The organism is Pseudomonas sp. FW305-96, assembly GCF_058783825.1.
The window spans coordinates 110,552-153,602 of sequence record NZ_JBYSYW010000011.1 but is presented as its reverse complement, the minus strand read 5'-3'; the positions used below and the strand labels follow the sequence as shown (position 1 = coordinate 153,602).

Genomic DNA, 43,051 nt, shown 5'->3' with positions numbered 1-43,051 from the left:
CCCCCACGAAGCCCAGCACGCTGGCCATGCGGATGTTGTTCTCCCAGCGATAGAGGCTGTACGCCAGCAGTTGCGGCCACAGATTGGGCAACGTGCCGAAACAGAACGCCAGCACTTGGCTGCCACCTTGCAAGCGGATCGCCGCCGCAGGCTCTGGCGGTGCATTTTCCAGCGCCTCGGCGAACAGCCGCCCCAGCACCCCGGCAGTGTGCAGGGCCAGCGCCAGCGTACCGGCATTCGGCCCCAGGCCTGCGGCCAGCACGGTCAGCGCGGCCCAGACCAGCTCCGGAATCGCCCGCAGCGCGTTGAGCAGCAGGCGCGACGCGCCCTGCAACGGCCAGCCAAAACGCCCGGCGGCCGGCAACGCCAGCACCATGCCCAGCAGCATCGCCAGCAGGGTACCCAACCCGGACATCGCCAGGGTTTCCAAGGCGCCCTGCCCTACCGCGCGCAGGTGTGCCAGCGACAGGTCCGGGTGCAGGAAACGCGCCGCGTATTCACCCATCCGCGCCGGCCCGCCACTGCCGACGACCGCTGCCAGGTCCAGCTCCAGATAAGCAAACGACGCCAGCACCGCCGCCAGGATCGCGACGATCACCAGCCCATTGATCACCCGGTTCATGCGAGCCTCCCGCGCAGGAAACGGCTGAGCAAGTCGGCCAGCACGACCAGCAGCAGGAAAGTCAGCAGCATGCTTGCCACCTCGGCACCGGCGAACATGCGCATCGACAGATCGATCTGCTGGCCCAGTCCACCGGCACCGACGAAGCCCATCACCACCGAAGCGCGCACCGCGCACTCCCAGCGGTATACGGTGTAGGACACCACTTCGCTCGCGGCCTCGGGCAGGGTTCCGTAGAAAAACGCCGACAGGCGGCTGCTGCCGGCCTGCAGCAAGGCATGGGCGGGACGCTGGTCCACCGACTCGAAGATCTCCGCGTAGACCTTGCCGAGCATGCCGCTGTAGGTGATGGCGATGGCCAGCACACCGGCAGTCGGGCCCAGGCCCACGGCGCGGACGAACAACAGTGCCCAGACGATCTCGGGCACGCTGCGCAGGAAAATCAGCACGCCGCGCACCGGCAGGCGCGCAGCCCGGGACCATGGCCCCAGGCGCCCTGCGCTGGAAGCGGCCCGCAACGACAACGCCCGGCTGGCCAGCAGGCTGGCCGGTACCGCCAGCAGCAGTGCCAGGCTCATGCCTGCGGTGGCCACGGCCAGCGTCTGCACCGTGGCGGTGAGCAGCAAATCGAGAAACCCGGCATCGTGGGCCGGGGGCCAGAACGCGCTGACGAAGCCGGCCATCTGCTGACGGTTCTCGGCCTGCAACAGCACGCCGGGGTCAAGCTCACTCAGGTGCAGGCCCGGCCACAGCAGCGCCAGGCACAGCAGGGTCAGCAGCAAACGAGGCAAGGCAGCGGGATCGCGCGGGTCAGTGCTCAGCATCGCGGGATCTGCACCTGCAGGCTCGCCGTCGCGGTGACAGGCGATGTCAGTTGCTCATTGGCGTACAAGGCGTCGAGCATCGCTTCGCTGACCGCTTGCGCCGGGCAATCGAACGCCACCTGCCCGGCGCGAATGCCGACGATGCGCGGAAAGTGCGCGAGGGCAAGCTCCACCGCGTGCAGGCTGGCGACCAGCGTCACGCCATGGGCCTGGGCATGACGATTGAGCAACGCCAGGCTGTGACCGGCAAGCACCGGGTCCATGGCCGAGACCGGCTCGTCGGTCAGCAGCACTTCAGGTCGCTGGTACAAGGCGCGGGCGATGCCGACCCGTTGCAACTGTCCACCCGACAACTGCCCGCACTGGGCAAACAGCTTGTCAGCCATGCCCAGCTCGGCCAGTGCCGCGCGGGCACCGGGTATATCCCCGGGGTGAATCAGGTTGAGCAGCCCGCGCAATGTGCCCCACTGCCCCAGGCGCCCCGCCAGCACGGCGGTGACCACCCGCTGGCGCGGCGGCAGGGGCGGCGCCTGGTGCACCAGACCGACCCGTGCGCGCAAGCGCTGGCGGGCGCGGGCAGACAGTGCCCAGGGCTGTTCGCCCAACAACTCCAACCGCCCGCTACTGGGCGGCACGGCAGTGGCCATCAGGTGCAGAAGGCTGGATTTGCCGGCTCCGGACGGACCGATGATCGCCACCCGCTCGCCCTGGCCGATTTGCAGGTCCAGCGCGCGCAAGGCCTGGACCTGGCCATGGCGCACGCTGGCGCCCTGAACACGGATACTCACTTGAGCAGTTCGGCCTTGCGCGCGGCTTCTTCGATACCTTTGTAATTCTCGGGTTTGGTCTCGATGAAGCGACTGGCGGCCTGCAGGTCGAGGATCGCCTTGTCCGCAGGTTTGGTCGGATCCAGGGCGAGGAAGGCCTGCTTGATCTTCTCTTTAAGCGCCGGATCCATGTTGCCGCGCACGGTCCAGTTGTAGTCGAAGTATTCCGGCGTGGTGGCGAACACCCGCACCTTGTCGGTGTCGACCTTGCCGGCGGCGACCAGCTTGTCCCAGACGCTGGCGTTGAGCACGCCGGCATCGGCCTTGCCGGCTTGGACCCAGGCGGCGGTGGCATCGTGGGCGCCGGAATAGGCGACGCGGCTGAAGTATTCCTCAGGCTTGATGTTGTCGTTCTTGAGCATGAAGTAACGCGGCATCAAGCTGCCCGAGGTGGACGAAATCGAACCGAAGGCGAAGGTCTTGCCCTTGAGGTCCTTGAGGCTCTTCACATCCGGATTGGCGGTGATGAACTTGCTGGTGAACTTGGCATCCTGCTCACGCTGCACCAGCGGCGTGGCCTTGGGATCCTTCAGGTGCACCTGAACGAAGGTGAAGCCCCCCAGCCAGGCCAGGTCCAGGCGATCGCTGGCCAGCGACTCGACCACCGCGGGGTAGTCGGCGACCGGCACGAACTGCACCTTCATGCCCAACTGCTGCTCGAGGTATTCACCCAGCGGCTTGAACTTGCGCAGCAGTTCGGTCGGTGCTTCATCGGGGATGGCGCTGACGCGCAGGACGTCGGCGGCCTGGGCGACCACGGCGCAGCAGGACAACGCGAGACCGGCAAACAGTGCCAGGGGGCGTTTGAGCATGGGGGGTTCTCCGGTTCAATAGCGGGGCTTGGGTCAGTGTCGCATCGCGGGAAGTATAAGAGTCGCAGGCACAAAGGCCAGCTTTGCTACAATCGCGCATCACGAAAAGTCGAGGTGCACATGAGCGAGCCGATTCGTCTGACACAGTACAGCCACGGCGCTGGTTGCGGCTGCAAGATTTCTCCCAAGGTCCTGGATGTGATCCTCGCCGAGAGCGGTACGCAGGCCCTCGACCCGAACCTCTGGGTCGGCAACGCCTCGCGCGACGACGCTGCCGTCTACGCCCTGGATGACGAGCGCGGCGTGGTCTCGACCACCGACTTCTTCATGCCCATCGTCGACGACCCGTACGACTTCGGTCGCATCGCCGCCACCAACGCCATCAGCGACATCTACGCCATGGGCGGCGACCCGCTGATGGCCATCGCCATCCTCGGCTGGCCGATCAACCTGTTGCCGCCGGAGGTCGCCCGCGAAGTGATCCGCGGTGGTCGCGCGGTCTGCGCAGAGGCAGGCATCCCCCTGGCCGGTGGCCACTCCATCGACGCCCCCGAACCGATCTTCGGCCTGGCCGTGACCGGCGTGGTGAGCAAGCGCAACCTCAAGCGCAACGACACCGCCAGCGTCGGCTGCCGCCTGTACCTGACCAAGCCGCTGGGCATCGGCATCCTCACTACCGCCGAGAAGAAAGCCAAGCTGCGCGAACAGGACCAGGGCCTGGCCCGCGACTGGATGTGCACCCTCAACACACCGGGCAGCCGCTTCGGCAAGCTCGATGGCGTGCAGGCGATGACCGACGTCACCGGCTTCGGCCTGCTCGGCCACCTGGTCGAAGTCGCCGAAGGCAGCGGCCTCACCGCGCGCCTGCAATTCGCTGCGGTGCCGCGCCTGCCCAGCGTCGAACATTACCTGGCCGAGGGCTGCATCCCAGGCGGCACCTTGCGTAACTTCGACAGCTACGGCTACAAGATCGGCGCGCTGAGCGACGAGCAGAAGCACCTGCTGTGCGACCCGCAGACCAGCGGTGGCCTGCTGGTGGCAGTCAGCCCGCAGGGCGAGGCCGAATTCCTCGCCGTGGCACGGGAGCTCGGGCTCGAATTGGCGCCGATCGGCGAGCTGGTCGAGCGACAGAGCCACGCAGTCGAGGTGATCTGATGCGCCCCGACTGCACCGAGCTGAAACAGCTGTTCCTCGACGACGTGCCGATGATGGACATGCGCGCGCCGATCGAATTCACCAAGGGCGCTTTCCCCGGCGCCGTCAACCTGCCGCTGATGAACGACCAGGAGCGGCAGAAAGTCGGTACCTGCTACAAGCAGCAGGGTCAGGCCGCCGCCATTGCCTTGGGCCACCAGTTGGTAAACGGCGCGCTCAAAGAGCAGCGCCTGGAGGCCTGGGCGGCATTCACCCAGGCTCATCCCGACGGCTACCTCTACTGCTTCCGTGGCGGGTTGCGCTCACAGATCGTCCAGGGCTGGCTCAAGGAAGCCGGCATCCAGTATCCGAAAGTGGTGGGCGGCTACAAGGCCATGCGCACCTTGCTGCTGGAAACCACCCAGCAAGCGGTGCAGCACTGCGACTTCGTGCTGCTGGGCGGCCTGACCGGCACCGGCAAGACCGACGTGCTGCTCCAGCTGGACAATGTGCTGGACCTGGAAGGCCACGCCAACCACCGCGGCTCCAGCTTCGGCAAGCGCGCCACCGCGCAGCCGGCGCAGATCGACTTCGAAAATACGCTGGCCATCGACATCCTGAAGAAACGCGAGCGTGGCATCGACCAGTTCGTGCTCGAGGACGAAGGCCGCGTGGTCGGCAGCTGCGCGGTGCCGCTGGAGCTTTACCAGGGCATGCAACGCTATCCCCTGGTGTGGCTCGAAGACAGCTTCGCGCATCGCGTGGAACGCATCCTGCGCGATTACGTGATCAACCTGTGCGCCGAGTTCATCGCCGTGCACGGTGAAGAGGCCGGCGGCCCGCTGTTCGCCGAACGCATGCGCCAGAGCATGGCCAACATCTACAAGCGCCTGGGCGGCGAGCGCTTCCAGCGGCTGTCGGCGTTGCTCGACCAGGCGCTGGAGGAGCAGTTGCGCAGTGGTGACGTGAGCCTGCACCGAGGGTGGATCGAAGGGCTGCTCAAGGAATACTACGATCCGATGTACGCCTACCAGCGGGCGGCCAAGGCACAGCGGATCGAGTTCGCCGGAGACGGGGTGGAAGTGCGTGAGTACCTGAAGGCCCGGGCGCTGCGTGAGCAACGCGGCGCCTGAATCGCAAGCCCGCTCCTACTCCCCTGTTGGAGCGGGCTTGCCCGCCCAACCAAAGGGGTCACTGTACTCCGCGTCAATGCTTGTACAACTTGAACTCACGATCTATCCAGATCACATGAAAAATCCGCCCACTGCGGTACCCCACCATCGCCACCAGGTCGAAAGCCCTGAACGCCAGCAGCCGAACATCTTCAGTGAGGAATGAAGGCAATACAGCCCTGATACTGCCGCGCGAAATCGTCTCCGTACCATAGCCATGGCGATCGAGCTGGCGGATCTCTCGCCACGTGCGCTGACTGATCTGACGCAAGCGCTCGAGCATCCTGGCGCGCTCTGCCTGCTGGCAGTCCTGAATGCACCAACCTGATTGCAGATACTCGAGTGAGAACACCGGGGGGCGCAGGTCCGATTCGTCAGACTCGCCTGCCATGTGGCGTGCCCTTACCTGATTTCCCTGGGCATCTCGCTCCTTGAGCCGCTTACGTACCATCGCTCAATTCACCAGGTGATTCCTGAAATACCGTTGCATTTCATCCCGGGGAATCTCCCGGCTGAAAGCGCCCTCCTGATAGTTGTCCCGCCAAGGGTCTTCTTCATGGGTCAGTTGACGGAGCTTCCACGCCGAATACTGCCCATAGACCTCAAAGACCTCCTTGATCAGGCGGGTCTGATCCCTGGAAAAGCAGGTCGGCTCGAACACTGCAGGCATCGGGATCGGGTTCGAGCCATGCTGGCTGAACCGACGGTAGAGATCGGCCACGACCGGGCCATGCATCCAGGCCTCGATACGCTCTTCGAACAACGGCGCGCCCAGCAAGGCCAGGCTGAAGCCCTGCGCGTAGTAGACGAGCTTCTGCAGCTTCAGGTTCGAGATCTCACCCGTCTCGCCTTCCAGGGTGAGGAAGTAATTGGCGACATCGATGCTTTCAGGCATGTGCTCCTCCCTTGGTGAACGTGCTGTCCATGAGCTGTACAAAAATACAGCCATCAGGGTCGCGGCGATACCCTCCAGCCGACCAGTTCACCCGCCAATCTGTAAGCTGATGCTGCGCTACTGCCCCGGGCTGAGCACCCGTTCCAGCTCCGCCGCCCGGTCTTTGCTCATGTCCATTTCGCACATCGCGCCTTCGATACGGTAGATACTGCCGTTGCTCAACTTGCCGTGAAACGCGCAGTTGCCGTCGCGGTACTTCATCCAGGTGCGCTGGACTTCGCGCAGGTCCTTCTGCTGCTGGCTGTCGAGCTTGGCCATGAGCTGCTTGTAGACCCGGTTCAGCCGGTCATCCTGCAACTGGGTCTCGGCCTGGATGCAGGCGCCCATGGCCAGGGTGCTGGAGGCTTTGTCCATGCACTGGGTGTAAGTAGGCGAATAGTCCTCGGCCTGGGCGCCGGCAACGATCAGCAGGGCAGCGGCGCCGACCAGGCAATGCTTGAACATGGGTTTTCCTTTTCGCAAATGAATGTGGCACAGCTTAGTGTGGTGTTTTGCAAATACGACCAATAAATCGCGAGCGATTTTTGCGCTCAGGCAAGGCGTCGCGACGAGTCGTAGCCCAGCTACGGCGAGGAGTGACAACGCCGCCTGAGCGCAAAAAGCGCCGCGAGTTATGGTCGCTATTTGTGAAACACCACACTAACACCCTGCCGCGTCGTCGTTCACGCACAGCGCCTGGATTTGCGCCCGCAGCCAGCGGTGCCCGGCATCCCCGTCGCGTCGCGAGTGCCAGGCCTGGGCGAAGGCGAACGGCGAGATCGCCAGGGGCGGCGCGAACTGGCGCAGGGCCGGGTCCAGGCGAGCACCAACGAGGCTGCGCCGGGCCACGGTGAGCACCAGGTCGGTCCCGGCAATGACACGTTGAGCCACGCCCCAATGCGGCAGGGTCAAGGCGATGCGCCGACGTGCGCCCAAGATGGCCAGGGCCTGGTCGATTTCGTTGTCGATGCCGGGGCGCACCGCCACCAGCACATGGGGTCGCGCCAGCCACGGGTCCAGCGCCAGGCCGCCGCGGGGCGGCAGGCTGGCGCGGTCGGCCAGACAGACGAAGGACTCCTCGAACAGCACCTGCTGGGCCATTTCCGTCGGCAACTCGGGAAACACCCCCAGCGCCAGGTCCGCCTCGCCGTCGATCAACTGGCCGAGCATCGCCTCGCGGCTGCCCTGGGACACCACCAGGTCGATGCCCGGCGCTTCGCGTCGCAGCAGGCGCATCAACGCTGGCAACACCACACGGGCGCCATAGTCGGACATGGCCAGGCGAAAGGTACGCCGGGCCCGCGCCGGCTCGAAGCCCGGCGTGCCGAGCAATCCGTCGAGTTGCTGCAAAGCCTCCTGCAACGGCGCGTGCAGGGCTTCGGCGCGGGCCGTCAGTTGCAGGCGGCCACCGCGTCGCACCAGCAGCGGATCGGCGAAGATCTCGCGCAACTGCGCCAACGCATGGCTGACCGCCGGCTGGCTGCGGTGCAGGCGCAATGCCGCACGCGAGACATGCTGCTCGCTGAGCAGGGCATGCAGGGTCAGCAGTAGATTGAGGTCGATACGGCGCAAATCATCCATGCCACGAATATAGCCTGTGCAAAGTTCGAATTTCCATCATTCAAATGCATAGCGAAGACTGACGCCAGTGTTTTCATCAGGAGTAGACACCATGCCCGCCAGCCTCTTCGCCGCCCTCCCCTTGCTCATCGCCCTGCTTGCCGGGGCTGCCGTGCCGTTTCAGGCGGGCAGCAACGCCGCGCTCGGACGCCTGCTCGGCCATCCGCTGTGGGCGGCCGGTGTTTCTTTGCTGGTCAGCCTGCTGATGCTGGTGCCGGCCCTGCTGCTGATGCGCGCGCCGCTGCCACAGGTGCAGCAACTGGCCCATGCGCCCTGGTGGGCCTGGTTCGGCGGGGTCGCCGGGGTGCTGTACATCACCGCCGCGCTGGTGCTGACGCCGCGTCTGGGGGCGGCGGGGTTCATCGTCTGCGTGGTGGCCGGGCAGGTGCTGTCGTCGCTGCTGATCGACCAGTTCGGCCTGATGGGACTGCCGGAGCGGCCGGTGAACCTGCAGCGGCTGGCGGGAGTGGGAATGATCGTGCTCGGGATGATCGCGGTGCAGTGGGGCACGGCGCGTTAAGGCCATCACAAGGTGCGCGGCTGCTCCGGCGGCACGATCACCTTGTGCGGCTCGAAGCTCAGCGATGGCATCTGCGTACCGGCATACAGCGCCACGCTGAGGGCCGTGATCAGCGCCACATCGAGCCAGCCCCAGCCTGGTACATCCGCTGCTGAACGCGCCTTCCAGCACCACCATAGCTGCCCCATGCAAAACACCAGGATCGCCAGCAACCACAGGTAGAAGCCCGCGCCAAAGCCGGTCACGTCCTGGAAGGCGTAGCTCTGGTTGTCCGGCAGGCGGGTGATCGCAAAGCTGCTGGCCGCCAGATACAGCGCCAGCAGGCCGCACCCCAGCGCCAGGCGGCGGAACCGTCGGTGGGCGAGGATCGCCAACGCCAGCAGTGGGTTGGCGAACCACTGGTACAGGCCAAAGGCGATACCCCACGGCCCGTAGAGCAGCATCTGCAATGCCGGTACATGTCGCCCTGCGCCTGTCAGGGCACCATCGAAGGCCAGGCTCAGCAGGTACAGGGCGAGGCTTGTGGTCAGGTAGAAAGCGGGCAAGTCAGGCACCTGGTAAAAGCGGACGAGCTGCGACCTTAACCCAGCCCCTGCCGTCTTTCCAAACCCAAGGCGCGTCTCGCCCTCCGACAAAAAGGCCGCGCAGTCAATCTGGAGAGTTCAGCCTGCCTGTACCTGCTCCATTGGCTCGTCGGAACTGCGAATTTGCACGCCCAGGCTGGGCATCTTGGTCGCCACGTAGATCGTGCTCGTCAGCACCGCGATCAGCAGCACATCGAACCAGCGCCAGCGCGGCATATCCTGCGCCGTCTGCGCCTTGCGGCACCACCACCCCTGCCCCAGGCAGAACAGCAGGATTGCCAGTGTCCACAGGTAGTAGCCGGGGCCGAAGCCGGTAAGCGGCAGGAATTCATAGCTGCGGTTGTCCGGCAGCCGCTCGATGCCCAGGCAACTGAGCGCCAGGCCCAGGGCGATCAGGCCCGCGCCAAGCGCCACCCGGCGAAAACGCCTACGGGCGAGGATCGCCAGCCCCAGCAACGGATTGGCAAACCACTGGTACAACCCGAAGGCAATGCCCCATGGGCCCATGACCAGTATCTGCAGCGCCGGCATATGCCCGTCGACGCCCATCATCAGGCCATCGAAACACACGCAAAGAAGGAACAGCACGAGGGTGAACATCACATAAAAAGCAGGCACGCGCAGGCTCCATCCAGCAGCGAAAGGCGCGACCATAGCGCAAGCGGGCGTCAGGCGACAGGCGGTTCGAGCAACAGACCGTAAAGCCCCGAGTCAGACAGCTCGCCGGCCACGCACCAGCGGGCGCGCAGGGTGCCCTCCAGGACGAAGCCCTGGCGCTCCAGGGTACGTGCCGAGCCCTGGTTGCGCGGGTCGATTTCCGCCTCCAGGCGGCGCAGGTGCAGGGTGTGAGCCAGGTAGTCGATGAAGCAGGTCAGCGCTTCATCCATGTAGCCCCGGCCCTGGGCCGACTTGGCCAGGCAGTAGCCGATTTCGCCCCGGCGCGAGGTCTCTTCGAGGTTGAACAGCTGGACCATGCCGATCAGCTCGCCGTTGTCACGACGGTACATGCCCAGCTTGAGCAACTGGCCGGCGGTATACGCCTCGCGGTCGGCGGCCAGGGCGCTCTCGGCCTCGGCCAGGGTCTGCCAGGGGGCGTGGTACCAGTAACGCATGACCTCGGGGTCGGCCATGATGGTCAGCCACTGCTGCGCGTCGCCATGACGCATGGGGCGCAACTGCAGGCGTGGGCTGTCGAGGCACAGGTCGCTGGGGAAACTGCGGGGGTCGGGCACGCCGGGACTCCTGTCCGGTGGTTGGGACATGGCAGTTTAACGTCAGAGTGCGTTGCTGCGCACGCCTTCGCCTCGCCCCGGCAAGGCAGCGCCATGTCGTTGCTGACTCAAATGGATGAATGCCGAACGACCTGCTCGACTACTGGGCAGTGTTATATGTCCCAGTGCTCATCCACACTGCGCTTATGTACTGTAGGCCTTGTCGATGCATACAGCCCTGACCTGTTGCAAGACCATGCAAATAAATCTAGGCTTCGCCCAACTGCTGAGGATTCAGTTCAGCACAATATGGAAGATATCGCTAAATCAAAGCACCCTGCCCACGGTCCCGCTTTGATACTAACGAATCGGAACATGCCTCAATACTCACAGCAGGCCAATTCGAGAAGTATGGGAATGTCCGCAAAAAACGTCACAGAAGAGATTAACTCATTTGGCTACAGTGCCGGGATTGAATTTGAGCGCCCTCCCGAGCCTGAAGACATCTCGATAGGTGAGCCCTTCAATCCTGATGACATCGACATCACAACCCGTACGATGACGATCGACTTGCTGCTTTCCAGGATCGAAGATGATGCCATTGACCTGGCACCGGACTTTCAGAGACGCGCTGGCATTTGGAACGAAGAACAGCAAAGCCGGCTAATAGAGTCGTTACTATTGCGCATCCCTTTGCCTACTTTGTATGCAGCCGAAGATGAAGATGAGAACTGGGCGATCGTAGATGGCATTCAGCGACTCAGCACTATTTTAAGGTTTATTTCCCCCGACAATGAAAACTTTACGAGACTGCGTTTAAAAAACCTGGAATATCTTGGTCGAGAATTCAACGACTGTACATTTGAAGACTTACCCCCTCGTCTCAAGCGCCGGCTCAGAGAAACCGAGCTGGTCGTGCATGTTATCAAGCACGGCACACCCGAAGAGGTAAAATTCAACATCTTTGCTCGAATTAATACCGGTGGCCTCCCGCTGTCGGGTCAAGAGCTAAGGCATGCGCTTATTCCGGGTCACGCTCGCAAAATGCTGGAAAATCTTGCAGAGTGCGCAGAGTTTAAAAGTGCTACCGACTACAGTATCCGCGATGAGCGGATGGGCGCGCGCGAGATGACACTTCGCTTCCTTGCATTCAAGCTGTACGCCCCTAGCCTTTACAAGGAACGAGATTTTGACCGGTTCCTCGGCAATGCCATGCGCGCTATAAATTCACTTGATGTGAAACAGCTGTCGAAACTCGAAAAATCGTTCAAGGATGCCCTTGCAACTGCCAGACTGATATTTGACACCGATGCATTCCGCAAGCGATACAATTCAAAGCATGGCAGATACCCCATCAACAAAGCCCTTTTCGAGACATTCTGCGTCGCGTTCTCAACGCTTACCAGCGCGCAAAAAGAAAACTGCATACGGAACGCCAATAGTCTCAAGAAAGCGTTCATGAAACTCATGCTTGAAACAGATTTTGACACTTCCATCTCTCAGGGCACAGGGGATGCGGCTAAAGTAAGAAAGCGATTCGCTTCCATTCAACAACTCGTCGATGATCACGCCCGATGAAAAAAGATTTTCACATCCACAATTTCAAGGCTTTCAAAGACATCAGTATCGAGCTCCGCCCACTGACCCTGCTTTCCGGTCAAAACGGCAGCGGCAAAAGCACCACCCTACAAGCCATTGCACTGCTAAGGCAATCCATGGATGCCAATGGTTACTCCAACCTGCACGGGCTGTTGCTCAACGGCGAGTTGGTCGAGTTGGGCACTGGCAGCGATGTCCTGCACAACGAACATGATGACGAAACTATTTCCTTTACGGTTAATGGCGAAGCATCGGACAACTACTACATTTACGAAACCAGTTACTCCAGCACCTCTGACGTACTGCCTGTGGAGCACTCCTATCGCAAAGGGAACCCCATACCGGGGCTCTATGAACCGGGTTTTCAGTACTTAAGAGCAGACCGTATCAGTCCTGCTGTCAGCTATCCGAAGTCCCACCATACGGTCAGCGAGCGTAAGTTCTTAGGCACCCGCGGCGAGTACACGGCGCACTTTCTTAACCTTTTCAGGGACGAGCAGATCACTGACAGCGCCAGAAGGCATCCTTCCGCCAGCTCCACCCACGGCCTTTTGACCCAAGTGAACGCCTGGTTGCAAGAAGTATCGCCTGGCGCACGCGTGAGCACCGAAGAGGTCCCCAGGACGGACTTCATGCGCCTAGAATACAGCTACGGCAGCACTTCGGGCATACGGGGCAACAACCCTTTCAGAGCGACCAACGTCGGTTTCGGCCTGACTTATTCACTGCCGATTATCGTCGCCTGCCTCGCCTCCCCTAAAGGCAGCCTTGTCATGCTGGAAAACCCTGAAGCGCATCTTCACCCACAGGGCCAGATTGCCATCGGTGGATTGATTGCACGCGCAGCCGCGTGCGGCGTACAAGTACTGGTTGAAACCCATAGTGATCACGTGCTAAACGGCATACGGATTGCCGTGAAAGAGGGCGTTATTCCGAACACAGATGTCGGCCTCAACTTTTTCAACCGCGCCGATGCATCGTCCCAGCCCATTCACTCGCGCCCCGAGATTTCCCCAAGTGGACGGCTCAGCGAATGGCCAGACGGTTTCTTCGATCAGTGGGACAAAGCCCTGGACAGGATTCTGGACTAACGATGAGACTTATAACGGTACTCAATGAGCTTTCCCACCCAACTGATCAGCTTTCGGATGTACAAGCCAGGGCGACAGTACGTGTACTCATTAGCGTACTGAAAGAGCTCAAGAAGATTCGTCCCGCACTTGAACTGCATACTGCCTCACCACTCCCGTCAGTCAGTCTGGGCAGCCACCGAACCCTTTCGACCTTGCGCGCAGATGCAAGCACGCGTGAGGAATGGCAGTTTTTGAGAGGTTTGGATAACCGTGCTTTTGATATGGCTGATGCCATTCATGATATGTCAATTGACTACGAGTACGAGGGTAGGCAATGCATCGGTCTGGGCCTGGCGCACGCGCTGGAATCCTTGGCCGTCAGCTTTGAAGGCGACCCTTGGGTGCGAACCACCCTCGAACTGCTGTGCCGAGAACTGGACTCGGCCGGTGAAATCGAGACCTCGACAGTTCCCGTCAAGCACGTAGCCTCAAGCGCCCATGTTGCAGAGCTTCTTGCCTGGCTTCAAACAATCCCTCTTATATATGCCGTAGATGGCCAGGCGCTATGGGAGAATCGCGAAGAGTATTTCCCCTCCCTTCACTTCCTGCCGAGAACCCAACAACAGCTGGCAAGCCTGCAAAATGGATCGTTGGCACTTGCCCCCATCAACGAGCGACTCTGGCAGTTAGAAAACGCCGCAAAAAACTGGCCAGCTAACTCTCCACTCCCCACATTTGCCAGTAAAATCACAGCCGAGTACGAGCAGCGACAAAGCCTTTGTTATTTCGAAAGCGCAAATGCCGGGCGGCAGCTTTTCGACTTGCATGCCCGATACACCCCAGGCGCTGGACGCATTCACTTTTGGTGCAACACAACCAACCGTACTATTGAAATCGCGCACATCGGAAATAAGCTTTAACATATATTATTAAATTTATTTCCGCGACAACGCCCCGCTTATAGATAAGGGCATTGCCACTCTACGTCCCCTACTTTTTTACGTCTGCCATCTATCTGCATAGGCTGCATCCCGCGAAATTACAGGCGGGTGTGGGAAGCGTCCCGTCACCCGCACAGTTTTTGACTATTTCTTCAGGTTCACGACTGTCGATTCAGCCCCAACTCCATGTCATCGATCAGCCCCTTGGCCAGCCCGCTGAGGATCCGCGCCGCACTGGCAGCCATGAGGTCACCCTCCATCTCGGCCTCGGTGGTGAAATGCGCCACGCAGCCGAGCAGCACCGACAGGTCGCTGAAGGCGTGATCGAACGGGATGCCGGGCTGGATGCAGAAGATCTCGAGGCAGGTGGTCCTGCCCTGGGTCGGGCCGGGCTTGTGCTCGTCGCTCATACCGGCGCCCCCTTGGCCCGGGCGTGGCGGACCAGCGAGATGACCAATTGGCCGAGGATCTCGACGCTGTCCATCATCACGTCGAGGCGCGCGTCGCGCTGGCAGACGGTGTAGGCGTGGACGGTGTCGCTGAGGGTGTGCATCAGCTTGTTGGCGTGGGCCATGGCTTCCTCGGGGTCGAGGTCGCTGATGATGGTGACGAAGGGGATTGGATAGGGTGGGTCGGGTACAAGTTTTTTCATGGTTACTCCTCGAAATTGAAATTCAGGAACAACCACCTCGATCCTTCTCACAGATTAGGGTGGCAGTCGTACGCATGGTGAGAAGCCCGTGTGTAACCATGAATCCACGGTCAGGCCAAAGCCTGCACGCGCACGACCGCCATTGACGAAATCGACATGGTTCACACAACGGGCTTCTCACACCCGGTCGCCAAATGTGACGACCCAGTGACGGTACCCCTGATGTATTTCCCGGCCAATTCAGAGCCTTCCGGCAGGCGCGTAGGATAGGTCCGAAGAGCTGACTGACTGAAGGATTTGGTTTCAATTTCGGAAAAATCTTACGGATGCAGAAACGTATCGCGGGGCAAGCCCGCTCCCACGAGACTTGAGGTTCTCGTGGGAGCGGGCTTGCCCCGAGATGGGCCACACGACGGCCCCTTCAAACTACCTCAGAACCCCATGCTGAAGCTCACCACCACGCCATGGTCGCGGTTCTCGCTGGACAGCTGCCCGGAGTACCCGACCCCGAGCTTGCCACTCGCGCCCACCGACAGGTCCACCCCGGCCTCGACCACCGCCGCGTCCTTGGCAATCGGCACACCCTCGGTGCTGAAACCGTCGCCGCCACCGATGAAGCGCAGATCGGCATCGGGCTTGTCGTCGCCGAAGGCATGGCGCCAGCCCACCGACAGACGCGGCGTGATGGTGCTGCCGTTGTCGAGCAGGATGCGCTTGCCTGCCCGCACGCCCAGGGTGGAGAAGGTCACATCCTGGTCGACCTTGCCCTCCAGCCGCCCTGCCCCGCCCTTCTCGTGGGCGGTGTCACTGTCATAGTTGACGTAGGCCAGCCCGGCGAACGGCTCCAGGGCAATGCCGCCGGCATCGATGGCGTAACCCACCTCACCGAACACCTGGGCGCTGCGCGCCTTGTACTTGGCCTTGAGGCGGTCGTCATAGCTGCCCACGGTGACATCGCGCTTGGTGTCGATGTCGTGCCAGCTGTAGGCCACGCCCAGGCGAGCGGCGAAGGCATCGAGCTGGTAACCGAGGTAGGTGGTCAGGTGGTAGCTGTCCACCGTGGCGTCCGAGCGGCGACGGTGCGCGTCGATGCTCGAGCGGGTGTAGCCGGCGGCGGCACCCACTTTCCACTCATCGTCCAGCGCACGGTCAACACCGAGCATGAAGCCCGACAGGTCGCGGTCGACGCTGGCATGGCTGCTGCTGCCGTCATAGGTGCCCCAGCCGCCGATGGCGCGGATCCAGCCCACGGCCTGACCCTGGCAGCCTTCGCTGGTCAGTTGCTGGTTGGCGGTCGGCGCCAGGGTGCGACGTGGATCGTCCTGGTGGGTGCAGTCGGCCTGGCGCAGGCGGTCATTGACCGCGTCGCGGACGTAGCGCGAGTCCTCGATCAGCACGGTCGCGGTGCTGGCGTGGATCTCGCCGGACAGGCTGTCGAACGCCGCCTGGGCGCCCTGGCGGTCCAGCGGCAGCAGGTTGTTGACCAGTTCGGCCGGCGCCCCGGCACTGGCCAGCGCGGTGGCCACGCCACGCTGGTTGCCAGTGGCGGCGACATCGGCGAAGGAGTTGCCGTTGCGGCTGACCGACAGGGTCACCTGGTTGGCGCCGTAGTCCAGCGAGCTGTTGAGGAACGCCGAGTTGGCCAGGTTGGTGGTGGCGAAGGTGCCATTCACCCCGCCCGCGGCGCTGACCACGGTGTACTGGCCGTTGCCGCTGGCCAGGTTGGCGACCATCAGGCTGCCGCCGAGGTTGGCGGTGCCGCCCACATTCAGGTAGTTCACCGGCGAGGTACCGAGGTCGATCACCAGGGTGCCGGTGGCGCCGTTGGTGAAGTTGCCCGACACGTTGAGGTTGCCGGCAGGCCCTGGCAGCACGGTGCCGTTGTTGGTCAGCCCGGCGACGGTGCCGTTGCCGGTCAGCGCGGCGCCGTTGGCCACCGTGACCTGGGCTGCGAGGTTGCTGCCCGGATTGGCGGCATCGCCTACCTGGAGCACGCCCTGGTTGACGTTGAAGGCGCCGCTGAATGGTTGGTTGCCGGTCAGCAGCAAGGTACCGCCGCCCTGTTTGGTGGTGGTGCCCGTACCGCTGAGGGTGCCATTGAAGGTGCCATTGCTGCCTTGGGCAAAGACCAGGTTGGCGTTGTTGAGGATGTTGCCTTGCAGGCTGGTGGTGTTGCCGACCAGGGTACCGCCGCTCACGGTAGTGCCGCCGCTGTAGGTGTTGGCACCCGAGAGGATCAGAGTGCCAGCGTCGAGTTTCTCGATGCCGCCGGTACCGACCAGCGGCACGCTGACGGTGGCGGTGCCGCCAGCGTTGACACGCACCGGCGCCAGGCTGCCATCGCTACCGTTGACCGGCGTCAGGCTACCCCCAGCACCCGGAACGACCTGATAGCCGTTGCTGAGGAACTGCAAGCCCTCGAACGACTGGTTGCCCACCACGGTGACGGTGCCCGGAGTACCGCCGAAGACCGCGTAGCCACCACTCCAACCTTCGTTGCTGGTGCCGCTGGCGTTGGTCCAACCGGTGTTCGGCCCCCAGGTACCACTGCCGCCGCCGATGCTGCCATCGGGGTTGGTCTTGCCGCCATTCCAGAACTGCAGCTCTTCGCCGTAGTTCTGCACCACCAGGTTGATCTGGTTGGCGATAGCGGTCTGCAGGCTCAGGTCACCCAGGACCACGCTGCCCGGAATGGCACCGAACACCAGGCCGTTGTCGGTGAGCGTGCCGCCGTAGCTGAACAGTTGGTAGACACCGGTACCGAAGCCACCGGCATCGGTAATGTTCAGCGTGCCGTCCAGCACCAGGTTGCCGTTGACCTTGACCACGGTGGTGGAGGCCGCCGGGGCGCCGAGGCTGAAGTCCAGGGCGCTGCCCGACGCCAGGTCGAGGCTGCCGACGGTGAGCGGCGTGGCGCTCTGGCCGGCGGCCAGGGTGGCGCCATTGGCGATCTGCACGGCGCCGCCGTAGGTACCGCTGCCGCCCAGGCGGGCGCCGGTGGCGACCTGCACGGTGGCACTGTCGAGGCGGCCGTTGACCAGCAGGCTGCCGGCGTTGACCTGGGTCGCGCCGGTCAGGCCATTGATGCCGGTCAGCAACAGTTCGCCAGTGCCGTTCTTGGTCAGGGTGCCAGTACCGGTGAGGTTGCCGGTGTAGCTGCCATTGGCGTTCTGCTCGAAGGTCAGGGCTGCGTTGTTGAGGATCGCGCCTTGCAGGCTGGTGGTATTGCCCACCACGCCGCCTGCGTTGATCTGGGTGCCGCCGCTGTAGGTGTTGGCACCGTTCAGGGTCAACAGGCCAGCGCCATTCTTGATCAGCCCACCGGTGCCGCTGACCACCCCGTTGAGGGTCATGGCGTTGCTGCCGGCGATGGCCAGGGCGCCGTTGAGCACGGCGTTGTTGGCCAGGGTCACGGCGGTGTTGCTGTCCAGCGTGGTACCGCCCGCGGCCGTCAGGGCGCCACTGCCCAGCGCGCTATTGTTGCCTAGCACCAGCGTGCCGCCGTTGAGGGCGGTACCGCCGCTGTAGCCATTGGCGGCGTTGAGCACCAGGGTGCCACCGTCTTGCTTGGCGATGCTACCGGTGCCGTTGAGGGCGACGTTGAGGGTGGCGGTGGCGCCGCTGTCGACCCGCAGGTTGGTGATGCCGTTGCCCAGCAGTTCACCGGCCGTCCCCGCATTGAGCACATAGCCATCGGTGACGAACTGCAGGCCGGTGATGTTGTGGCTGCCGTTCACGGTGACGGTACCGGGGGCGCCCTGGAACACGGCGAAGGTGTCGTTCCAGGTGCTGTTGAGCACACCGTTGGCGTCGGTCCAGTTGGTAGTGGTGGCATCCCAGACACCGCTGCCACCCTCGATCACACCGTTGGCCACGGTCTGGCTGCCGTCCCAGAACAACACATTGCTGGCGCCGCCGACCACCAGGTTGACCTGGTTGGCGACGGCGGTCTGCACCGTCAGGTCGGTGACCGGTACCGGCGTGGTGCCGAAGCTCATGCCATTGTTGGTAAGGCTGCCGCCGTAGGCGAACAGGCGGTACACGCCGGCGCCGAAGCCGCCGATGTCTGTGACATTGAGGGTGCCACCCAGGGTCAAGTCGTTGGCTACGTTGACCAGTGGGGTGCCACCAGCCGACGGTGCCCCGAGCGAAGCGTTGAAGTTGGCGCCGCTGTCGAGCACCAGGTTGCCGGCGTTCAGGGTGCTGCCGCCGATGGCCGCCAGGTTGCCGCCGTTAGCCACGGTCACCGAACCACCGAGGCTGCCGACGCCGCTGAGGCTGGCGCCGCTGGCCACGTTGACCGTGCCGCTGGCCAGCGAGCCATCCACCTTCAGCCCGCCGCCCTGCACGTTGGTAGTGCCGGTGTGGCTGTTGGCGCTGTTCAGTGCCAGGGTGCCGCTGCCGAGTTTGTTCAGGGTGCCGTTGCCGCTGATGTTGCCGCCGAACACGCCGCCCTCGACCGTCAGGCTGTTGCCGGCGGCGATCTGGATCGCGCCGCTACCGCCGATTTCGCCCAACGTGGTGTTGCCGTCGAGGTTGAGGCTGGCGCCACTGCTGACATTCAGCTCGCTCTGGGTGCCGAGGGCGGTGGTGCCGACGGTGCTCAGGCTGCCGGACAGGATATTGAGGATGCCGCTGAAGGTGTTGTTGCCCGACAGCGTCAGGTCAGCCAGGCCGCTCTTGTTCAGTTCACCGGCGCCGCTGAGCACGCCGGCCAGGTGCAGGTCATTGCTGCCCAGCACGTTGAGCACGCCGCTGACATTGACCGGATTGGCCAAGGTGACGGCACTGGCGCTGTCGAGGTTGGCGTTACCGGTGACGTCCAGGCCGCCGCTGCCAAGGGCGGCATCATTGCCAACCACCAAGGTGCCGGCCTGCAGCTCGGTACCACCGCTGTAGGTGTTGGCGCCCATCAGCGCGAAGCGGGCGAGGCCGGCCTTGAGCAGGCGGCCGCTGCCGCCGACGGTGCCGCCGAGGGTCAGGTCGTTGCTGCCCAGAATCGTCAGGTCACCCGTGGCATTGACGCTGTTGGCCAAGGTCACGGCCTGGCTGCTGTCCAGGCTGGTGCCGGCCACGGTATTCAGGCTGCCGCTGCCCAGCGCGGTATTGGAACCCAGCACCAGGGTGCCGCCATTGAGCGCGGTGTTGCCGGCATAGGTGTTGTTGCCGGCCAGCGCCAGCCGGGCGCTGCCAGCCTTGACCAGGCCACCGGCGCCGCCGATGTTGCCGCCCAGCGCCAGGTCGTTGCTACCGGCGATGTTCAACGGCCCCGCCAGGGTGATGGCATTGCCCAGCGCGACCGAGGCGTTGCTGTCGAGGGTGGTACCCGCCGCAGTTTCAAGCGCACCGTTGCCCAGGGCCGTGTTGCTGCCGACGATCAAAGTGCCGCCACTGAGCACGGTACCGCCGCTGTAGCTGTTGTTGCCGTTGAGCACCAGGGTACCGCTGTCGAGCTTGTTGAGCTTGCCGACGCCGGTAAGGCCGACATCGAGGGTCGCCGTGGCACCCGGGTCGACCCGCACGCTGGTGTCGCCACTCGTGCCGTTGATCAGGTCGAGCACACCGGCGGTACCGGCCAGCAGGCGGTAGCCATCGCTGACGAACTGCAGGCCGTTGACCGTCTGGCTGCCGTCGACGGTGACATCGCCGGCTGTACCCTGGAACACCGCAAAGGTGCTGCCCCAAGTGGTGTTGGTCAGGCCGTTGAGGTCAGTCCAGTTGGTATTGCCGGCATTCCACACGCCGGCACCGCCGTCTACCTGACCGTTGGGCACGTTCTGGCTGCCATCCCAGAATTGGATATTGAGCCCCGCAGCGCTGACCAGCAGGTTGACCTGGTTGGCCAGGGCGGTCTGCAAGGTCACGTCGCCCAGGCCCACGCCCAGCGGCAGGCTGCCGAAGTCCAGGCCGTTGTCGGTGAGGGCGCCGGTGTAGTCGAAGACGCGGTACACCCCGTTGCCGAAGCCGCCGATGCTGCTGACATTGAGCGTGCCGTCGAGGGTCAGGTTGCCACCGACGTTAAACAGCGCGGTGGCGCCAGTGGACGGCGAGCCGAGGCCGATATCGACGATCGAACCGCTGTTCAGCACCAGGCTGCCGAGGCCCAGGGTCGCGCCGCTCTGCCCGGCCAGGTGGCCGCCGTTGTCGATCACCACCGAGGCATTCGCGGTGCCGCTGCCGGTAAGGGTCGCACCGCTGGCCACGGTCAGCAGGTTGCTGCCCAAGGTGCCGTCGACTTTCAAGGTACCGGCGTTGATCTGGGTATTGTCGGCCAGGTTGCTGCTACCGGTCAGGGTCAGGGTACCGCTGCCGACCTTGGTCAGGCCACCCAAGCCATTGAGGGCGCCAGCGAAGGTGCTGCTGAGGTTGTTGCCGCCCAGGCTCAGGACGCTGCCGACGCCAACATCGACCAGGCCACTGCCGGTCAGGCTGCCAAGGCTGGCATTGCCATTAAGGTTGAGCTGGCCGCTGGCGCCGACATTGAGGGTGTCGACGTTGGCCAGCACACCGCTACCGAGCGTGGTGAGGGAACCTGCCTGGATGTCGACGTTGCCGCTGAAGGTCTTGACGCCGACCAGGGTAAGGTCGTCGACACCGGTCTTGACCAGATTGCCGCTGCCGCCGAGGTCGCCGCTGAGGATCAGCGCATTTGCGGTTTCAACAGTCAGGTTGGCGCCGTTGCTCAGGGCTACGGTGTTGCCCAAAGCCATGGCCGAGCTGTTGGCCAGGGTGGCATCGGCGGTGACCGCCAGGGTGCCGGTGCCCAGTGCGCCGCTGCTGCCCAGGGTCAGGCGCCCGGCGTTGAGCTGGGTGCCGCCCTGGTAGCCGTTGTTGCCATTGAGGGTCAGGTTGCCGCTGCCGTTCTTGGTCAGGCCTGCCGTGCCGTTGATCACGCCGTTGAGGGTCAGGTCATTGCCGCCATCGACGGAAAGGCCAGCGTTGAGGGTGACATTGTTGGCCAGGGTGGTGCTGGCGCCGCTGCTCAGGGACGAGGCCCCGGCGACGGTCAGGGCGCCCTGCCCCAGCGCGTTGTCGTTGCCGACCACCAGCCGGCCGGCACCGAGGGTGGTGCCGCCCAGGTAGCTGTTGGCGCCGTTGAGGATCAGGGTGCTGGTACCGGCCTTGTTCAGGCCGCCGACGCCATCCACCACGCCGGTGAGGGTCAGGTCGGCGCTGCCCGGCAGGTTGAGGGTGCCGCCCAGGTGCACGTTGTTGGCCAGGGTGACGCCCGCACCGCCGGCATCGAGGCTGGTGTTGGCGCCGGTGCTGAGGTCGCCGCTACCCAGCGCGGTGTTGCTGCCGACCACCAGGGAGCCGCCATTGAGGGTGGTGCCGCCGCTGTAGGTGTTGTTGCCGTTGAGGGTCAGGCTGGCGGCGCCGTTCTTGACCAGGCCGTTGTTGCCGGAGACCACGCCGCCGAGGGTCAGCGCCTGGCTGCCGCCGAGGGTCAGGTTGCCACCGGCGAGGTTGACGGCATTGGCCAGTACCAGCGCCTGGCTGGCGTCGAGGCCGGCGGCGCCGTTGACGGTCAGGGCCCCGCTGCCCAAGGCGCCGGCATTGCCCAGCAGCAGGCTGCCGGCCTGCAGCGAGGTGCCGCCGGCGTAGGTGTTGCTGCCATTGAGCACCAGCTGCCCGACACCCAGCTTGTTCAGCGCCCCGGCACCGCTGATCACACCGTCAAGGGTCAGGGTCTGGGCATTGTTGATAGCCAATGTGGCAGCGGCGCCGAGGCCAATGGCATTGGCCAGTTGCAGCGCCCCGGTGGTGGCCAGGGTACTGTTGCCGGTCACCGACAGGTTGCCCGTGCCCAGCGCGGTGTTGTTGCCCAGCGTCAGGGTGCCAGCACCAAGCGTGGTATTGCCTTGATAGGTGTTGGCGGCGCCGAGGGTCAGGTTGCCGGTACCGGTCTTGGTCAAGCCGCCAGTACCGCTGATCACGCCGTTCAATGTCAGGTCGTTGTTGCCGGTCAGGCCCAGGGTGTCGTTCAGCGTCACCTGGTTGGCCAGGGTCAAGGCACCCGTGGTGGCCAGGTTGCTGGCGCCGCCGACGACAAGGTTGCCGGTACCCAGGGCCTGGTTGTTGCCCAGGGTAAGCGTGCCGGCATTGAGGGTCACGCCGCCAATCAAGGTGTTGGCGCCACTGAGGGTGAGGTTGCCAGCGCCGTTCTTGGTCAGGCTGCCGGCCCCCGTGACCAGCCCGCCCAGGCCCAGGTCGTTGCTGCCGGCGATGGTGAGGTTGCCCCCCAGGTTGATGGTGTTGCCGATAGTGATCGCCGAGGCGCTGTCCAGCGTGGTCCCGGCAGCCGCGTTGAGCTGGCCGAGGCCGAGGGCGCTGGCGCTGCCGAGCACCAGGGTGCCGGCATTGAGATTGGTGTTGCCCAGATGGCCATTGGTGCCGTTCAGGGTCAGGGTGCCGCTGCCGGTCTTGGTCAGGCCGCCGACGCCGCTGACGTTGCCGCCCAGGGTCAGGTTTTGCGCCCCGGCGACGGTCAGGTTGCCGGCCAGGTTGACCTGGTTGGCCAGGGTGACGTTGGCATTGCTGCTGAGGGTGGTGCCGGCGGCTGCGTTCAGGGCACCCGTGCCCAGCGCAGTGTTGCTGCCTACCACAAGGGTGCCACCGTTCAGGCTGGTAATGCCCTGCTGGCTGTTGCTGCCGTTGAGGGTGAGCGTACCGGCACCAGCCTTGATCAGGCCACCGGTGCCGCTGAGCGCACCGTTGAGGGTGAGGTCGTTGCTCCCCGGCAGGGTGAGGTTGGCGTTCAGGGCGACGGTGTTGCCAAGCGCCAGGTTACCGGTGGCGTCCAGGCTTGAGGCGCCGGTAACGGTCAGGCCCCCAGTGCCCAGCGCCTGGGCGTTGCCCAGGGTCAGGGTACCGGCACCCAGGCTGGTGCCGCCGCTGTAGGTGTTGGCATTGTCCAGGGTCAGGTTGGCACCGCCGTTCTTGGTCAGGCTGCCAGTTCCCGAGACCACGCCGGACAGGCCCAGATCGGCGGAACCGGCGACAGTCAGGGCACCGCTGAGGCTGAAGGCGTTGCCGAGGGTGACAGCTGTATTGCTGTCCAGGATAGTGCCGTTGGCGGTGCTGACCGTGCCGGTACCGAAGGCAGTGTTATTGCCGACCACCACCGTGCCGCCATTGAACAGGGTGCCGCCGGTATAGCTGTTGGCGCCATTGAGCACCAGCGTGCCGCTGTCGAGCTTGGCCAGTTGGCCGCTGCCAGAGAGGCCGACGTTGAGGGTCGCGGTGACGCCCGGGTCGACGCGCAAGGCAAAGGCGCCGTTGCTGCCGTTGACCAGGTCCAGGCCACCGGTGCCGATCAGGCGATAGCCGTTGGTGACGAACTGCAGGCCGGTGGCGGCCTGGGTGCCGACCACGGTGACATCGCCCGCGGTGCCCTGGAAGACCGCGAAGTCGCTGGCCCAACTGCCATTGAGCACGCCGTTGACATCAGTCCAGTTGGTGTTCCCCCCGTTCCACGTACCGGTCCCGCCGTCGATCACACCATTGGGCACGCTCTGCGCCCCATCCCAGAACTGCACAGTGCCGGTGGCGCCGCCGACCAGCAGGTTGACCTGACTGCCGATGGATGTCTGCACCTGTAGGTCGCCGGGCAACACGACACCCGGCACGTTGCCGATCAGCAGGCCGTTGTCCACCAACCCGCCGGTGTAGTCGAACAGCCGATAGATACCGGTGCCGAAGCCGCCGAGGTCGGTGACGTTGAGGGTACCGTCCAGGGTCAGGTTGCCATTGACGCTGACCACTGCGGTGCCGCCGGTGGCCGGCGATGCCAGGCCAAAGTCGAGGATCGAGCCGCTGTGCAGGGTCAGCGCACCAGTGCTGAGGGTCGCGCCGCTGTTGGCCAGCAGGTGCGCGCCGTTGGCAATGTCGACTGCGCCCAGCAGGCTGCCGGTACCCCCGAGGCTGGCGCCGCTGTTGACCTGCACGCTGGGGCTGGCCAGCGAGCCGGTGACGTTGAGCAGGCCGGCATTGACCGTGGTATTGCCGCCGAGCACGTTGACGCCGGACAGTTCGAAGCTGCCAGTACCGGTCTTGATCAGCCCGCCACTGCCCGCCAGGGCACCACTGAACACACTGTTGAGGTTGTTGCCGCCCAGGGTCAGGTCACCGCCGCCGGCGATGTTCACCGTGCCGGCCCCGCTCAGGCCACCGATGGTGGCGCTGGCACCGAGATTGAGGCTGGTGCCGGCGCCGACGCTGACCGCCGAGGTATTGCCCAGGGCCGTGTTGCCGACCGTGGTGATGCTGCCGCCAAGCAGGTCGATGGCGCCGCTGAACGTGTTGTTGCCGGTGAGCGTCAGGTCGGACACGCCGTTCTTGATCAACCCGCCGGTACCACTGAGCACACCGCCCAGGGTCAGGTTGTTGCTGCCGCCCAGGGTCAGGTTGGCGCCGAGGTTGACGTCGTTGCCCAGGGTCATCGCCACGCTGTTGGCCAGCGTCGAGGCGCCGCCGACGTTCAATGCGCCGGTGCCCAGCGCCGCAGCGTTGGCCAAGGTCAGGGTGCCGGCATTGAGGTTCAGGCCACCGTTGAAGGTGTTGGCGCCGCTCAGGGTCAGATTGCTGCTGCCGTTCTTGGTCAAGGCCCCGGCACCGCTGATCACGCCGCCCAAGGTCGTGGTGTTGCTGCCTGGCAGGGTCAGGGTAGCGCCGTTGCCAAGGGCAATGGCGTTACCAAGGTTGAGGGTGGCGCTGGAGTCGAGGCTGGCATTGCCACCCACGCTCAAGGCGCCGCCGCCGATGGCGTTGTTGTTGCCCAGGATGAGAGTGCCGGCATTGAGGGTGGTGCCGCCACTGTAGGTGTTGTTGCCGTTGAGGGTCAGCACGGCGCTGCCGTTCTTGACCAGTGCACCGCTGCCGCTGATAAGGCCGCCGAGGTTGGTGGCGTTGCTGCCCAGCACGGTCAGGGTGTTGCCACCCAGGCTGATGCCGTTGGTCACGGCGACGGCGGTACTGGCGTCGAGATTGGCGTTGCCGCCCACGGTCAGGGCGCCGATGCCCAGCGCGGTGTTGCTGCCCAGGGTCAGCGTGCCGGCATTGAGCTGGGTGCCGTTGGTGTAGAGGTTGTTGCCGCTCAGGGTCAGGTTGGCGTTGCCATTTTTGACCAGCGAACCGATACCGCTGACCACGCCACTCAGGCCCAGGTCGGCGCTGCCATCAATGGTCAACGGGCCGGCGATGTTCACGTCGTTGGCCAGGCTTACCGCCGTATTGGCATCCAGGTGGGTACCGGCCAGGGTATTGAGGGTACCGGTACCCAGCGCGGTGTTGCTGCCGACCACCAGGGTACCGGCGTTCAGGCGGGTGATGCCGCTGTTGCTGTTGTTGCCGGTCAGGGTCAGGGTGGTGCCGCCATTCTTGGTGATGCCGCCGGCACCGGCGATGGTGCCGCTCAGGGTCAGGTCGTTGCTGCCGGGCAGGATGAAGTTGCCCGCCAGGTTGAGCGCGTTGCCAAGGTTCAGCCCGGCCACGCTGGTGTCCAGTGTGGTGTTGTTGGCGGCGTTGAGCGCGCCGGTGCCCAGTGCGGTGTTGCTGCCGACCACCAGGGTGCCGGCGTTGAGGGTGGTGGCGCCGCTGTGGGTGTTGTTGCCGCTCAGGGTCAAGGTGGCGCTGCCGTTCTTGATCAAACCACCAGTGCCACTGAGGGCGCCGGCCAGGGTGAGGTTGCTGGTGGTCGGCAGGGTCAGGTCGGCAGCGAGGTTGACGGCGTTGTTCAGGGTCATCGCCGTCGAGTTGGCCAGGGTCGCCGCGCCACCGACCGTCAACGCGCCGGTCCCCAATGCGGCGGCGCTGGCCAGGGTCAAGGTACCGGCATTGAGCGTGAGGCCGCCGCTGAAGGTATTGGCGCCGCTCAGGGTCAGGTTGGTGGCGCCGTTCTTGACCAGTGCGCCGGTGCCGCTGATCACCCCGCCCAAGGTGGTGGTGTTGCTGCCTGGCAGGGTCAGGGTGTTGCCGGCGAGGTTGATGGCATTGCCCAGGTTCAGGGTGCCGCTGCCGTCGAGGCTGGCATTGCCGCCCAGGGTCAGGCCGCCAGTGCCCAGGGCATTGCTGTTGCCCAGGGTCAGCAGCCCGGCGTTCAGGGTGGTGCCGCCGCTGAAGGTGTTGTTGCCATTGAGCGTCAGGCCGGCACTGCCGCTCTTGACCAGGGCACCGGTACCGCTGATCTGCCCGGTCAGGGTGGTGGCGTTGCTGCCCAGCACGGTCAAGGTATTGCCGCCCAGGCTGATGCTGTTGGTCGCCGAGACGGCGGTGCTGGTGTCCAGGTTGGCGTTGCCGCCCAAGCTCAGGCCGCCGATGCCCAGTGCGGTGTTGCTGCCCAGAATCAAGGTACCGGCATTGAGCTGGGTGCCGTTGGTGAAGGTGTTGCTGCCACTGAGGGTCAGGCTGGCGTTGCCGTTCTTGACCAGCGAGCCGATGCCGCTGATCACGCCGCTCAGCCCAAGGTTGGCAGTGCCGTCGATGGTCAGGGGGCCAGCGGCGATGACGTCGTTGGCCAGGCTGACCGCGGTGCTGGCGTCCAGGTGAGTCCCCACGGCGGTGTTGAGGATGCCGGTACCGAGCGCCGTGTTGTTGCCGACCACCAGGGTGCCGCCGTTGAGGAAGGTGGAACCGCTGTTGGTATTGGCGCCAGTCAGGGTCAGCGTGGTGTTGCCGGCCTTGGTCAGGCCGCCACTGCCGGCGATGACGCCGCTCAGGGTCAGGTCGTTGCTACCGGGCAGGCTTAGGTTGCCGGCCAGGTTCAGGCCATTGCCGATGTTCAGCCCGGCGACGCTGGTGTCCAGGCTGGTGTTGGCCGCGGCGTTGAGCACGCCGGTGCCTAGCGCGGTGTTACTGCCCAGCACCAGAGTGCCTGCGTTGAGCGCGGTGGCGCCGCTGTGGGTGTTGTTGCCGCTGAGGGTCAGGCTGGCGCTGCCGTTCTTGACCAGGCCACCGGTACCGCTGAGGGTCCCGGCCAGGTTGAGGTTGTTGGCGCCTGTCAGGGTCAGGTTGCCGCCCAGGTTGACGGCGTTACCCAAGGTCATCGCTGCGGTGTTGGCCAGCGTCGATGCGCCGCCCACGGTCAGGGCGCCGGTACCGAGCGCCGTGGCGCTGGCCAGGGTCAGGGTGCCGGCGTTGAGGGTGAGACCACCGCTGAAGGTGTTGGCGCCACCCAGGGTCAGGTTGGTGCTGCCGTTCTTGACCAGCGCGCCGGTGCCACTGATCACACCGCCCAGGGTGGTTGCGCTGGTACCAGGCAAGGTCAGGGTGTTGCCGGCCAGGTCGATGGCGTTGCCGAGGTTCACCGCCACGCCGGCATCCAGGCTGGCATTACCGCCCAAGGTGAGGCCGCCGGTGCCCAGGGCGTTGTTGTTGCCCACGGTGAGGACACCGCTGTTGAGGGTCGTGCCGCCGCTGAAGGTGTTGCTGCCGTTCAGGGTCAACCCGGCGCTGCCGTTCTTGACCAGCGCACCGGTACCGCTGATCACGCCGCCCAGTGTGGTGCTGCTGGTGCCCAGCAGGTTCAGGGTATTGGCGCCAAGGTTGACAGCGTTGCCCAGGCTCACGGCGGTGCTGGCGTCCAGGCTGGCGTTGCCGCCGAGGGTAAGGGCGCCGGTGCCCAGGGCGTTGCTGTTGCCGACGGTGAGCTTGCCGGTATTGAGGGTGAGGCCGCCACTGAAGGTGTTATTGCCATTTAGCGCCAGGTCCCCTGCCCCGCTCTTGACCAGCGCACCGGTACCGCTGATCACGCCACCCAGGGTGGTGGCGCTGGTGCCGAGCAGGTTCAGGGTGTTGGCGCCAAGGCTGATGGCGTTGCCCAGGCTTACCGCGCTGCTGGCATCGAGGCTGGCGTTGCCACCCAGGGTCAGCGCGCCAGTGCCCAGCGCACTGCTGTTGCCGACGGTAAGCTTGCCACCCGCCAGGCTGGTACCGCCGCTGTAGGTATTGACGCCGTTGAGGGTGAGGTCGGCGGCGCCCGCCTTGGCCAGCGCACCGGTGCCGCTGATGATGCCACCCAAGGTAGTGGCATTGTTGCCAGCGAGGGTGAGCGTGCCTGCGCTCAGGGCAATCGCGTTGCCAATGTTGAGCGCCGAGGCACTGTCCAGGATGCTGCTGGCGGTCACCGTCAGGGCGCCGCTGCCCAACGCCGTGTCGCTACCCAAGGTAAGTGTTCCGCCACCCAGGGAGGTGCCGCCACTAAAGGTATTGAGGCCATTGAGTGTCAGGCTGCCGGTGCCGCTCTTGACCAGTGAGCCGGTGCCGCTGAGTACACCGCCAAGGGTCAGTGCGTTGCTGCCGGGCAGCGTCAAGGCTGCGTTCAGCGCCACCGCATTGTTCAACACCAGCGGTACGCTGCCTTGCAGGCTGCCGGCGCCACTGACGGTCAGCCCGCCGCTGCCGAGTGCCGCGGCGCTGGTCAGGTTGAGTCCGCCGGCGGCCAGGGTGGTACCGCCACTGTAGGTGTTGCTGGCGCCAAGGGTGAGCAATCCGGCACCGGTCTTGGTCAAGCCGCCGACACCCGAGACCACGCCGTTGAGGGCCATATCGGTGGCGCCACCCACGTTCAGGCCGGCATTCAAGGTCAGCGCGTTGTTCAGGCCCAGGCCTGCCACCGTGCCCGCGAGACCACCGCCGTTCACCGTGATGCCACCGGTACCGAAGGCGCTGGCGTTGTCGAAGTTGAGCAAGCCACCGTTGAGGGTGGTCTGGGTGGTGCCGTTGAGCAATTGCCCGATCAGCGACCAGGTACCGCTGTCGACGATCAGGCGGTTGAAGTTGATGTAGTTCGAGGCGTTGATGGTGCCGCTGCCGCTGGTGCCGCTGCCGCCACCGATGGCGTTCTGCAACGCCAGGGTGTTGGTGCCGCCGGCACCGCCGTCGACCACGCCGGCGGGCGCAAAGGCCAGGTTGGGGTTGCCGGTGACCAGCAGCGATACACCGATACCGGCCCCCGCGCTGAGGCTGGAGCCGGTGATGGCGTTGAAGCGGTTGGTGCTGCCGGCACCCATCGACAGGCTGCCGGTCAGGCTCCCGGCGTTGGTGAAGACGTTGCCGGCCGAGGAAGTCTGGAAGGCGGTACGACCGAGCACGGTGCCGGTGTTGGTGAAGTTGACCGACCCGCCCCCGCTCACGGCGATGACCGGGGTGTCCTCGCTCAGGATCGTCAAGCTGGCCAACGCCGAGGAGCCGATGCTGCCGGCGTTGCTGATGGTAGTGACGCCACCGGCAGCGTTACGCACGTCCAGGGCCATGCCCGTGAGGTTCAACAGGCTGGCGCCGAGGACGGCGCCGGTACCGCGAATTACGCCCGTGGCGTTGTTGGTGATGTTGATGGTACTGGCGGTGCTGGTATTGCCGATCAGCGCCGCGGTGGACTGGATGCTCAGGATCCCCAGCAACGACGGGTTGACGGTACCGGAGTTGTTCAACGTGATGTTGTTGCCGGTGAGCGACAGCGCGGTGCCGCCCACGCCCAAAAGCACGCCCAGCGAGGCACCGGTGTTGACGTTGACGGTAAGGCCGCTGCCACTGTTGGAATAACTCGGCGCGAGCGGGTTGGCCGCGCCGCTGCAGGTCACCGTGGAGCCGGCAAGGCTGCAGGCGGCCAGCGCCTGTTCACCGTGCAGACCAAAGGCCATGGCAGTCACGGCCAGGCTGACGGCCAGCGACAGTTGGGAGAAACGGGCGGGCGAACGGGGGGCGGCGCGACTGTCCACGGAGAGCTCCTTCGTGGATCAGGCGATTCAGTCCTTGAAAGCGTGCACAGCGGGTTGGGCAAGAGCAGTGACACACGCGGCGGCCGAAACACCTGATCTATGGCTACGAATATCCTTTGAAGGAATGTGTAGCCGCTCAGGGGCGGGCGGTTTGGCGTCGAAGCCGGTCAAATGGTGTTAATACTTTGTCGAGGCGGCACGTGTTTCGCGGGTTTCAGCGATGCATTCATTGGATCCAACCGACGAACGGTAGTGCCTGCTCCGCGACGAGCAGGCTTGACCCGAGCAGGTTCAGGCGACCTCCGCCCCGTCATCCGGCCAATGCGGCTCGTTGGCGCCCGGCGGCGTCAGCGGTGGCAGGCCATAGGCTGCCCGAGCGTCGTCACAGCTCGGATTGTGCACGCCGTTCTCCCACGACGCCTCAAACTCGCGGCAGGGGCTGGAGCGATTCTCGTAGATGGAGCACGCCACCTGCGTGCCGATCTCGCCACCGAGACTGACGCAACGGCAGGGCTTGGCGTCGGTGCCAATCATGGCGACGCGGGTCGGGTTGATCTGCACAACCAGGTCGTCGGGCACCAGGCCACCGGCGGACTGGCACTCACCCCAGAAGAAAGACACACGAAAGTAGCCGCAGCAGGCGCCGCAGGTCAGGCAAGGGTTCTGTTCGGACATGATGACCAGGGAGGGAGGTTGTTGTTATCGGGGCGGGCGCCCGCGGCGCTATTTGTAATCCAGGCGCGGGCGGCTGAGAAGAGGGGGAATGCAAAAAAAGATCGCCGCTGATCGGCGATCTGGAAGTCGTGATCGATATCGCCTGTATCGGCCCATCGCCGGCAAGCCGGCTCCCACAAGGTCCAGTGCCATCCTGTGGGAGCCGGCTTGCCGGCGATGAGGTCGGACCTGTTTACTTGCTGGTCAAACCATCGGCGCGGAACATCTGGCGGATCCCGCGAATAGCCTGGCGGATGCGGTCCTGGTTCTCGATCAGGGCAAAACGCACATGATCATCACCGTAGTCGCCAAAGCCGATCCCCGGCGACACGCAAACCTTGGCCTCGGCCAGCAGCTTCTTGGAAAACTCCAGCGAACCCAGGTGAGCGTACTGCTCAGGGATCTTCGCCCACACGTACATCGACGCCTTGGGGTTCTCGACCATCCAGCCCAGCTCGTGCAGCCCCTTGACCAGCAGGTTGCGGCGCTGGCGGTACTGCTCGGCGATATCGCGCACGCATTGCTGGTCGCCTTCCAGGGCGGCGATGGCAGCCACCTGCAGCGGGGTGAAGGTGCCGTAGTCGTGGTAGCTCTTGATCCGTGCCAGGGCGCTGACCAGCTCCGGATTGCCGACCATGAAGCCGATCCGCCAGCCCGCCATGTTGTAGCTCTTGGACAGGGTGAAGAATTCCACCGCGATGTCCTTGGCCCCCGGTACCTGCATGATCGAAGGCGCCTTCCAGCCGTCGTAGACGATGTCGGCGTAGGCCAGGTCGTGCACCACCAGCACATCGTACTGCTTGGCCAGGGCCACCACCCGTTCGAAGAAGTCCAGCTCCACGCACTGCGCGGTGGGGTTGGAAGGGAAGCCGAGGATCATCATCTTCGGCTTGGGGATCGACTCGCGGATCGCCCGCTCCAGCTCGTTGAAGAAGTCCACGCCAGGCACCAGCGGCACCGAGCGTACCTGGGCGCCGGCGATCACCGCACCGTAGATGTGGATCGGGTAGCTGGGGTTGGGCACCAGGACCGTGTCGCCGTGGTCTAGGGTGCCGAGCATCAGGTGCGCCAGGCCTTCCTTCGAACCGATGGTGACAATGGCTTCGCTCTCCGGGTCGATGTCGACCTCGTAGCGTTCCTTGTACCAGTTGGAGATGGCGCGGCGCAGTCGCGGGATACCACGGGAGGTGGAATAGCCATGAGTATCTTCGCGCTGGGCAACCTGCACCAGCTTCTCGACGATGTGCGGCGGGGTGGCGCCATCGGGGTTGCCCATGCTCAGGTCGATGATGTCCTCGCCACGGCGGCGGGCGGCCATCTTGAGCTCGGCAGTAATGTTGAAGACGTAAGGGGGGAGACGATCGATGCGCGCAAAGCGGCGCGGCGAACCTGGGTTGGCCATGTGTTCCTCAAGAGACGTAAGCGCCCGGAACCGTCCGAGCGACGCTGGCCGCTGCGGCGGCCTACAAACAACATAATCCCGCCGCGATCACTTAGTAAAGGATAATTTCCTGTTTTATTAGATTTTTTCAGCCACTTCATTTGAAAAAATCGTAATTACAGAACCACCCTCTAGCAGGCGATGCTTGCCTGAACACCGGCAAGCATCGCCGTCAAAGGGCTCAGTAGACCTGCACCCGCCACAGTTCACGCGCGGCCGAGGCCGCGCTCATCGGCAGCCGCCCATGCAAGGTCTGGTAGTTGTCGATCAGCACCAGGTCACCCGCCTGCCACTCATGGGCAATCAGGCATTCGGGGTCGTAGACCAGTTCGTCGAGCTGGCTGATCAATGCCTGCTGGAAGGCTTCGTCGTGCCCCTGCACCTGCTGTTCGAGGGTCTGCAACGACGACTGGCAGCCCTCCTGATAGCGCAGTACCGGCTCGCCGCTGCGCGGATCGAGGTCGACCAGCGAGTAGCTGCGCGGCGAACCACCGAAATAGGTCATGCGCGTGTAGTAGGTCAAATCGATGCCCTGCCACTGGCGGGCGGTGCGCAGGCCCACCTTGCGCAAGGCGTTGCGGCTGTCGACGACGGTGGTCTGCCCTTCCCCCGGCTGCGGCGGCGTCTTGCAATACAACATGAAGGTGTGGGCACAGAACTTGGGATCGCGCTGCACCAGCGGATCGCTGTCGGGCAGCATGTTGAGGTCCCAGTGCAAGGGCGTCTTCTCCAGCGAATGCACCACGCCTTGGGGCTGGTCGGCCGGCTTGACCACATGTACCTCACCAAAGGACCAACGGTAGATGGTGCCGAAACGCTCGCAGTCGGCGGCGAATGCCTGCTGGTCGGTGAATTCACAGCCTCTGAGGCAGACAAAACCGAAACTGCGCACCAGGGCCTTCAAGGTCTGGGTGGACAGTCGCTGGAAACCCAGCCCCAGCGGGTCGCTGACCAGCAACCCGAACAAGGGGAGCTTCTGCAATGTGAAGTTGAAGCCCTCAAGCGCCTCGCCCGCTGTTTCATGGAACAGCCATGGCTGCCCCTGCCAGGTCACCAGCACATGCCGCGCGGGGTCGATCTGCGCGCGGCTGCGCAGGGTCTGGCGACCGTCCAGCTGGCGCACCGGCACTGCATGCCACGGGCTAGCCACATGATCGAGCCCCTCGGCCAAGGCTACGGTGAACTTGGGGCCCGCATTGTCGTACTGGTGCACCGACAAGCGCACGTGCCCGGGGAAAAACCGCTCGACCGCCGCATTCAAGGCCTGGCCGCGCAGCATCATCTGGTAGGCCTTGTAGCTGATCTGGCGCAGGTGCTCGTCTTCGTCCTGCCCGGCCTGGCGGCATAGGCGCAGGTCGTTGTAGAGGTGGCTGCACAACTTGTCGTGGGTCCGGCCCAGGGCCTCGTCGTGCTGGCACTGCTCGATCAGCGTCTCGACGCTCTTCCACGGCAGGCGGGCCTGCTTGATCAGAGTGGCGCGCAGGGCCTCGGCACTGCTGGCCTGGGGGAACAGGTCTTCCATGCTCACCCAGCGGATGCAATGGGTCGTGCACAGGGTGCGCAGCGCCTGGTTGTAGGCGCGGCGCACGTCGTCCGGCACGCCGACGATATCGTTGAAGGTGGTGCCGTCGCTGAGGATTGCGATCTCGCAGCCAGGGGCGTGGAGCTCGGCGAGTTCCTGGGCGAGGCGGTCGAGGCGCTCGATGGCGATCACCTCGCCATGATCGGGCAGCACGCCGAAGGTCTTGTCGTGATCATTCGGCGACTTGCACGGGAAACCCGGCAGTACCATGCGCAGCGGCTCGCCGCTGTCGAAGCAGCGCGCCAGGTCTTGGGCCAGGTGCGCCCTGCCCGCTTGGTCGAAGCGGTCGTCCTGGGCCTTGAGCAGGTAAGCGTCCAGCACCTGGCCGACGGCTTCCATCCAGCTGTCTTTGTCTTGCATGTCGTGTCTTCCTTGAGAACGGCTACAGCGAACCGATTGGCGTTGCGGATTGGCTTGCACGGTGGCGCACTTGCTCCGGGCCCAGGGCCCGGAGCAAGTGCAAGGGCTGTTGGCAATGGAACTGCGGCCGCTGCTCGAGCAAGGCTTGCCACACCCCGTAGCCCCAACCGACGGCGGCAGCGGGCATGCCGGCGGCCTTGGCGGTCAACAGGTCGATGGGGGTATCGCCGACGAACAGGCAGTGGCCTGGGTCGATGCCCAGCCGTTTAGCGGCCTGCAGTGCGATGTCCGGTGCCGGCTTGAGCCGCTCGCCGGGACGATGGCCCAGCACCGCGCCAAATCGCTGCGCGGGCAGCAGCCCTTGCACGACACGCTCGGCGAGCGGGTGGGCTTTGTTGGTGACGACGGCCATGGGCAACCCTTTGCCGGCAATCGTCTCGATCAGGTCGACACAACCGGGGAACGCTCGGGAACGCTGGACCAGGTTGTCGTGATAACAGCTGCTGTAGTCGTCATGCAGGCGTTGGCGTTGCTCGGCGTCGAGGCCGACCGCGGCCCGCTCGAGCATCGCCGACACACCGCCACCGATCATGCCGCGCACCTCATCCGGCTGCAGCGCGCGCAGCCCGTGCAGAATCAGCACATGATTCAGGCACCAGGCAATATCAGGCAGGGTATCAACCAAGGTGCCGTCCAGGTCGAACAGAACCGCGCGTATGTCCATTGGCGCCACCCTCACTGCGCGCTGGCGTAGTGGCAAGGCCGGCCACGGCGGAATACCAGCCGGCTGTAACGCTCATCGACATTGCTGCGTCGGTCGAGAGTCACCACGCCACGACGCTTGATCGCCACCGAATGCCAGGGGGTGCGCCACAGGTCGCTGGTCGGCACCAGGCGGATGCCGATCTTGCTCGATACCGCCAACTGCGGGTGGATCGACAGGCGCAGGCAATGCGGATAGCGCGCTTGCAGCAACGCACTCCAGGCCTCGCTACGCTGGATCACCCGTTGGGAGGCAGGCTTGGCGGCCTTCTTCACCGCGTTCATGCTCATGCCTTCGAACTCCACCAGCCCGGCGTAGTCCTCGGCGAGGAAACGATGGATGCCGCAGTACATCAGCCGCATGTGCTCCTCGTCCTCGAAGCGCTGCTGCAGGGCGCGCAGCGACTGGCCATGCTCGATCATCAGCTCTTCGCGCATGGAGTCCAGGCAGCCCAGTTGCGGATAGGCATCCTTGAGGTCGAACAAGGTGAAACGGCCGGGATAGTGCTGGCCGGCATAGCGCTGGATATCGTCGGTGTAGGCCTGGACATGGGCATCGGGCACCCGTACCAGGTCGGCGAAGACATAGCCGTCCGAGCAGATGTGAATGACTGCACCGGGGGCATGCAATGCGCGGATTTCCTCAGCCAGGCGATTCAGCTCGTCGATGGCATGGTGCTCTGCCAGGTCCGGGAGCGGGCCGAGGGTCTTCTGGCGGTTGGGCGACTTGCCGGGGAAGGCCGGGAGGACCATCTCCACCGGCAGCCCGTGCTCGACGGCCTGCAGCACCTTGGGCAGGTGCGGGGCGAGCACGGCATCATCCAGCGCGTCATCCTGCCCGGGGGCCAGGCTGCGTCGACGAAACAGGCATTCGAGGATGGCCAGCGCGGTAGCGGTGCTGGCAGAGGCATGGCGTTGGCGCAGCGAAGCCGCGCACGCCGAAGGAGCGGAGCTCGATTCGGTCATGGAACAGTCCTTGTCATGTGGATCGATCCGAATGGATCGCGGCCTACCCTGGCCTGCAGGTCGTCCTGACCTGCGGCGCATAACATCCGGCAAAGGACATGGCGCTGTCAACTGCCCTTCGAATGAATTTTCCGAGACAAAAAAAAAGCCCCGGCAAGCCGGGGCGTCTTGTGCAGCAGCGGTGTTTCAGCGTGCGTAGGTCATCAGCACGTCGGCCGCGGTCTGGCTGTCCACGCCCATCATCACGCTCAGGGCAGTGACGGTGAGGATGGAGAAGCCGAACACCTTGCGCGCCCACTTGCTGTCGTCCTCGGCCTTGTAGCCGCCCCAGGCCATGTACAGCCAGTACAGGCCCATGGCGGCCGCCACGGCGAGATAACCCAGGCCGGCGTAGCCGCCGAGGGTCAGCATCAGGGTGGCGAGCACAAAGGCCAGCACGTACAGCACGATCTGCTTCTTCGCCGCGAGGATACCGCGCGCCACCGGCAGGACCGGGATGTTGGCGGCGCTGTAGTCCTTGAAGCGGAAGATGGCGATGGCAAAGCTGTGCGGCATCTGCCACAGGCTGAACATCACCAGCAGCGTGAACGCGGCCAGGTCGAAGCTGTTGCTCACCGCGCAGTAGCCGATCACCGGAGGCATGGCACCGGACAGGCTGCCGACCAGGGTGCCGTGCACCGATTTGCGCTTGAGCCACAGGCTGTAGAAGCCGACGTAGACCACGAAGCCAACCAGGGCGCAGAACGCCGACAGCGGGTTGGCCTGGACATACAGCAAGCTGAAACCCGCCACCCCGAGCAGGGTGGCGTAGATCAGCGCCAGGGGCAGCGACATGCCGCCCTGGACCATGACGCGGTTCTTGGTGCGCTCCATCTTGTGGTCGATGTCACGGTCGATGCAGTTGTTGAACACGCATCCGGACGCGACCACCAGGGACGTACCGATCACCACCGCCAGGAACAGGGCGAAATCCACATGCCCCTTGGCGGCAAGGAAGAAACCGCCTGCCACGGAAAGCACGTTACCGAAAATGATCCCCGGTTTGGTGATTTGGATAAAGTGCTTCACGGACATGCAGTCTTACCTCACTTGGCCAGCATTTCGAAGTGGATGCTGAACATGATCCACAGCGACAGGCCGACCAGCAGTGCAATTACCAGAACGGTGAACAGGAACGTCGACACGTTGGAGCGCTGCTCTTTCGAGCGGTCCATGTGCAGGAAGTACACGAGGTGCACCACCACCTGGATGACGGCCATGGCCACCACGATCAGGACGGTCAGGTTCTTCGGCAGGCTTGGGTACATCACCAGGCCGAACGGGATCGCGGTCAGGATGATCGACAGTACAAAGCCGATCATGTAGGACTTCACGCTACCGTGATTGCCTTCGTGATGAGTGTCGTGTGCGCTAGCCATTACAGAACCCCCAGCAGGTAGACGACGGTGAACACGCAGATCCAGACCACGTCGAGGAAGTGCCAGAACAGGCTCAGGCAGCTCATGCGGGTCTTGGCGGTCGGCGTGATGCCGTGCTTGTTGATCTGGTACATCATGATTGCCATCCAGATCAGACCGGCAGTCACGTGCAGGCCGTGGGTACCGACCAGCGCGAAGAACGCCGACAGGAAGCCACTGCGCTGCGGGCCGTAGCCTTCGGCGATCAGGTGATGGAACTCATAGATTTCCATCGCGATGAAGCCTGCACCGAACAGGAAGGTCACAGCCAACCAGCCCAGTACACCTGCCTTGTTGCCGGCGAACATCTTCAGCATGGCGAAGCCGAAGGTGATCGAGGACAGCAGCAGGAACGCGGTTTCGACCAGCACGAAGTCGAGCTGGAAGATGTCGTGACCCGACGGGCCGCCGGCGAAACCGCCGGACAGCACCGCGTAGGTGGCGAAGAGCGACGCAAACAGGATGCAGTCGGTCATCAGGTACAGCCAGAAACCGAGTACGGTCATCTGGCCCGAGTCGTGGTGGTGGTCATCGTGCGCATGGTCATGACCATGCGCGCCACCGTGGATTACTTGACTGGACATTGATTACACCCGTTCAAACGATTCGACACGTGCGCCGCCAGCAGGCAGTGCACCAGCGTTGGCCAGCGCTTTCATGCGCTCGCCTTCGATGCGCGCCACTTCTTCGGCCGGCACCATGTAGCCCTGGTCGTCACGCGCGGCGTGGCGAACGAAGACAGCGATGGTCGCAACCAGGCTCGCACCCACCAGCCACCAGATGTGCCAGATGAAGGCGAAACCGAACACGGTCAGCAACAGACCCATGAACAGACCGGTGGAGGTGTTGCTCGGCATGTGGATCGCTTCGTACTTGGCCGGAGCCTTGTAGGCGGCGCCGGCTTGCTTGGCTTCGTGCCAGGCGTCCAGGCCAACGTGCTCAGGCATGTGGGCGAAGTTGTAGAACGGAGGTGGCGACGAAGTCGACCATTCCAGGGTACGGCCGCCCCATGGGTCGCCGGTGACGTCCATGTTGTCCTTGCGATCGCGAACCGAGACGTAGATCTGGATCAGCTGGCAGGCGATACCGAACAGGATCAGCACGGCGCCGACCACGGCTACGTACAGGTAGGGTTCCCACAGCGGGTTGTCGGAGTGGTTCAGACGACGGGTCATGCCCATGAAGCCCAGGGCGTACAGCGGCATGAACGCTACGTAGAAGCCGGAGATCCAGAACCAGAAGGCAGCCTTGCCCCACTTCTCGTTCAGGGTGAAACCGAAGGCTTTCGGGAACCAGAAGGCGAAGCCGGCGATGTAGCCGAATACCGCGCCACCGATGATCACGTTGTGGAAGTGGGCGATCACGAACAGGCTGTTGTGCAGAACGAAGTCGGCACCTGGAACAGCCAGCAGAACGCCGGTCATGCCACCGATGGAGAAGGTGACCATGAAGCCCAGGGTCCACATGATCGGCGCGGTGAAGCGCAGACGGCCCTGGTAGATGGTGAACAGCCAGTTGAACAGCTTCACACCAGTCGGAATGGAGATCAGCATCGTCGCCAGGCCGAAGAAGGTGTTGACGCTGGCGCCGGCACCCATGGTGAAGAAGTGGTGCAGCCAGACCGCAAAGCCGAGGATGGCGATCGCGCCCGATGCGTAGATCATCGAGTGGTGACCGAACAGGCGCTTGCCTGCGAAGGTCGAGGTGACTTCCGAGAACACGCCGAAGGCCGGCAGGATCAGGATGTAGACCTCAGGGTGACCCCACGCCCAGAACAGGTTGACGTACATCATCGGGTTCCCACCAAGCTCGTTGGTGAAAATGTGGAAGTCCAGATAACGGTCAACAGTCAGCAGTGCGAGTGCGGCGGTGAGGATCGGGAACGAAGCGACGATCAGCACGTTGGCCCAGGTGCAGGTCCAGGTGAAGATCGGCATGTCCATCAGCTTCATGCCAGGGGCGCGCATCTTCATCACGGTGACGAGGAAGTTCACGCCGGTAAGCGTCGTACCCAGACCTGATAGCTGTAGCGCCCAGATGTAGTAGTCGACACCCACCCCAGGGCTGTACTGGATACCTGCGAGCGGCGGATAGGCAACCCAGCCGGTCTTGGCGAATTCACCAACACCCAGCGAAATGTTGACCAGCAGCACGCCTGCCAGCAGCAGGTAGAAGCTCAGGGAGTTCAGGAACGGGAAGGCAACGTCACGTGCACCGATCTGCAGAGGAACCGCAAGGTTCATCAGGCCGGTGAAGAACGGCATCGCCATGAAGATGATCATGATCACACCGTGGGCGGTGAAGATCTGGTCATAGTGTTCAGGCGGCAGGTAGCCTTCGGAGCCACCGGTGGCGGCGGCCAGCTGGGTACGCATCATGATCGCGTCGGCGAAGCCGCGCAGCAGCATGACCATAGCGACGATGATGTACATCACGCCGATTTTCTTGTGGTCGACCGTGGTCAGCCACTCGGTCCACAAGTAGGTCCACTTGCGGAAATAGGTGATGGCACCAACGACAGCGAGACCACCGAGCGCGATCATGGCAAGCGTCACCATGACTATCGGCTCGTGATACGGTATCGCCTCCAGAGTTAATTTACCGAACATCTCTTACTCCTCTGCACCGGCAGCTGGTTGCATACTCGATTCCACACCCTTGGTAGTGGCCAGGTCTTTGCTGCCTGCTTCTTCGTGGTTCGGACGACCGCGGTTCATGCCTTCGTACTTGTCGACGATGCGCTGGAACTGGTCAGCCGGAGCCTCGCTGTACAGCGCGACTGGGTTGTTTTCGCTTGCTTTGGCCAAGGCGTCGTATTCGGCCTGGTCCAGTTTCTTCGGCGAAGCCTTCACTTCAGCGACCCATGCATCGAAGTCGGCTTGCGAAGTGGCGGTTGCCTTGAATTTCATACCGGTGAAGCCGGCGCCGCTGTAGTTGGCGGAGATACCGTCGAACTCACCGTTCTCGTTGGCGATCAGGTGCAGTTTGGTGGTCATGCCAGCCATGGCGTAGATCTGGCCACCCAGGCCCGGGATGAAGAAGGAGTTCATCACGGCGTCGGAGGTCACGCGGAAGTTGACCGGGGTGTTGGCCGGGAAGACGATCTTGTTGACCGTGGCGATGCCCTGTTCCGGGTAGATGAACAGCCATTTCCAGTCCAGCGCGACCACGTCGATCTGCACCGGCTTCACATCGGAATCCAGTGGACGGTACGGGTCCAGCTTGTGGGTGGAGTGGTAGGTGAAGTAACCCAGGGCGATGATGATCAGGATCGGGATGATCCACACCGCGGCCTCGATCTTGGTCGAGTGCGACCAGTCGGGGGTGTAGGTGGCGGCCTTGTTGGACGCGCGATACTTCCAGGCGAACGCCAGGGTCATGATGATCACGGGCACGACCACCAGCAGCATCAGGCCGGTGGCGATCAGGATCAGGTTCTTCTGCTCAATGCCGACCTGGCCCTTCGGATCGAGCAGGGTCCAGTTGCACCCACTGAGTAAAAGCATGCCTAAAAAGGGCAATATGCCAAACAGTCTGGGGTAACGCTTTTTACTCATCTCACGACCTCTAGATCAGCTTGCTTCAATGCAATTTGTGTTTTGGTAGCCAACACTTCGTCCTGCCAAGTGCGGCAATTGGCGCCCGTACTCGCCCCTGCCAGGGATCCGACTGCTGGATCTTGGCGTCAAGCGGGTTGGCGGTGCTTATGGTTTCGTAGGCAACAGGCCTGTACTTCAGACCAAGTCCATTTGGTGCGGGAAAACGCGGAGGGGTGTCCGCCCGGTATCGCCGTTGGGCGAAACTTGTCGAAGTCAGCAAATGGAAAGCGCTGCGGCTCCCATCAATCCTGCGACTCGCAAGCAGTGCCGAACGGAAATTGGGGGCGATTGTAGATAGGTCGCCCCACGATGACTATGACTTATTGAGCAACAGTCTTTTACAGGATGCGTAACAATACTGGTCAAAAAATCAACTTCGCGACAGTTTGTCGCACCCTGCGCAGTAGCCCTGAAACCCTTGCCGCGCAAGGGCTGGTGGCTGACCTGGATCAATCATCGGTGGCCATTTGCAGCTTATCTCGCCGCGCAATAGACCCAGGTCAATTCGGGACTTTGGTCTAAGCGCGGCGACGGTTTCGGTAGATGCCCAGGGGCACCAGGACCGCCGTCAGCACGAACGCCACCAGCGCCCATTGCGCGAGGGACAGGCCGAGGATCGGCGGGTAGGGCGTGGAACAGAACCCATCGACCTGGAACGCCAGCGGCCAGAGCTTGGCCAGCGGCAGGTCGTCGACGATGGGCTGCAAGGTGTCGATACCGCAGCTGACCATGGGGTTGGCGAGTATATACACATGATTGCCGGCGGCAACGATGCCACCGATGGCGCTGAGCACCACCAGCGCCTCGAAGAGGGTCAGGCTGCGGCGCCCGGGCATGGCGGCGGCGATGAAGGCGAAGATCGCGATGAACAGCAGGGCATAGCGCTGCAGGATGCACAGCGGGCAAGGTGCCTCGCCCAGCACCACCTGCATGTACAGGGCGCCGCCGATCAGCGCCAGGCAGATCACGCCGAGGAGCACCAGAAAGCGCCGTTCCCGATTCAGGCGCGATGAGAGTTCGTTCATTGCCGATTCCTTCGATGGAGAGTGACAGCGCGGGCTGCCCGAGGGGCGCCCAGTCTACACGCTGGAGATGACCTTTGAATGCATCGAGCGGGGGCGTGCGCGGCTATCCACTGATGACCTAGGACCGAGCGGGTCGGTTTCGGTTCACTGACGCGCGTGAAAAATGCGCCAGCCCAGGTGCCGGGCAGGAGCAGGCCCCTCGACACCTGGGAGTGAAGGATACAGTGATTAAAGGAGGATTAAAGATGAAAGCGGGTGTAACCGCGTTCACCGCTTCCTTATATAGAAGATCGGTTAGGCCCAATCGCTGCGGTTCGGCGCTCGGCCAGGCGGACAGCGTCGAATGTCATCGTCCGCTTCGTTCTCGATTACCCACGGCCGGGAGCATCCTTGTGCTGGCGGCCCGACAGAACGCCGAACCGCAGCGATTGGGATGAATTACTCGTAGCCTGTCCCGGCCCCATCGCCGGCAAGCCGGCTCCCACAGGTATCGCTGAACCCTGTGGGAGCCGGCTTGCCGGCGATGGGGCCAGCCAGACCTATCGCTTACTCCAGCGCCGCAGCCGGCCCAAAGAACTCATAGCGGCTCTGCCCTTCCGGCACACCCAAGCCCTTGAGCTGACGCTTGATCGCCGCCATGAAGCCCTTGGGTCCGAGGAAGTAGGCGTCGATATCGCGCTCACGCGGCAGCCATTCGGCCAGCAGGTCCTGGTCCAGCAGGCCCACTGCGTCGGCAGCCTGGCTGCCATCCTCCTCGGCGTAGCAGTAGAAGCGCTTGAGTTGCGGGTGACGCGCCGCCAGGCCATCGATCCAGTCGCGGAAGGCATGCACCGCGCCGTTGCGCGCGCAATGGATGAAGTGCACCGGGCGTTCGGTCTCGAGGGCCGCCTCAAGCATGGCCAGG

General features: G+C 63.9%; 32 protein-coding genes (1 of these 32 only partly in view). 6 read left to right on the top strand and 26 right to left on the bottom strand.

The annotated features are described in order from the left end of the window. The 4 genes from AC3WL2_RS11410 to AC3WL2_RS11395 form a co-directional block, all read right to left on the bottom strand. The coding region (locus AC3WL2_RS11410) for a phosphate/phosphonate ABC transporter permease (protein WP_102719671.1) at window positions 1-622 on the bottom strand (622 nt) is incomplete at its 3' end. After that, window positions 619-1,446 (bottom strand): PhnE/PtxC family ABC transporter permease, encoded by an 828-nt coding sequence (locus tag AC3WL2_RS11405; protein ID WP_102682467.1) that lies wholly within the window; start codon window positions 1,444-1,446, stop codon window positions 619-621. The genes AC3WL2_RS11410 and AC3WL2_RS11405, both read right to left, overlap by 4 nt. Beyond that, window positions 1,440-2,234 carry a phosphonate ABC transporter ATP-binding protein gene (locus tag AC3WL2_RS11400; RefSeq protein ID WP_102682468.1) on the bottom strand — a complete coding sequence of 265 codons (795 nt, stop codon included), beginning with the start codon at window positions 2,232-2,234 and terminating at the stop codon, window positions 1,440-1,442. Before AC3WL2_RS11400 ends, AC3WL2_RS11405 begins: the two co-directional genes overlap by 7 nt. Beyond that, complete coding sequence (locus tag AC3WL2_RS11395) at window positions 2,231-3,085, bottom strand: putative selenate ABC transporter substrate-binding protein (RefSeq protein ID WP_102682469.1); 855 nt, start codon at window positions 3,083-3,085, stop codon at window positions 2,231-2,233. Before AC3WL2_RS11395 ends, AC3WL2_RS11400 begins: the two co-directional genes overlap by 4 nt. Before the next feature lie 120 nt (window positions 3,086-3,205). On the opposite strand from AC3WL2_RS11395, the gene selD reads away from it, so the two are divergent. Further along, window positions 3,206-4,240, top strand: coding sequence for a selenide, water dikinase SelD (gene selD, locus AC3WL2_RS11390; RefSeq protein ID WP_102682470.1), 1,035 nt, complete (start codon window positions 3,206-3,208; stop codon window positions 4,238-4,240). Beyond that, window positions 4,240-5,352: a tRNA 2-selenouridine(34) synthase MnmH gene (gene mnmH / locus AC3WL2_RS11385; protein WP_102682471.1), complete on the top strand. Its 1,113-nt coding sequence runs from the start codon at window positions 4,240-4,242 to the stop codon at window positions 5,350-5,352. The genes selD and mnmH overlap by 1 nt, the downstream gene beginning before the upstream one ends. A 73-nt stretch (window positions 5,353-5,425) precedes the next feature. Here the strand turns inward: mnmH and AC3WL2_RS11380 are convergent, their stop codons facing one another. From AC3WL2_RS11380 to AC3WL2_RS11365, 4 genes are all read right to left on the bottom strand, one after another. Beyond that, on the bottom strand, window positions 5,426-5,842 hold the full coding sequence (locus tag AC3WL2_RS11380; protein WP_102682472.1) for a hypothetical protein: 417 nt from the start codon (window positions 5,840-5,842) through the stop codon (window positions 5,426-5,428). Window positions 5,843-5,845: 3 nt separating this feature from the next. Then, window positions 5,846-6,286: a Panacea domain-containing protein gene (locus AC3WL2_RS11375; RefSeq protein ID WP_046857043.1), complete on the bottom strand. Its 441-nt coding sequence runs from the start codon at window positions 6,284-6,286 to the stop codon at window positions 5,846-5,848. 117 nt (window positions 6,287-6,403) lie between these two features. Further along, complete coding sequence (locus AC3WL2_RS11370) at window positions 6,404-6,790, bottom strand: lysozyme inhibitor LprI family protein (protein WP_094010239.1); 387 nt, start codon at window positions 6,788-6,790, stop codon at window positions 6,404-6,406. A gap of 195 nt (window positions 6,791-6,985) precedes the next feature. Continuing rightward, entirely contained in the window at window positions 6,986-7,906 is a 921-nt protein-coding gene (locus AC3WL2_RS11365; protein ID WP_102682473.1) for a LysR family transcriptional regulator, read from the bottom strand. A 91-nt stretch (window positions 7,907-7,997) separates the two neighbouring features. Here AC3WL2_RS11365 and AC3WL2_RS11360 point away from each other — a divergent pair, with 91 nt between their 5' ends. Beyond that, a complete protein-coding gene (locus tag AC3WL2_RS11360) occupies window positions 7,998-8,465 on the top strand; it encodes a DMT family transporter (RefSeq protein WP_102682474.1) in 468 nt (155 codons plus the stop codon). A 5-nt stretch (window positions 8,466-8,470) separates the two neighbouring features. Here AC3WL2_RS11360 and AC3WL2_RS11355 read toward each other — a convergent pair whose 3' ends face one another. The 3 genes from AC3WL2_RS11355 to AC3WL2_RS11345 form a co-directional block, all read right to left on the bottom strand. Then, complete coding sequence (locus AC3WL2_RS11355; protein ID WP_102682475.1) at window positions 8,471-9,010, bottom strand: hypothetical protein; 540 nt, start codon at window positions 9,008-9,010, stop codon at window positions 8,471-8,473. A 117-nt stretch (window positions 9,011-9,127) separates the two neighbouring features. Further along, a complete protein-coding gene (locus AC3WL2_RS11350; protein WP_102682476.1) occupies window positions 9,128-9,667 on the bottom strand; it encodes a hypothetical protein in 540 nt (179 codons plus the stop codon). Between the two features lie 50 nt (window positions 9,668-9,717). Continuing rightward, complete coding sequence (locus AC3WL2_RS11345; protein WP_102682477.1) at window positions 9,718-10,281, bottom strand: GNAT family N-acetyltransferase; 564 nt, start codon at window positions 10,279-10,281, stop codon at window positions 9,718-9,720. A 396-nt stretch (window positions 10,282-10,677) separates the two neighbouring features. Here AC3WL2_RS11345 and AC3WL2_RS11340 point away from each other — a divergent pair, with 396 nt between their 5' ends. From AC3WL2_RS11340 to AC3WL2_RS11330, 3 genes are read left to right on the top strand one after another with little or no spacing between them, the layout of a single operon-like run. Next, window positions 10,678-11,838 carry a DUF262 domain-containing protein gene (locus tag AC3WL2_RS11340; protein WP_207238330.1) on the top strand — a complete coding sequence of 387 codons (1,161 nt, stop codon included), beginning with the start codon at window positions 10,678-10,680 and terminating at the stop codon, window positions 11,836-11,838. Continuing rightward, window positions 11,835-12,950, top strand: coding sequence for an AAA family ATPase (locus AC3WL2_RS11335; protein ID WP_102682479.1), 1,116 nt, complete (start codon window positions 11,835-11,837; stop codon window positions 12,948-12,950). The genes AC3WL2_RS11340 and AC3WL2_RS11335 overlap by 4 nt, the downstream gene beginning before the upstream one ends. 2 nt (window positions 12,951-12,952) lie before the next feature. Then, window positions 12,953-13,852, top strand: coding sequence for a hypothetical protein (locus AC3WL2_RS11330; protein WP_146022618.1), 900 nt, complete (start codon window positions 12,953-12,955; stop codon window positions 13,850-13,852). Between the two features lie 179 nt (window positions 13,853-14,031). Here the strand turns inward: AC3WL2_RS11330 and AC3WL2_RS11325 are convergent, their stop codons facing one another. The 15 genes from AC3WL2_RS11325 to hmpA all read right to left on the bottom strand — a co-directional run. Next, complete coding sequence (locus tag AC3WL2_RS11325; protein ID WP_102682481.1) at window positions 14,032-14,283, bottom strand: DUF3077 domain-containing protein; 252 nt, start codon at window positions 14,281-14,283, stop codon at window positions 14,032-14,034. Further along, complete coding sequence (locus AC3WL2_RS11320) at window positions 14,280-14,525, bottom strand: hypothetical protein (RefSeq protein WP_046857050.1); 246 nt, start codon at window positions 14,523-14,525, stop codon at window positions 14,280-14,282. The genes AC3WL2_RS11325 and AC3WL2_RS11320 overlap by 4 nt, the downstream gene beginning before the upstream one ends. Before the next feature lie 431 nt (window positions 14,526-14,956). Then, window positions 14,957-30,241: an autotransporter-associated beta strand repeat-containing protein gene (locus tag AC3WL2_RS11315; RefSeq protein ID WP_256582558.1), complete on the bottom strand. Its 15,285-nt coding sequence runs from the start codon at window positions 30,239-30,241 to the stop codon at window positions 14,957-14,959. Window positions 30,242-30,532: 291 nt separating this feature from the next. After that, a complete protein-coding gene (locus AC3WL2_RS11310) occupies window positions 30,533-30,916 on the bottom strand; it encodes a YkgJ family cysteine cluster protein (RefSeq protein ID WP_038707396.1) in 384 nt (127 codons plus the stop codon). A gap of 232 nt (window positions 30,917-31,148) precedes the next feature. After that, a complete protein-coding gene (gene alaC, locus AC3WL2_RS11305; protein ID WP_046857052.1) occupies window positions 31,149-32,357 on the bottom strand; it encodes an alanine transaminase in 1,209 nt (402 codons plus the stop codon). A 220-nt stretch (window positions 32,358-32,577) separates the two neighbouring features. After that, window positions 32,578-34,338 (bottom strand): isocyanide synthase family protein, encoded by a 1,761-nt coding sequence (locus AC3WL2_RS11300; protein ID WP_102682482.1) that lies wholly within the window; start codon window positions 34,336-34,338, stop codon window positions 32,578-32,580. Window positions 34,339-34,360: 22 nt separating this feature from the next. Beyond that, on the bottom strand, window positions 34,361-35,062 hold the full coding sequence (locus AC3WL2_RS11295; RefSeq protein WP_102682483.1) for an HAD family hydrolase: 702 nt from the start codon (window positions 35,060-35,062) through the stop codon (window positions 34,361-34,363). 11 nt (window positions 35,063-35,073) lie between these two features. Further along, window positions 35,074-36,066, bottom strand: a complete 993-nt coding sequence (locus tag AC3WL2_RS11290; protein ID WP_102682484.1) for an isocyanide synthase family protein — start codon at window positions 36,064-36,066, stop codon at window positions 35,074-35,076. Window positions 36,067-36,252: 186 nt separating this feature from the next. Next, complete coding sequence (gene cyoE / locus AC3WL2_RS11285; protein WP_023629877.1) at window positions 36,253-37,140, bottom strand: heme o synthase; 888 nt, start codon at window positions 37,138-37,140, stop codon at window positions 36,253-36,255. Between the two features lie 11 nt (window positions 37,141-37,151). Continuing rightward, on the bottom strand, window positions 37,152-37,484 hold the full coding sequence (gene cyoD / locus AC3WL2_RS11280; protein ID WP_023629876.1) for a cytochrome o ubiquinol oxidase subunit IV: 333 nt from the start codon (window positions 37,482-37,484) through the stop codon (window positions 37,152-37,154). Beyond that, on the bottom strand, window positions 37,484-38,107 hold the full coding sequence (locus tag AC3WL2_RS11275; protein WP_023629875.1) for a cytochrome o ubiquinol oxidase subunit III: 624 nt from the start codon (window positions 38,105-38,107) through the stop codon (window positions 37,484-37,486). The genes cyoD and AC3WL2_RS11275 overlap by 1 nt, the downstream gene beginning before the upstream one ends. Window positions 38,108-38,110: 3 nt before the next feature. Beyond that, window positions 38,111-40,132, bottom strand: a complete 2,022-nt coding sequence (gene cyoB / locus AC3WL2_RS11270; protein ID WP_102682485.1) for a cytochrome o ubiquinol oxidase subunit I — start codon at window positions 40,130-40,132, stop codon at window positions 38,111-38,113. A gap of 3 nt (window positions 40,133-40,135) precedes the next feature. After that, complete coding sequence (gene cyoA / locus AC3WL2_RS11265; RefSeq protein WP_102682486.1) at window positions 40,136-41,080, bottom strand: ubiquinol oxidase subunit II; 945 nt, start codon at window positions 41,078-41,080, stop codon at window positions 40,136-40,138. 560 nt (window positions 41,081-41,640) lie between these two features. Further along, window positions 41,641-42,147, bottom strand: coding sequence for a disulfide bond formation protein B (locus tag AC3WL2_RS11260; RefSeq protein ID WP_102682487.1), 507 nt, complete (start codon window positions 42,145-42,147; stop codon window positions 41,641-41,643). A 546-nt stretch (window positions 42,148-42,693) separates the two neighbouring features. Further along, window positions 42,694-43,051, bottom strand: partial view of an NO-inducible flavohemoprotein gene (gene hmpA, locus AC3WL2_RS11255; RefSeq protein WP_102682488.1) — the 3' portion only. Its footprint extends 821 nt past the window's final position; only the last 358 of its 1,179 coding nucleotides appear in the window; its start codon lies beyond the right edge, outside the window; the stop codon is at window positions 42,694-42,696.

Excerpts from the sequence above, each read along its gene's own strand:
- AC3WL2_RS11405 (WP_102682467.1), bottom strand. The coding sequence starts at position 1,446 with ATGCTGAGCACTGACCCGCGCGATCCCGCTGCCTTGCCTCGTTTGCTG.
- AC3WL2_RS11395 (WP_102682469.1), bottom strand. The coding sequence starts at position 3,085 with ATGCTCAAACGCCCCCTGGCACTGTTTGCCGGTCTCGCGTTGTCCTGC.
- selD (WP_102682470.1), top strand. The coding sequence starts at position 3,206 with ATGAGCGAGCCGATTCGTCTGACACAGTACAGCCACGGCGCTGGTTGC.
- mnmH (WP_102682471.1), top strand. The coding sequence starts at position 4,240 with ATGCGCCCCGACTGCACCGAGCTGAAACAGCTGTTCCTCGACGACGTG.
- AC3WL2_RS11380 (WP_102682472.1), bottom strand. The coding sequence starts at position 5,842 with ATGGTACGTAAGCGGCTCAAGGAGCGAGATGCCCAGGGAAATCAGGTA.
- AC3WL2_RS11375 (WP_046857043.1), bottom strand. The coding sequence starts at position 6,286 with ATGCCTGAAAGCATCGATGTCGCCAATTACTTCCTCACCCTGGAAGGC.
- AC3WL2_RS11370 (WP_094010239.1), bottom strand. The coding sequence starts at position 6,790 with ATGTTCAAGCATTGCCTGGTCGGCGCCGCTGCCCTGCTGATCGTTGCC.
- AC3WL2_RS11365 (WP_102682473.1), bottom strand. The coding sequence starts at position 7,906 with ATGGATGATTTGCGCCGTATCGACCTCAATCTACTGCTGACCCTGCAT.
- AC3WL2_RS11360 (WP_102682474.1), top strand. The coding sequence starts at position 7,998 with ATGCCCGCCAGCCTCTTCGCCGCCCTCCCCTTGCTCATCGCCCTGCTT.
- AC3WL2_RS11340 (WP_207238330.1), top strand. The coding sequence starts at position 10,678 with ATGTCCGCAAAAAACGTCACAGAAGAGATTAACTCATTTGGCTACAGT.
- AC3WL2_RS11335 (WP_102682479.1), top strand. The coding sequence starts at position 11,835 with ATGAAAAAAGATTTTCACATCCACAATTTCAAGGCTTTCAAAGACATC.
- AC3WL2_RS11330 (WP_146022618.1), top strand. The coding sequence starts at position 12,953 with ATGAGACTTATAACGGTACTCAATGAGCTTTCCCACCCAACTGATCAG.
- AC3WL2_RS11325 (WP_102682481.1), bottom strand. The coding sequence starts at position 14,283 with ATGAGCGACGAGCACAAGCCCGGCCCGACCCAGGGCAGGACCACCTGC.
- AC3WL2_RS11320 (WP_046857050.1), bottom strand. The coding sequence starts at position 14,525 with ATGAAAAAACTTGTACCCGACCCACCCTATCCAATCCCCTTCGTCACC.
- AC3WL2_RS11310 (WP_038707396.1), bottom strand. The coding sequence starts at position 30,916 with ATGTCCGAACAGAACCCTTGCCTGACCTGCGGCGCCTGCTGCGGCTAC.
- alaC (WP_046857052.1), bottom strand. The coding sequence starts at position 32,357 with ATGGCCAACCCAGGTTCGCCGCGCCGCTTTGCGCGCATCGATCGTCTC.
- AC3WL2_RS11300 (WP_102682482.1), bottom strand. The coding sequence starts at position 34,338 with ATGCAAGACAAAGACAGCTGGATGGAAGCCGTCGGCCAGGTGCTGGAC.
- AC3WL2_RS11295 (WP_102682483.1), bottom strand. The coding sequence starts at position 35,062 with ATGGACATACGCGCGGTTCTGTTCGACCTGGACGGCACCTTGGTTGAT.
- AC3WL2_RS11290 (WP_102682484.1), bottom strand. The coding sequence starts at position 36,066 with ATGACCGAATCGAGCTCCGCTCCTTCGGCGTGCGCGGCTTCGCTGCGC.
- cyoE (WP_023629877.1), bottom strand. The coding sequence starts at position 37,140 with ATGTCCGTGAAGCACTTTATCCAAATCACCAAACCGGGGATCATTTTC.
- cyoD (WP_023629876.1), bottom strand. The coding sequence starts at position 37,484 with ATGGCTAGCGCACACGACACTCATCACGAAGGCAATCACGGTAGCGTG.
- AC3WL2_RS11275 (WP_023629875.1), bottom strand. The coding sequence starts at position 38,107 with ATGTCCAGTCAAGTAATCCACGGTGGCGCGCATGGTCATGACCATGCG.
- cyoB (WP_102682485.1), bottom strand. The coding sequence starts at position 40,132 with ATGTTCGGTAAATTAACTCTGGAGGCGATACCGTATCACGAGCCGATA.
- cyoA (WP_102682486.1), bottom strand. The coding sequence starts at position 41,080 with ATGAGTAAAAAGCGTTACCCCAGACTGTTTGGCATATTGCCCTTTTTA.
- AC3WL2_RS11260 (WP_102682487.1), bottom strand. The coding sequence starts at position 42,147 with ATGAACGAACTCTCATCGCGCCTGAATCGGGAACGGCGCTTTCTGGTG.